The organism is Dyadobacter crusticola DSM 16708, assembly GCF_000701505.1.
Lineage (GTDB): Bacteria > Bacteroidota > Bacteroidia > Cytophagales > Spirosomataceae > Dyadobacter > Dyadobacter crusticola.
The window spans coordinates 57,672-98,954 of sequence record NZ_JNJB01000017.1 but is presented as its reverse complement, the minus strand read 5'-3'; the positions used below and the strand labels follow the sequence as shown (position 1 = coordinate 98,954).

The 41,283-nt window shown below is 45.9% G+C and carries 38 protein-coding genes, 1 tRNA gene and 1 riboswitch (1 of these 40 cut by a window edge); of the genes, 21 read left to right on the top strand and 18 right to left on the bottom strand.

Features of this window, described 5'->3' with window-relative positions; all coding sequences use genetic code 11:
- Positions 1–108 precede the first annotated feature (108 nt).
- Both Q369_RS0119230 and Q369_RS0119225 read right to left on the bottom strand, forming a co-directional pair.
- A complete protein-coding gene (locus Q369_RS0119230) occupies positions 109–2,337 on the bottom strand; it encodes a T9SS type A sorting domain-containing protein (protein WP_031529410.1) in 2,229 nt (742 codons plus the stop codon).
- A 390-nt stretch (positions 2,338–2,727) separates the two neighbouring features.
- A tRNA-Glu gene (locus Q369_RS0119225) sits at positions 2,728–2,799 on the bottom strand.
- A 253-nt stretch (positions 2,800–3,052) separates the two neighbouring features.
- Between Q369_RS0119225 and Q369_RS0119220 the strand changes: the two genes are divergently transcribed.
- Positions 3,053–5,542: a M14 family zinc carboxypeptidase gene (locus Q369_RS0119220; protein WP_031529409.1), complete on the top strand. Its 2,490-nt coding sequence runs from the start codon at positions 3,053–3,055 to the stop codon at positions 5,540–5,542.
- Positions 5,543–5,757: 215 nt separating this feature from the next.
- On the opposite strand, the gene aroQ is transcribed toward Q369_RS0119220, so the two are convergent.
- Positions 5,758–6,180, bottom strand: coding sequence for a type II 3-dehydroquinate dehydratase (gene aroQ, locus Q369_RS0119215; protein WP_031529408.1), 423 nt, complete (start codon positions 6,178–6,180; stop codon positions 5,758–5,760).
- Positions 6,181–6,211: 31 nt separating this feature from the next.
- Between aroQ and xerD the strand changes: the two genes are divergently transcribed.
- On the top strand, positions 6,212–7,108 hold the full coding sequence (xerD, locus tag Q369_RS0119210) for a site-specific tyrosine recombinase XerD (RefSeq protein WP_031529407.1): 897 nt from the start codon (positions 6,212–6,214) through the stop codon (positions 7,106–7,108).
- A gap of 3 nt (positions 7,109–7,111) precedes the next feature.
- Here the strand turns inward: xerD and Q369_RS0119205 are convergent, their stop codons facing one another.
- Positions 7,112–7,315, bottom strand: a complete 204-nt coding sequence (locus Q369_RS0119205) for a hypothetical protein (RefSeq protein WP_035333698.1) — start codon at positions 7,313–7,315, stop codon at positions 7,112–7,114.
- Position 7,316: 1 nt separating this feature from the next.
- Complete coding sequence (locus Q369_RS0119200; protein ID WP_031529405.1) at positions 7,317–7,823, bottom strand: SixA phosphatase family protein; 507 nt, start codon at positions 7,821–7,823, stop codon at positions 7,317–7,319.
- A gap of 197 nt (positions 7,824–8,020) precedes the next feature.
- On the opposite strand from Q369_RS0119200, the gene sppA reads away from it, so the two are divergent.
- Entirely contained in the window at positions 8,021–9,787 is a 1,767-nt protein-coding gene (gene sppA / locus Q369_RS0119195) for a signal peptide peptidase SppA (protein WP_031529404.1), read from the top strand.
- 63 nt (positions 9,788–9,850) lie between these two features.
- Here the strand turns inward: sppA and Q369_RS0119190 are convergent, their stop codons facing one another.
- The 4 genes from Q369_RS0119190 to metH form a co-directional block, all read right to left on the bottom strand.
- A complete protein-coding gene (locus tag Q369_RS0119190; protein ID WP_031529403.1) occupies positions 9,851–10,771 on the bottom strand; it encodes a YihY/virulence factor BrkB family protein in 921 nt (306 codons plus the stop codon).
- Between the two features lie 83 nt (positions 10,772–10,854).
- On the bottom strand, positions 10,855–12,093 hold the full coding sequence (locus Q369_RS0119185; protein WP_031529402.1) for a NupC/NupG family nucleoside CNT transporter: 1,239 nt from the start codon (positions 12,091–12,093) through the stop codon (positions 10,855–10,857).
- Between the two features lie 95 nt (positions 12,094–12,188).
- Positions 12,189–12,737: a YybH family protein gene (locus tag Q369_RS0119180; protein ID WP_031529401.1), complete on the bottom strand. Its 549-nt coding sequence runs from the start codon at positions 12,735–12,737 to the stop codon at positions 12,189–12,191.
- Between the two features lie 200 nt (positions 12,738–12,937).
- Positions 12,938–16,762 carry a methionine synthase gene (metH, locus tag Q369_RS0119175; protein WP_031529400.1) on the bottom strand — a complete coding sequence of 1,275 codons (3,825 nt, stop codon included), beginning with the start codon at positions 16,760–16,762 and terminating at the stop codon, positions 12,938–12,940.
- 189 nt (positions 16,763–16,951) lie between these two features.
- On the opposite strand from metH, the gene Q369_RS0119165 reads away from it, so the two are divergent.
- The 4 genes from Q369_RS0119165 (at position 16,952) to Q369_RS0119150 (ending at position 20,743) form a co-directional block, all read left to right on the top strand.
- Entirely contained in the window at positions 16,952–17,428 is a 477-nt protein-coding gene (locus Q369_RS0119165) for an Lrp/AsnC family transcriptional regulator (RefSeq protein WP_031529399.1), read from the top strand.
- Between the two features lie 315 nt (positions 17,429–17,743).
- Positions 17,744–18,358 (top strand): RNA polymerase sigma factor, encoded by a 615-nt coding sequence (locus Q369_RS0119160; protein ID WP_031529398.1) that lies wholly within the window; start codon positions 17,744–17,746, stop codon positions 18,356–18,358.
- On the top strand, positions 18,348–19,766 hold the full coding sequence (locus tag Q369_RS0119155; protein WP_031529397.1) for a hypothetical protein: 1,419 nt from the start codon (positions 18,348–18,350) through the stop codon (positions 19,764–19,766). Before Q369_RS0119160 ends, Q369_RS0119155 begins: the two co-directional genes overlap by 11 nt.
- A 92-nt stretch (positions 19,767–19,858) precedes the next feature.
- Positions 19,859–20,743, top strand: coding sequence for a Ppx/GppA phosphatase family protein (locus tag Q369_RS0119150; RefSeq protein WP_031529396.1), 885 nt, complete (start codon positions 19,859–19,861; stop codon positions 20,741–20,743).
- A gap of 32 nt (positions 20,744–20,775) precedes the next feature.
- Here Q369_RS0119150 and Q369_RS0119145 read toward each other — a convergent pair whose 3' ends face one another.
- From Q369_RS0119145 to Q369_RS0119105, 8 genes are all read right to left on the bottom strand, one after another.
- On the bottom strand, positions 20,776–21,147 hold the full coding sequence (locus Q369_RS0119145) for an SxtJ family membrane protein (RefSeq protein WP_031529395.1): 372 nt from the start codon (positions 21,145–21,147) through the stop codon (positions 20,776–20,778).
- A gap of 7 nt (positions 21,148–21,154) precedes the next feature.
- A complete protein-coding gene (locus Q369_RS29285; RefSeq protein ID WP_169739265.1) occupies positions 21,155–21,304 on the bottom strand; it encodes a DUF5989 family protein in 150 nt (49 codons plus the stop codon).
- A 57-nt stretch (positions 21,305–21,361) separates the two neighbouring features.
- Positions 21,362–22,486, bottom strand: coding sequence for an SGNH/GDSL hydrolase family protein (locus tag Q369_RS0119135; RefSeq protein WP_031529394.1), 1,125 nt, complete (start codon positions 22,484–22,486; stop codon positions 21,362–21,364).
- A gap of 21 nt (positions 22,487–22,507) precedes the next feature.
- Positions 22,508–24,370 carry a carbamoyltransferase family protein gene (locus tag Q369_RS0119130; RefSeq protein ID WP_031529393.1) on the bottom strand — a complete coding sequence of 621 codons (1,863 nt, stop codon included), beginning with the start codon at positions 24,368–24,370 and terminating at the stop codon, positions 22,508–22,510.
- A gap of 368 nt (positions 24,371–24,738) precedes the next feature.
- Positions 24,739–25,878 carry an acyltransferase family protein gene (locus Q369_RS0119125; RefSeq protein ID WP_051664149.1) on the bottom strand — a complete coding sequence of 380 codons (1,140 nt, stop codon included), beginning with the start codon at positions 25,876–25,878 and terminating at the stop codon, positions 24,739–24,741.
- Positions 25,879–25,926: 48 nt separating this feature from the next.
- Complete coding sequence (locus tag Q369_RS0119120; RefSeq protein ID WP_031529391.1) at positions 25,927–26,313, bottom strand: acyl-CoA thioesterase; 387 nt, start codon at positions 26,311–26,313, stop codon at positions 25,927–25,929.
- 120 nt (positions 26,314–26,433) lie between these two features.
- The gene (gene metE / locus Q369_RS0119115; RefSeq protein ID WP_031529390.1) at positions 26,434–28,746 is read right to left on the bottom strand and encodes a 5-methyltetrahydropteroyltriglutamate--homocysteine S-methyltransferase; all 2,313 of its coding nucleotides are present in this window, start codon (positions 28,744–28,746) and stop codon (positions 26,434–26,436) included.
- Between the two features lie 173 nt (positions 28,747–28,919).
- Positions 28,920–29,155, bottom strand: a riboswitch (cobalamin riboswitch).
- A gap of 153 nt (positions 29,156–29,308) precedes the next feature.
- Positions 29,309–30,043, bottom strand: coding sequence for a glucosamine-6-phosphate deaminase (locus Q369_RS0119105; protein ID WP_031529389.1), 735 nt, complete (start codon positions 30,041–30,043; stop codon positions 29,309–29,311).
- 150 nt (positions 30,044–30,193) lie between these two features.
- Here Q369_RS0119105 and fumC point away from each other — a divergent pair, with 150 nt between their 5' ends.
- From fumC to Q369_RS0119045, 12 genes are all read left to right on the top strand, one after another.
- Positions 30,194–31,594 (top strand): class II fumarate hydratase, encoded by a 1,401-nt coding sequence (gene fumC / locus Q369_RS0119100; protein WP_031529388.1) that lies wholly within the window; start codon positions 30,194–30,196, stop codon positions 31,592–31,594.
- A gap of 67 nt (positions 31,595–31,661) precedes the next feature.
- Complete coding sequence (locus Q369_RS0119095) at positions 31,662–32,198, top strand: HEAT-like fold family protein (RefSeq protein WP_031529387.1); 537 nt, start codon at positions 31,662–31,664, stop codon at positions 32,196–32,198.
- Positions 32,199–32,262: 64 nt separating this feature from the next.
- Positions 32,263–33,201 (top strand): D-2-hydroxyacid dehydrogenase, encoded by a 939-nt coding sequence (locus Q369_RS0119090; RefSeq protein ID WP_031529386.1) that lies wholly within the window; start codon positions 32,263–32,265, stop codon positions 33,199–33,201.
- A gap of 18 nt (positions 33,202–33,219) precedes the next feature.
- On the top strand, positions 33,220–34,398 hold the full coding sequence (gene galK / locus Q369_RS0119085) for a galactokinase (protein WP_031529385.1): 1,179 nt from the start codon (positions 33,220–33,222) through the stop codon (positions 34,396–34,398).
- Between the two features lie 36 nt (positions 34,399–34,434).
- Positions 34,435–35,577: an aldose epimerase family protein gene (locus Q369_RS0119080; protein WP_031529384.1), complete on the top strand. Its 1,143-nt coding sequence runs from the start codon at positions 34,435–34,437 to the stop codon at positions 35,575–35,577.
- A gap of 27 nt (positions 35,578–35,604) precedes the next feature.
- Entirely contained in the window at positions 35,605–35,922 is a 318-nt protein-coding gene (locus tag Q369_RS29780) for a DUF4160 domain-containing protein (RefSeq protein ID WP_310589017.1), read from the top strand.
- Entirely contained in the window at positions 35,879–36,241 is a 363-nt protein-coding gene (locus tag Q369_RS0119070) for a DUF2442 domain-containing protein (protein ID WP_229206893.1), read from the top strand. Before Q369_RS29780 ends, Q369_RS0119070 begins: the two co-directional genes overlap by 44 nt.
- Positions 36,242–36,263: 22 nt before the next feature.
- Positions 36,264–36,887 (top strand): hypothetical protein, encoded by a 624-nt coding sequence (locus tag Q369_RS0119065; protein WP_031529381.1) that lies wholly within the window; start codon positions 36,264–36,266, stop codon positions 36,885–36,887.
- A gap of 137 nt (positions 36,888–37,024) precedes the next feature.
- Positions 37,025–37,645 (top strand): PspC domain-containing protein, encoded by a 621-nt coding sequence (locus Q369_RS0119060; protein ID WP_031529380.1) that lies wholly within the window; start codon positions 37,025–37,027, stop codon positions 37,643–37,645.
- A gap of 45 nt (positions 37,646–37,690) precedes the next feature.
- On the top strand, positions 37,691–37,876 hold the full coding sequence (locus Q369_RS0119055; RefSeq protein ID WP_031529379.1) for a LiaI-LiaF-like domain-containing protein: 186 nt from the start codon (positions 37,691–37,693) through the stop codon (positions 37,874–37,876).
- A 3-nt stretch (positions 37,877–37,879) separates the two neighbouring features.
- Complete coding sequence (locus Q369_RS0119050) at positions 37,880–38,926, top strand: toast rack family protein (RefSeq protein ID WP_031529378.1); 1,047 nt, start codon at positions 37,880–37,882, stop codon at positions 38,924–38,926.
- 90 nt (positions 38,927–39,016) lie between these two features.
- Positions 39,017–39,709 (top strand): M15 family metallopeptidase, encoded by a 693-nt coding sequence (locus tag Q369_RS0119045; RefSeq protein WP_031529377.1) that lies wholly within the window; start codon positions 39,017–39,019, stop codon positions 39,707–39,709.
- Positions 39,710–39,711: 2 nt separating this feature from the next.
- On the opposite strand, the gene Q369_RS0119040 is transcribed toward Q369_RS0119045, so the two are convergent.
- The gene (locus Q369_RS0119040) at positions 39,712–40,422 is read right to left on the bottom strand and encodes a head GIN domain-containing protein (RefSeq protein ID WP_031529376.1); all 711 of its coding nucleotides are present in this window, start codon (positions 40,420–40,422) and stop codon (positions 39,712–39,714) included.
- A 212-nt stretch (positions 40,423–40,634) separates the two neighbouring features.
- On the opposite strand from Q369_RS0119040, the gene Q369_RS0119035 reads away from it, so the two are divergent.
- Both Q369_RS0119035 and Q369_RS0119030 read left to right on the top strand, forming a co-directional pair.
- Positions 40,635–41,234, top strand: a complete 600-nt coding sequence (locus tag Q369_RS0119035) for an RNA polymerase sigma-70 factor (RefSeq protein ID WP_031529375.1) — start codon at positions 40,635–40,637, stop codon at positions 41,232–41,234.
- Positions 41,231–41,283, top strand: partial view of a FecR domain-containing protein gene (locus tag Q369_RS0119030; protein ID WP_031529374.1) — the 5' end (the start) only. 976 nt of this gene lie beyond the right edge of the window; only the first 53 of its 1,029 coding nucleotides appear in the window; it begins with the start codon at positions 41,231–41,233; the stop codon falls past the right edge of the window. The genes Q369_RS0119035 and Q369_RS0119030 overlap by 4 nt, the downstream gene beginning before the upstream one ends.

Genomic DNA, 41,283 nt, shown 5'->3' with positions numbered 1-41,283 from the left:
CTTTGAATGGATCGATATCGCGTTTCAATTTCCACTCAGTTTAAAGCAAATGGACGAGGGTGCCTCGGCTAAAACTGAGACACCCTCTTTGCATTACTCTCAACTAAATCAATCCATTTTCATGAAACGCAGGCTTGATAACTCTCCATCGTGGGAGATTTTCATGAAATAACTTCCGTTAACCAGTTTTTTAACATTAACGCGGTGAACATTCTTTCCTTCTGTAATCTGAATGGGCGATTTGCCGATCGCTACACCCGCAGCATTGTAAATCACAACTTCCGATTTTCCAGCTGTGCGTGAAGAGAATTGAAGATCAACATAATCCTGTGCAGGGTTTGGAGCAACTACGGTTCCTCTGATAATACCCGGGTTCACAGAAACAATTTTGCTTTTCGTGAAGGTACCGTCTATATCAATTTGTTTTAGCTGATAGTAGTTAATACCAAGCAGCGGGCTCGAATCTACGAAATGGTACCAGCCGGTACGCTGATCTGAAAGTGAAACTTTGCCGAGCACTTCCGCATTCTTCATTTCAGAATCATAACGCAGTACTTCGAATTCTTTTCCATCCTGCTCCGAAACAACTTCCCAGGAAAGCTTAACACCTTCTTCAACTGTTTCGCCAACGAAATTAGCTACATAAATAGGCAGTGGCCCGATTGCAAAGGTGGCGCTAGTCACAGCTGACTTGCAGCTACCACCTTCAATCTGGATCGTGTAGGAGCCGTTTTGAAGCGGATCATACTGGATCACCGGGTGGTTATTCTGAGGCGAGACGCTGCTCTGACGAATGGCATTATTGCCCGACATGATTTTCCAGTCAATGGAATAAACTTCGTCTCCGTCAAACAGGAATGACAAACTTCTATCATCAGAACTCAGCAATGCCTGCAATGTTGGGCCTCTTTTACAAGTTGGGCGGGTATCTCCGGACAAAGTAAAATTCTTGGTGGCAACAGATGCAGCTTTGCAGTCCAGTGCCTTCATTTCGAAGGTATAGGTACCGTTTTGCAGATAATTGTACGAAATATTAGCTGTATTTGATTGAAGTACACCGGTACTGCCATTTGCAACAGAAGAAGATCCATCAAGGATACGCCACGAGAAATTGCGCAGGTTCGTGCCGGCATAATCAACAGTAAGGCCAGTCGAAGTCAGGTTTCTGATTGTAGTAACCGAAGGGCCGCCCTGACAGTCAGGGATCACAACAACCGGCTCCTGGATCGTAAATGAGCGGGAAGCAACACCCGACGTGCAGCTTGCTCCCTCTATTTCCAATGAGTAGTTACCTGGATTTAACGAACCGTAGCTGAGGTTTACTGTCTTGTTACTACCCAGATCGGACGTGGTACCGTTTCTGAGCACCGAACTGCCGGATTTGATCCGCCACCGCAAAGTACTGATACCGTCACCTGTAAACGTAAAGCGCAATGAGGTTTGCTGGATCGAAGAGATATCGGAAATCGCAGGATTGGCCGGACAGTTATTTTCAACAACCGGAGTAGCAGATTTTGGTACAATTGGCCAGTAGCAACCATTTACCATTTCAAGTGTCAACTTACCTTTCCATTTATCGCTTAGTGAACCTTTCGTACCATTGATCGTCTCAGGCAGCAGGTCCATACTGTAGTTATCAGTGCGCGTATCATTTGCACCTTGCTTGATCATCACACGAAGGCGGCCATCTACGTATTTTGTATACTGAAAGGTAGATGCGCCATTATCAACAAAAGTGCCCAGCAATTCGCCGTTTTCCATGACATAGCCATTACAGGTGATTTTGCCATTACTTGTTCCCAGCAAGTTATTCGCCGCAGTACTCGGATCGACCGGGTTCACGCATTGCTTGATAAGCGCGTCATTTTCTGAATTGTTGGGAAACTTACCAAGGTCAAGGAAGAACAACACGAAAATATTGCCGGATACGGTACCTCCCCAGTTGAAATAAACCCGGTTCTCAACGATCTTGGTATATGCCTTTTTGCCGTCGCCTGTTTGCCCCAGGTATTCACCGTCCGTCCATACAACCGGCTGACCATCCCGGGTTCCGCAGGTAACTTTGGTGGCAAGGGGAGCTGCCATCTGATCCATTGATTTGGTTTCAATGGTAAAAGGCTTGTCAACAGTTTCTGAATAGGGATTTTTGATCGTGTAGGAAGTCATACCGGCAAGTTCGATCAAATCCTGATTGGGAGTTCCCTTGCTTTTCTCCTCTGTGCTTGTCACAGTAGCAGCCTCCGAGCTTATTGGCAAACCACCTGTCCCAACATGCGGGGCCGCCGCCAGCGGACTTACAAATCCCGCAGCAAACGCCAGTTTTAATAGAAAATTCATAGAATGTAAAAATTAGTAAGCAATAATGATGTGAGTTATATGTGAAGTTTGAGAAATCAATTCAGCTGTTTGAGTCAAATATACTACAATGCCATATAAGTATTTCCCAAATATGTAGAATAAAATTGAAACGAACTTAGCCATATTTGATAGGCTGGCGTGAAGAAGGAAATAAGATAAAAAACTTGACGAAAAGTTTCGATGGATTATTAAAGGGATTACTGCAATTCCGAAAGGCAAAATCAGGGGAATGTTAAACACTGCGACCAGAGATCCAATGCAGAAAATCGAAAACTAGGGAAGAAATGCGAGCCGTAGAAAACAAAAAAACCGCCTTGAAACAAGACGGTTTTTGTAATGATTGAAAGTGCTTGACTTTGCACGGTTTTGTGACCCATAGGGGAATCGAACCCCTGTTTCAACCGTGAAAGGGTCGTGTCCTAACCGCTAGACGAATGGGCCGACTGGTCTCCTACTTCGCGCGTTTTTTGCACTTTCTTTCACTTTTTCGCTTCCCTTTTCCGAAAACGTGGTGCAAAGATGCAGGCTTGAATTCTAAATTGCAACTTCTATACGCAAATAAAATTCACTTATTTTTTTATCAATTCATTATCAGCACATTCAGTTGCAAACTTTTTTTTTATTCAACTACTATTAACATTCGAAACGGGTAACTTTCTAAATTTGGATTTATGCATTTCTTCTAATTGCTCGTATGATAAAATATATCCGCGTTCTTCTCATTGCATTTTTAGCTCTCCCCGTCTTTGCCCAAAATACAACTCCTGAACAACACCTCGGATTTCAGCTGGGATCCAAATTCGCTTTTCACAGTCAGATCGTCCAATACTTTACATTGCTTCAATCTCAGAACCAGGACCGCGTGAAACTGGTCCAGTATGGGTCCAGCAATGAAGGGCGGCCGCTGATGATCGCGTTCATCTCTTCGCCTGAAAACATAAGTAAGCTGGAATCAATCCGGCAAAATCATTTAAAAAGCATCGGTCTGCTGGAAGGTAAGCCAGATGCCAGTGTACCGCCGATCGTCTGGCTGAGCTATAATGTGCACGGAAATGAGTCGGTTTCTGCGAACACCAGCATGCAGGTGCTTTATGAGCTGCTCAACAAGAATAATGCATTAACGCAGGATTTCCTTAAGAACATGGTCATCATGGTGGATCCCTGCATTAATCCGGATGGTTATGAGCGCTACTCGCAATGGTATAACCGGGTTCAGAATGCAATCCCGGACGTGACACCTTACGCATTGGAGCACGATGAACCCTGGCCCGGAGGCAGGTTCAATCATTATCTGTTCGACCTGAACCGCGATTGGGCGTGGCAAACCCAGAAAGAAACGCAGGAAAGAATTGTGCTGTACAATCAGTGGATGCCGCATTTCCACGCCGATTTCCACGAAATGGGACCTTCGAGAAGCTACTACTTCCCTCCTGCTGCGAAACCTTTTCACAAAGACATTACCGCGTGGCAAAGACAATTCAACGACCTGATCGGTGAATACTGCCGTAAGTACTTTGATAAAAACAACTGGGCATATTTTACCAAATACAATTACGACCTCTTTTATCCAAGCTACGGAGATACCTGGCCAACGGTTAATGGCGCAGTGGGCGTTACTTACGAGCAAGGCGGAGGCGGAAGGGCCGGACTAGGCATTGAACGCAAGGAAGAAAAAGACACGCTGACATTGAAAAGCCGGATTTCCCACCATTACGCAACTACGCTGGCAACGCTTGAAGCTGTTTTGTCGCAAAAAGAAAAGATTGTTACTGAGTTCATCAAATACCACGACAATGCCGCGAAAGCGCCTGCCGGAAACTTCAAGACTTATGTGATCAAGACAAAGGGACGCGAAGAGCGGATCAGGTATTTTGGCGACTGGCTTGGCAAGCAGGGAATTTCCTATGGAATTGCCGGAAAGTCTTTGTCCGTAAAAGGTACGGAGCTGATCAGTTCTGTTGACGAATCCGTGAAGATAGAAAACAATGATCTGGTGATCAGCGCATTTCAGCCAAAATCCAATCTCCTGCGGGTATTATTTGAGCCGAAACCGGTATTGGAAGATTCAGTTACCTATGATGTAACAAGCTGGGGTCTGTCTTATATTTTTGGTTTGAAAGCTTACGGATTGAAAGAAAAGCTGATTCCGGCTTCCTATCAGCCTGAAAAAACAGAAAATACAATCCCGAACTTTCCCGTTTATGCTTATGTAGCGAAATGGTCAGAACTGGGAGATGCTGTTTTCCTCGCCGAGCTCCTCAGGTACGGTTTCATGGTAAAAACCTCCAACGTACCTTTCGAGATTGAGAACCAGGCTTTTGAGGCAGGCACATTGATTATTACAAAAAAAGGCAATGAGCGCGCTGACTTTGACAAAATCGTCACTTCACTGGCTACAAAGCACTTCGTCAGGTTAACTCCGGTAAAAACAGGTATGGTCACTTCCGGCGCAGACTTTGGCGACGATCATGTAGCTTCCATTACGGCACCCAAGGTTGTGGCAGTGAGCGGAGAAGGCGTTTCAGCAACTTCTTTTGGCGCTGTGTGGCATTACTTTGAGCAGCAGATCAAGTATCCGGTTACGATCGTCAATGCGACAAAACTCTCGTCGTTACCATGGAGTTCGATTGACGTTTTGATTTTACCTGACGGAAGATATGGGGATATCCTCGGTGAAAAGCAGCTGGACGCATTGCAGAACTGGGTTAAGAACGGCGGAAAACTAATTGTAATGGAAGGCGCGACCGATGCTTTCCTGAACAAGCCCGGGTTTAGCCTGAGTAAGAAATTTTCAGAAAAGAAAAAGGATGCCGACTTCTTCAAAAAATACGGTGACCAGGAGCGTGAAGACGCAAGTAATTCGTCGCCCGGCAGCATGTTCCAGCTCACCATGGACGAAACGCACCCGCTTTCATTCGGTTGTTCAAAGGAATACGTGACGCTTGTAAGAGATGCCTACGAGCGCGAGTACCTCAAAGATGGATGGAATGTGGGCTACCTGACAGAAACAAGCTATAAAGCAGGCTTCGTGGGCAACAGAATGAGCAGCAAGCTTAAAAATACATTAATCCTGGGAGTACAGGAAATAGGCCGCGGCCAGGTAATCTACATGATGGACGACCCCGTCTTCCGCGCTATGCTCTACAATGGAAAGATACTTTTTAGCAATGCGGTGTTTCGGTAATTTTGAATGATTGAATGATTGAGTTTTTAATGAGTGAATTTTGAATGAGTGAATGAGTGAATAATTTAATTTTGAATGACTGAATTCTTGGTGACTAAGACCGCTTCCGATCATTTACAAAATTATACTCATAAGAACAGATCATTCACTAATTCGAAATTCACTCATTCACTCATTCAATCATTCACTCATTAAAAACTCAGCCATTCACTCATTCACTCATTCAAAAAACCCCTAACCCCCAACTCATACCCTCTAAGTCCCAGCCCGCAGATCATTCCTTTGCATCTGGATGTGAGATAGCTGTGGTGGCGGAATGGTTCTCTGGCGTGAATGTTGGAGATGTGAACTTCGATTGCGGGGGTTGTCACGGATGATATCGCATCTGCCAGAGCAACGGAAGTATGTGTCAGTCCGCCTGCGTTGATGACAATGCCGTCGAATGTAAAGCCGACTTCGTGAATTTTATCAATTAATGCACCCTCGTGATTAGATTGGAGGTAATGCAGCTCTACTTCAGAAAAGGTGCTTTTCAGTGTTTCAAAGTAATCCTCAAAGGATTGGCTGCCGTAAATTGTAGGTTCACGTTTGCCCAGGAGATTAAGATTTGGACCGTTAAGGATCAATATCTTTTTCATTGATTCGTGCAGATTTAATTTTCTTCTTGCTATGTGGCAAAGCTACATTAAACATTTCAAAAACTATCTGCGGCTGGAACGCTCCCTGTCCGGCAATTCGGTCGATGCTTATGTCCGGGATGTGGAGAAATTGGAAGAGTACGTCGCCCTTGCCGGGATCAACCTTCCGCCTGCGAAAATTGAGGAATTACATCTAAGTGCTTTCCTGAAATACCTTGCCGAACTCGGTTTGGCTGCGCATTCACAGGCCAGAATGCTCTCAGGCATTAAAGCATTCTTCAAATATCTGCTGCTCGAAAATGAGATCACCGACGATCCGACCGAGCTGCTGGAATCGCCCCGACTCCCCCGAAAATTGCCCGACGTGCTTTCTTATGATGAGATAGAATCCATGCTCGCCGCAATAGATCACTCCACGCCAGAGGGCACCCGTAACCGGGCGATCCTGGAAGTACTGTACAGCTCTGGCCTGCGCGTATCAGAACTGACGGGCTTGCTGCTCACGCACTGCTACTTCGATATCGGATTTCTGCGGATTTTGGGGAAAGGCGACAAGGTGAGACTGGTACCCATTGGAAAGGAAGCAATCAAGTACACGCAGATCTACCTCGAACACGTTCGAAACGAAATTGCGCCAGATAAGGATAGTGGGGATATTGTTTTCCTGAACCGAAGAGGAGGCCAACTTTCCCGGGTGATGATTTTTTTAATGATTAAAGACATCGCCGAAAAAGCCGGTATTCAAAAGAACGTAAGTCCGCATACCTTTCGCCATTCTTTTGCCACGCATTTGATCGAAGGAGGCGCAAGCTTGCGGGCTGTGCAGGAAATGCTCGGGCACGAATCCATTACTACCACCGAGATTTACACGCATTTGGACAGGGACTATCTTAAACAGATCATCACTGAATTTCATCCCAGAGCCTAATCATTACTCCACTTCCTGCATCAGCGAATCCAGTTTGAGGGAATCTGCATCGGGAGAAGCGCCGGGCAATGCGCGATTCAATTGCTTAGGCTTGTTCCAGGGAGCTGTGGTTCGGCTGGACATATCATAAGAGATGTATGCAAACAGCGCCACGAATGCAATAAATACAATGACAAAAATCCGCCGGTTTCTATTAGACTTTTCCATTTCACTCAATCCCTGCGACCTGTTTTGGTGTTTTGTACAAAACTAAATCTCCAGTCTTTGCAGATATCTCCTCCCAGTTCAGGTCTTTGAACTCAATAAATGCGATCCCTGATTTTTTCATTGAACCGATATTTGAGCCGGAAAGGTATTCGGCAAAGTAAGTGATGTCCGGGTTGTGACCGAAAAGAATAAGGGTTGAAAAATCATTGCTAACGGTATTCACTGCGGTGAGATACGCCTTCGGACCGCCGTCGTAAACATCCGCACGCGAGTTGATCGAAGCCACATTTACACCAAGCTGATTTGCGAAAATCTCAGCAGTCTTAAACGCCCTCGAAGCTGGGCTCGAAATGAAAATATCTGGTTTTACATTTGAACTGACCAGCCACTTCGCCATTATTTCGGCTTCCGCGAGGCCCTTGTTGTTTAAGTTCCGGTCAAAATCACGGGTTCTGAAAGTCTGGTCCTCCGCGGTGGCGTGACGGACTAAAATGAGGGTCTTTTTCATCTTGAATTTTTTTCCAAAAATACTGAATCGGGGTTTGTATTACTTGCGGCGCGCGCTTAAAGTTTTACAGGAGCTTATACACCACTCAAAATAGCGTTCGACCTTCTGACAATATTTCTCCGGCACCGCGGCACAATTAATACATATTTTTGTTCCTTACGTATCTTTAAATGAAAACTTCATACCGTTAATATAAAATGCTGCAGTTCTTTAAGTATGTGCTTGCCACATTTGTGGGCATAATCCTCTTCTTCTTCTTATCATTCGCGATCCTGGCTGGTATCGGGTCCATGTTTTCTTCAGACGAAGAAGTCGTAATCAATGAAAAATCAGTCCTTAAACTCGACTTAAACCAACCCATTCAGGAAGTGGGAGTTGATAATCCATTCTCCAACTTCGGTGGGATGTTCAGCGGAAACGACGATGTAATCGGATTGAAAGATATCCTGGCGGCCCTGAAAAACGCACAAGCCGACGATAAAATCAAGGGTATATATTTGAAAACAGACAGTCCGCAAGCAGGTTGGGCCACATTGGAAGAGATCAGGCACCAGCTGACAGAGTTCAAAAAATCGAAAAAATTCATAGTTACCTATGCTGAATCGTACTCCGAAAAAGGGTACTATCTCGCATCAGTAGCCGATAAAATCTACTTGAATCCTGTTGGCGGCATTGAATGGAACGGACTTTCTGTTGAATACAGCTTTTTTAAAGGCACCTTCGACAAACTGGACGTAAAGCCGCTTGTTTTCAGGGTTGGAGAATTTAAAAGCGCCATTGAAATGTTTACCCGCTCCGACATGAGCGAAGCGAGTAAAAAACAGTCAGCCGAGCTCATTGGGGCTATCAATGGTAATTTCCTCAAAAACATTTCTGCATCCAGAGGTATCCCGGTAACACAATTGCAAAACCTTGCAGACTCACTCGGTATCGAGAATCCAAAAGCAGCATTGAGCAACAAATTCATCACCCACCTTGGCTACCAGGATGAGCTGGAAACCTACCTTAAAAAGGAGCTTAAAGTTGACGAAAAGAAAAGTATCTCTTACGTGGGCGTTGGAAAATACCTCAAAGGACCTGCTAAGGTGAAGGAAGGTGACTTCAACAAGCGCATCGGCGTGTTGGTAGCCGAAGGTGAAATTACTACCGGCGATGGCGGTGATGATAATATTGGATCCGACAAGTTTGTTAAAGAACTTAAAGAAATCCGTGAAAACGACAAGATCAAAGCCGTGGTTATCAGGATCAATTCTCCGGGCGGCAGCGCGCTTGCTTCGGATATCATGTGGCGTGAAATTCAGCTTACTGCCAAGAAAAAGCCTGTTATTGCTTCAATGTCCGACGTAGCGGCTTCGGGCGGGTATTATATGGCAATGGGCTGCGATACCATTGTTGCCCAGCCTAATACAATTACCGGCTCGATCGGGATCTTTGGACTCGTGTTCAACGTAACCGATTTCATGAACAACAAGCTGGGTATCACATTCGACGGAGTAGGCACAAGCCCGCACGCCGATTGGCCGACGGCAACTCGTGAAATGACTGAATTTGAGAAATCGATGATTCAGAAAAGTGTAAATGAAGGTTACGAAACATTCACCAGGAAAGCAGCGCAAGGCCGCAGAATGTCAGTAGAAAAGTTGAAAAGCCTTGCGCAGGGCCGCGTGTGGTCGGGCGTGGAAGCGCAGCAGAACGGACTGGTTGACGTACTAGGCGGCGTCGACGATGCAGTTAAATTAGCGGCAAAGGCTGCCAAGCTTTCAGAAGGTGACTATCGCGTGCGTTACTACCCTGAGAAGAAACGCCCGTTTGATGAGTTCTTCCAAAAAATGATGGGTGACGAAGAAGAGAAAGTCACTGCCAGGAACCTGGGAGAACTTGCTCCTTATGTGAAAATGTACAAAAAGCTGATGAACATGGGCGGAATGCAAGCCAGAATGCCCTTCGAGATGGTCATTAAATAACTTCAATGATATCTTACAAAAAAGGCCCTTCCTGCTTTGCAAGAAGGGCTTTTTTGCTGCCTGTCAGGAAACTACCTTTCCAGTATCTTCGTCTAGCTCTTGCCTGACGATCAGAACAGCATGATGATTTGGAGTAATGCCGACACCATCCTGGCGGGCGTAGACTTTGGTAAACTCAGCCCCGAAGTATAGAATGATCGATGAGTAATATATCCACGTGAGCAGGATTACAATGGAGGCCGAAGTACCATAAGCGGCTCCCAGATCTGATTTCCCCAAATAAAAACTGATGACAAACTTTCCTATCAAAAAGAGGATTGCAGTAAAACCCGCACCCACCATACATTCTTTCCACCTTAACTCACCGTCTGGCAGTACTTTGAAGATTACCGTAAAAAGCGAAGTAATAATAGTTAGTACCAATGCAAGGTTAACGATATAGAAAAGCACGACGGAAGCTTCTGAAAAGTAGCGTTCGAGACGGTTGCTTAAAACATCTACTAGCGCACTTGCACCCAACGATACCACAAGCAAAAAGCCCAAGGTAAGTATCATTGAAAATGAGATCAGCCGGTTTTTAAGGTACTGCAGCCAGCCTTTTTTCGGCTTCGATTTGATCGACCAGATGTAATTAATGGAATCCTGCATTTCAGCAAAAACCCCGGTCGCACCAATCAGCAGCGTTACAATGCCGATTCCTGCCGCCAAACCCGACTTATTGGAGAGCTCTGCATTTTTCAGAATTTCCTGCAGTTGCTGCGCCGCACTCGCACCAACCAGTCCGCTGATCTGCCCGAACAGCTCACCCTGAATAGCATCTTTGCCAAAAAAGATGCTAAATATCGATATAATCACGAGCAGCATTGGTGCGAGTGAAAATATGGTATAGTATGAGAGCGCGGCGCTTAATTTGAGCCCGCTATCATTCATAAACTCGTTGAAGCTTTCTTTGATGATGGAGAGATACAGTTTGATATTTTTCATGAAGTAGCGTTTCTGTGCTGTTAATTGGAAACAGGTCAGAAATATCTGTGCCAACATGAAATCACCAGCTCAATTTTACCAAATCATAACAGTAATCCGGCCAAGGTAGCCGACATATAAGAAGCCAATGTACCGCAGATCAGCGCCTTAAAGCCCAGTCTGGCCAGATCTGCGCGACGTGTGGGAGCCAGCTCGCCGATACCTCCTACCTGAATAGCAATGGAGCTAAAATTCGCAAACCCGCACAATGCGAAACTTGTGATCACGATTGTTTTATGATCCAGTGTATCTTTCAATTTAACAAGGTCAAGATAGGCTACAAATTCATTGATCACCATTTTAGTGCCCATCAGAGAACCGGCAGCTTCAATATCTTTCGCAGGCACTCCCATTGCCCAGGCGAAAACTGAGAAGACTTTTCCTAGCAGGAAGTTGAAGCTGAGCTGAGGAAACGACAAGAGCCCGCCAATGTAACCCAGCAAATAATCCAGCAATGCAACCAGGGCAATAAAGCCGATCAGCATCGCAATCACATTGAACCCGACTTTCAAGCCTTCACTCGCGCCACCAGCGATTGCGTCCAGCAGATTGGCATGCGTTTTCTGGATTTCCAGCTTTACAGCGCCTTTAGAATCAGATTGCAGCGTTTCAGGAAATACGATCTTGGAGATGACCAATGCACCGGGAGCGGCCATTAAGCTGGCGGCGATAAGATAAGGGGCAGGTACTCCCAACGAAATATAAACTGCCATAACTCCTCCCGCAATGCAAGCGAAACTACCTGTCATGGAGGCCATTAACTCCGAGTTAGTCATATTTTTCAGGTAAGGTTTAATCATAATCTGTGCTTCCACCTGACCTACGAATGTACTCGCTACGTTAGAAAGTGCTTCTACCCCGCTCACACCCATTAACCAGTAAACGCCTCGCGCAATAAATGAAACCACCCGCTGCATAATTCCGAGGTGATAGAGCATATTCACCAATACTGCAACAAAAATGATGGTAGGGATAATTTTAAAGAAGAAAACGAAGTCGTTGCCGGGACCGAATGCACGCTGCATCAAGTCGGGCCTTACCAATGTGCTAAAAACAAAATCAGCTCCCTTATCCGAAAATGAAAGGAGCTTCTGTACTTTTTCACCCAACCACTGAAAGACTGCCTGGCCAATATCCGTTCGGAGAATGAAGACTGCCAACCCGAACTGCAACGCAAGACCCACGCCAACGGTACGGTAATTAATTGCTTTTCTGTTGTTTGACATTGCGAACGCAATGCCGAGGATCAGCACAATACCTAGCAGTCCTGTAAATCTTTCCATAAATATTGTGTCGTCACTTTTTAGCCAAAGGTGCAAAAATAACAACAAAATATCGGTATGTGCTACGCGGTGTTAAATATCAGGAACCAGCGCTATTATTTAGAAGTTCTGGCTGATCTCTTTTCCGGCAAGATGCTGTCTGCGTGGCGGTGAACGATTTTCCATTCATTGTTTTCCTTCCGGAAAACTACTGTCACTTGTAAATCTTTGGTTTTCCCATTCGCCAGCTTGTAGTGCTCCTTTTGCAATAAATAAGCCTGTACTTCACCTTCATCGCTGGTTATCTTTTCGAATGTATAGGAGTTAGCAGCCGAGGCAGGCTTTTCAACAGAATCGAGGCTCGCAGAAATTGCTTTCCAGCCTTTCAGCTCCTGGTTACTATTGTCGCCAAATATGGTTACGTCATCACTTTGCAACCACATTGATTTAAACAGCCCGGGATTCCCATTCGCCATTTCAAGATTTGCCTGCTGCATTCTGGTAACAGCAGCTTCAAAAGTATTTTCCTCAACAGACTGCACCGGGACCATATTTCTTAGTCGGTCTGGTAGAAAAGGTTGGCTGCTTTCTCGCGCTTTGGTTCGGTATTTAAATGAACATGCAAGCAGAATCAGGAGAATGAAGACTGAGATATTTCTTTTCATGGCTAATAAACTATTTATTACTTCAATTCTAAGACAAATATCTACTGGAAAATATTGAGAAAATAGAGTATAAATACCTGTTTATCGCTCGTCACTCCATTTAGATACGCGTATAGTGTAGAAAAAGTATATTCATCCCGAATAAAAAAAGGGACGTGAATAAATCCACATCCCCTTCAAATTGCTTGGAACTAAATCAACTAATAGCCCAAAACCGGCGACAACCATTTTTCAGTCTCTTCCACAGACATTTCCTTTCTTCGTGCATAATCCTCAACCTGGTCCTTAAATATTTTTCCTACAGGGAAATATCTGCTTTCCGGGTGTGAAAAATACCAGCCACTCACACTGCTGGCGGGATACATTGCAAAACTTTCGGTCAGTTCAATGCCGATTTCTTCTGCTTTCAGCAAATCAAAGAGCATTCTTTTCTCGGTATGGTCAGGACAGGCAGGGTAGCCTGGCGCGGGACGGATACCTCTATACGCTTCCTTGATCAACTCTTCAGTAGACAGGCTTTCACTCTTATCATAGCCCCACAATTCCTTCCTTACTCTTTCGTGCATCAGCTCTGCCAGCGCTTCCACCAACCTGTCGGCAAGTGCTTTTACCATGATACTATTGTAATCGTCCTGATCCTTTTCAAACTTTTCGATCAAAGGCTCGATACCGATTCCGGCAGTTACAGCAAATCCGCCAATATAATCCTGATGTCCGCTTTCCAATGGCGCGACGAAATCAGACAAACAGTAATTCGGCAGATTTGACGCTTTCTGAGTTTGCTGGCGTAAATGGTGCAGGACCACCGCAGTGTCTGCCACGAGCTCTCCTGCATTCAGATTTTCTTCCGCATGCTTGCTAATGCGATATTCAATGTGATTGTGAGAACCGTGACGCTCACAAGGAACTTCGCGGGTTTCTTCTTCGAAACTATGCAGCACTATATCGTCCTGAATGGAGTTTGCCGGCCAGAAACCAATTACCGCTTTTGCTTTCAGCGTTTTATCACGAATGATTTCCCCCAGCAATACAGCTGCATCCTCATACAATTTCATAGCTTCCGATCCGACAACCTTGTCTTCGAATATCTTAGGATATTTTCCGTGCAGCTGCCAGGTTTGAAAGAATGGCGTCCAGTCAATGTATTTTGCGACATCAGCCAGATCATAATCATCATAAACACGAGTCCCTAAGAACTGCGGCTTGGTCGCCTTGAATTCACTCCAATTGATCTTCGCCTTGTTTTCACGCGCTTTTTCAATGCTGATATGTGCTTTTTCGCCACCTCTTTTAGCGTGATCATCGCGCAATTTTGCGTATTCCGCCTTGATATCTGCCAATACATCTGACTGGCTCTTCTCGCTTTGGATCAATTTACCTGCCACAGGAACTGAACGCGAAGCATCGAGTACGTGGATTACCGGACCGGAATAATTCGGGTCGATTTTCACCGCTGTGTGAATGCGTGAAGTCGTGGCTCCGCCAATCAGAAGCGGCGTTTTCAGCTTTCTGCGCTCCATTTCTTTTGCTACTCCTACCATTTCGTCGAGCGAAGGCGTAATCAATCCCGACAATCCGATGATATCCACATTGTGCTCTTCTGCTGCTGCCAGAATTTTGTCTGTTGGCACCATTACGCCCAGATCTATAATCTCGTAGTTGTTACAGCCGAGTACTACACCTACAATGTTTTTACCGATATCATGGACATCGCCTTTCACAGTTGCCAGCAGAATTTTTCCCGCAGAGCTGCCCCCTTCGCTTTTTTCAGCTTCAATGAAGGGCTGTAAGTAAGCCACCGCTTTTTTCATCACCCGCGCTGACTTCACGACCTGCGGCAAAAACATTTTACCCTCGCCAAAAAGATCTCCCACAATACTCATCCCGTCCATTAAAGGTCCCTCAATTACCTCCAAAGGCCGGCTGTACAGGTGGCGGCATTCTTCAATATCTTCATCAATATAGTCCGAAATACCCTTCACCAATGCGTGTGATATCCGCTCCTTAATGGGCAGCTCTCGCCAGCTCAAATCCGGGCCGCTCTGCGACTTACCTCTGTCTTTCACAGTTTCAGCGTATGTTACTAGTCGCTCAGTTGCATCAGGGCGGCGGTTAAGCAATACATCTTCCACCAGCTCCAAAACATCTTTCGGGATTTCATCGTAAATACCGATCTGACCAGCATTCACGATACCCATATCAAGTCCGGCCTTAATCGCGTGGTATAGAAATGCCGTGTGAATAGCCTCGCGAACCGGCTCGTTTCCGCGGAAACTGAACGAAACGTTTGAAACTCCGCCTGAGACCTTTGCATGCGGCAGGTTTTCTTTAATCCAGCGAACTGCATTGATAAAGTCAACCGCATAATTGTTATGCTCTTCCATCCCTGTCGCAACGGTCAGGATGTTTGGATCAAAAATGATGTCCTCCGCCGGGAAGCCCACCTCATCTACAAGGATCCTGTAAGCTCTTGAACAGATTTCGCACCGGCGCTCAAAATTGTCGGCCTGACCTTGTTCATCAAATGCCATTACAACCGTTGCCGCACCATAACGCAACACAGTTCTAGCTGACTCTTTAAACTTCTCCTCGCCTTCTTTCAGGGAAATCGAGTTAACAATAGACTTGCCCTGCACACATTTCAGCCCCGATTCAATCACCTCCCATTTCGAAGAATCGATCATCAGCGGTACTTTGGAAATATCAGGCTCTGAGGCGATCAGGTTAACAAAAGTCTTCATTGCTTCTACCCCATCGATCATCCCTTCATCGAGATTGACGTCGATTACCTGCGCACCGCTTTCTACCTGCTCGCGGGCAATAGACAAAGCTTCGTCGTATTTGCCTTCACGAATGAGCCTGGCAAATTTCTTCGATCCTGTCACATTGCAACGTTCACCGATATTGACAAAATTGGTGAGCTTGTTGATCTTCACCGGTTCAAGTCCCGATAGTTTCATGACGGTTTCAGGAGCCGGCAGCGTACGTGGTGAATGTTTTTTGGCAAGATCTGCAATTACCCTGATGTGATCGGGTGTAGTTCCGCAGCAGCCTCCGATGATATTGACGAGGTTATCCTTTAAAAATCCATCAATTACTTCGCCCATTTGCTCCGGCGATTCGTCATATTCTCCCATTTCATTCGGCAAACCTGCATTCGGGTGAGCCGATGTGTAAAAAGGAGATTCTTTCGCCAGTATCTGAACATAGGGCCGCATTAAATCAGCACCCAATGCGCAGTTCAAACCCACTGAAAGCAGTGGCAGGTGAGATACTGATGTAAGAAATGCCTCAGTAGTCTGGCCCGAAAGTGTGCGGCCGGAAGCATCCGTAATCGTCCCTGAAATCATTACGGGCAGAGATTGACCGGGTACATTTCTCCAGGAATCAAGTCGCTCTACTTTGCCGTTTTTCGCATCAACAAAAAACTGATCAATTGCGAAAAGGGCGGCTTTCGCATTCAAGGTATCGAAGATCGTTTCAACGAGCAGCAGATCACAGCCCCCGTCAGTCAATCCTTTAACCTGTTCATAATAAGCTTCAACCAGCTGGTCAAAGCTGATCGCCCGGTACCCGGGGTTGTTTACATCGGGAGAAAGTGAAGCAGTCCGGTTGGTAGGGCCCATTGAACCGGCTACAAATCTTGGCTTTTCAGGCTCCCGCTCGGTGAATTCATCGGCAACTTCCCGCGCCAGCCTTGCTGATTCGTAATTCAGCTCGTAGACCAGCTTTTCCATTCCATAATCCGCCATGGCAATGGTGGTACCGGAAAAAGTGTTGGTTTCGGCGATATCCGCACCCGCTTCGAAATAGGCTGCGTGAATTTCCTTGATGATATCTGGGCGGGTCAATGAAAGCAAATCGTTGTTTCCTTTCACATCTTGCGGCCAGTCGGCAAACCGGTCGCCACGGTAATCGTGATCCTCCAATTTGTATCGTTGGATCATCGTACCCATAGCTCCATCCAATACAAGAATGCGGTTTTTAAGAATCTCGCGAATATCCGCCTTTTCAGTTGCTATCATTTATGTAAGATTTTGATGAGTTCATGATTAATCCGCCGGAAGCAGACTTTACAAGTGACAAATTTAAGTCAATAGATTTTTTATTCAATAAAACAAAAAATATTAGACTAAACATCTACCTTTTTGACATTCGATACACTATTTATCTATATTCGAAGGTTAGTTGAAGTGAATAAAGATATTCTATCTATGTATAATCTGGACGAAACGGATGCCAAAATCCTGCATTTGCTGCAACAGGATGCGACCTTGAAAACACGTGAATTATCCGAAAAGCTCAATCTTTCTTACACGCCGGTTTACGAACGGGTAAGAAGACTGGAAAAAGAAGGCGTGATCCGGAAGTACGTCGCGCTGGTGGACCGTGAGAAAGTGGGTAAAAAATTAATGGCTTTCTGCAACATCGCGCTGAAAGAACATTCGAAAAATATGGGTGAAAAGTTCGTCAAGGCTGTGACTGCGATGCCGGAAGTAATGGAATGCTTCAATATTTCAGGCGACTACGATTTCCTGTTGAAAGTGGTAGTTGATGATATGTCGCAGTACCAGCAATTTTTAATGCAAAAGCTTGGCTCTCTGGATAATATCGGCAGCACACACAGTTTGTTTGTAATGGGTGAAATCAAAAATTCCTCCGCGTTGGAAATGTTGGCGGGCAAAAAATAAATACGGTCCCAAAAGATCCAGGACCGTATTCCAACTCACCCCTAACAAAAGGTCTTCAAATGTTATAAAAAGTTAAATTTTCATCTAGCCAACACACCAGCTGCGCATGCTAGCCGGCGCTATAAATCGGATTACGCCCGTATTTCGCCGATTGTTGCATTAGAATGCAGTTTTGCTCCAAAATCAGACACTTTGCTGACTAATGCTTTGATTTTAAGTGGCGTTAACTTTTTCGTAATTTTTTGCAACAGAAGCACAGCTGCCCACGTAACTGAGATTAAGAATTCGATCCCTGACAATCTTGATACCCTGACGTTGCTATTTGGAAGAAAAATATCCTTTAATGAGAACGACTTCAATTCCGTCGTAGCTGCGTGCATTGCTGGCAATAACCAGGCGCAGCGACACCTCTATAAACAGTTTTTCGGGTATTCTAAAAGCATTTGCCTTCGCTATACAGCCACCACTGAGGAAGCTGAGGAAGTTCTGAATGAAGGTTTTCTGAAAGTCTTCAATAATCTTGAAAAATATGACGCAAACCATCCTTTTAAAGCCTGGCTGCGGACTATCATGGTGAATACGGCGATTAGCTATTATCGCAAACATAAAAAGCATAGCGAGGATGTAATTGCACTGGAAGATGCGCCTTGTCCCAGGTTTGAAGAAGATGTAATTTCGCAAATCACTGCGGATGAAATACTTGCATTAATCCAGAAGATCAAGCCGGTTTATAAAAACGTATTTTTGTTATATGTGGTCGATGGCTACAATCACAGGGAAATTGCAGATTTGCTGCAAATCAATGAGGCTACTGTGAGGTCCCATTATGTTCGTGCAAGAGCCCGGTTGCAGCATCTAATAAAACAGTACTACCCACATCTCTTTCCAAGCGATTGGGCCATAAAGTCATTCAGAGGAAATGAAAACTAATCAATTTGAAACAACTATACGCCGGAAATTAGAGAGTATTCAACCAGACTTTCAGGAAGCGGATTGGGCGAAAATGCAGAATTACATGCATGCGCACACGCCGCCGGGTTTTTGGCAACAGTATGGTTCATGGATCGGGTACGCCGCCGCAGCTTCGGTCACGGCGGTAATGGCATTCTTGTACGTAAACCAGCTTTCACAGAACAACAGTTTGGTTGCAGACGTTAAGAATTTGAAAGAGCAGATCGAGGTGATCAAACAACAACCTGCCGCTGCTGTAAAGGCTGACACCATTTACATTGTACAAAAAGCAGATGTGGATCAAAACCAACCGACTTACCCGACAGCTGTCCAAAAAAATGGTCAGTATGCAAGCCGGAGCAATGCATTTGAAACAAAACCAAAGTTCAATGCAAAAAGTCGAAAACAAGAATTTAACGGTTTGAATGCGGATACCAGCCAATCGGATTTTAGCCTGGCTTCCGGGACCAGACCCGAAGTTCCGGCCAGCTCCACGCCAAATGATCTTAGTTATGTAGCTTCTGACTTAAATGAAAACGGCGACGTACCGCCTTCGTCCCCAACTCTGGAAAATTTTGCCCAGCTTTCGTCAAAGACTCCACTGCACATAAACAGTGGCAACGCGCTTTCCAGGAAAATGAACTATGAACTAGCAAACAGACTGTCTATGAGACAGGTACAAAGGGCCATTAACTGGAATAGTGTTCAGATTGCAAAAGCCACTTCCATTTCTGACAAAAAAGTGGAGCGAACCGCAAAGGCGGAGAATGTAGTTCCAAAGCTTGATATCAAAGCACCTTACCGTTTCGGAGGAGGGGTTCAAATGGAAGCAAATGGAACTGCGAAAACGGTGTTGGGTGAGGTATTGATTGCCAAAAAGTTCTCAATCACAGCAGGTATCAGCTGGCTGAAAGTTAAACCAATGGAGTTTATTTCCGAAAAGATATTCAGGGAAAAAGTACGTAAGGATTTCAAGCGCTCAAACCCGGGAGAAGTACCACTGGCTTTGGATGTATTTAATATCAAAGTTAACCCGACGCTCGTCCAGATCCCATTGACGGTTGCATTTCGGAACAACCTCAAAGACAACTGGGCTTACTACGCGGGTGTTGGAGCCAATGTGACGGTTTCGTCCAAGGAGAAGGTTTCATTCGATTGCATTGCGCCGAACAAAGAGTACTTCAAGAACGAATTTGATAAGAAGAACAAAGTACCGGCTGTCAGCTCGGTTAACTTTTCAGTGGGAATTGAAAAGTCCTGGCACCCGATTGTGGTACAGGCAGAGGGTTATGTTTACACTTATTTCACCCCTCTGACTCCCCTGAGCCACTCCGCCGGGCCAGGTGTCAAGTTGAAGCTTTTATACCAAATAGGCGGCAAAATGTAGATAAAACAGCCTTAACTTTCACGGGCACTCGTACAATGTGTTCGTGAAAGTTCTATTTTTGGCTTTTATTTACTCCCCTATAATACGTTTCCTTGAAATTCGCTGCAATAGATATAGGATCCAATGGTGCCCGCATGCAGATTTCTTCTGTGCTGCACGACGGCGGTGTTTCCCGCTTCAAAAAGGTTGAATATGTGCGTTTCCCGCTTCGTCTTGGCCATGACGTTTTTACCCAAGGCCGAATCACGGAGCAGAGCGAAGACCGCATGATGAAATTAATGCTCGCGTATCAGCTCCTCATGGAACTGCACGAGGTAGACGATTTCATGGCGTGCTCTACCTCCGCAATGCGAGAAGCCGAAAATGGAATGGCAGTAAGGGAAAGAATAGAAAACCGAACTGGAATTCACATTCAAATCATTGACGGACAGAGGGAAGCCGAGCTTGTTAACAACGTGGTTGTTAAATCTTTAAGTGATGGTCAGTACATTCACATTGACGTAGGTGGCGGCAGTACCGAACTGAATCTGTACAAAGACCGTGTGAAGACTTTTGCAAAATCCTTCAAACTGGGTTCTGTGCGGCTTTTGGAAGGTAAAGAATCTAAAAATTCGTGGCAGAAGATAAAAGAATGGATCAACCAGCACGTGGATTACAGCCAGCCTATTCAGGCAGTGGGGACCGGCGGTAACATTAACAAGCTTTTTGATTTGTCATCCAAGCTCACGGAAAGCTCCACGAGTCTTGATGAAATTGAGAGAATGAAAGAGTATATCGCTCAATTTTCGCTGGAAGAAAGGATAAATAAACTACAACTTAATCCCGACAGGGCCGATGTAATTGTTCCGGCAGGAGATATCTATACTTCTGCTATGAAATGGGCAGGTGCAGAAATCATCCATGTACCCGATGTGGGCCTCAAAGACGGAATGCTGCAACTACTTTACGATAGAGCCTGCAGAAAGAAGAAAGCCTGAAATCAGGCTTTCTCTATCACAACCAAACCTAATCACCATACATTTTCGAGGTCTTTGGCTTCAAACTTGTGGTTTCTTTCGTGAAAAAGTGACCCTGTTTGATTTCGTTTGAGCGCCAACGCGTCTTTTTTATTCAATCTCGCGATTAAGGCTACCGGGACGAGTACGACCAAAAAAATAATAGTCAACAAGATAGCGCCGTTGATCTTTCCTAAAACCTCCGCCAATTTGAACCAGTATTTTACAATCAACTCGCCGGCGAGAGGAATGAATATGCACACCAACCCAAGTATAGCCGCGGCGGCCAGAATAGCAGGGTGTTTGAAAAAGTAAAAAATCACGATGAGCCCGGTAGCTATTACCAGCTGCGCTTTTGCGTGCTCCGCTTTATCAGGTACAGTCATTGAAGCGTTAGAACAACGTGTAAATAAACGGAGCTGCTGCCGACCCTCCGCCGATCACTACCAGGATACCGATCAGAAGCAGAACAATAATTACAGGAGCGAGCCACCACTTCTTTCGCTCCTTCATAAATGCGAATAAGTCTGTTAGAAAATCCATATCTGAAGCATTTTAGAGTTTACTATTTAAGTTCGTCAAGATCTTAGCTTTCAGCGATTACCTGTTACTGATTGCCTTGGATAGCCGGTCAGCAATAAGCTGGTTGACTGCCGCGCTCGCGTGCCCATCGTTTTTACCAACTACCCGCTCCTTTTCGGGCACTTCCAGAATACCGTCATCAATCCCAACAATGGTTACATTCTTGGACCGGAGGTAATCCACAACTGGTTTAGTTTCGTTAGTGCTTTGAGCTACCTGAAAGAGGAATGGAATGAACACCGCGTACATCTGTGCTTGTGTAGAATCGCGGTAGGCAAGCATTCCTGAGAGGTTTTTCAGATGTGTATGAAGGACGGTAGTATCATTGTAAGCAGTATGTACAAACTTTTCAAAAGTGCTTACACTGGTGTGTGGAAGTTGCCAGTAGATGAAATTGGGCAAATAAAATCGTTTTACAATAGTCGCCATTGGACCTTTGAGATCCGCGTAAGGCTCGGTACCTGTGAGTAAAAGCCCATTGTCGCGGCCTGCTTTCTCTATATCATTAGGGAAGTATTCGAGAATGATAATATCAGGTTTAACTGGGAAATCCTGCAAACGTTTCACCTCATCACGCGTATCAGCACCTGACACTCCCAGGTTATAGACCACGTACCTGTCAGACCCGAGTTGTGATTCCAGCCTGTCGGAAAAACGCTCACTTACATCTTTAAGCCCGTGACCGGCTGCAAAGGAGTCACCTATTACAAGTATTTTCTTTTTCCCAGGCGAGTCGTTAACCTCCTTGTCGCGATAGCCGAGCGAGTTTACCGGGTTCCAATATTTTTCCCACCAGATCTGTGAAGCTCTTGAAAGCAATCCTTCGTGGCTCTGTGGAATGTACATGAAAACGCTTTCAAGGAAGATCAGAACGATCATAATCGGAACCACGAGGGTTACGATATTGGCAATCATACCATTAGCTCTGCTTTTGACTACTCCATAGTAAAATAGCCGAAGCACTTCCATCATAAGCAAACACCAGAATGCCAGCTTCATAAGCCGCACATGCCAGCTGTCCGCTTGTGGGCTGCCCGGATATTCAAACTTGATCTGAAACTTGTCCGGGTAAAAAAGGAAAATAAAGAGCAGCCCGAGAAACAAGAATCGAAATGTGCTGGTAACCAGGGTTTTATATACCATTTTTACACGATTTTGAGAGGATTAGTCCAGAACAAATTCTTCCTTCCACCCATCCTTTTCCATCCATTCCGGTTGCTGCTTCTTATCAAACAGGTAGTTACCAATGACGAGATAGTCCATTTCGGTGCGCATAAAGCACCTGTAAGCATCATTGGGAGTACATACAATAGGCTCACCGCGAACGTTGAAGCTGGTATTTACAAGTACCGGACAGCCAGTCAGATTTTTAAATGACTGGATCAGCGCATAGTACCGGGGATTGGTTGTTTTATGCACAGTCTGTATCCGCGCGGAATAGTCAATGTGCGTAATGGATGGAAGTTCTGACCTCTGATGGTAAAGCTTTTCGCGAAGGTCCATTGCTCCGTAATTTGCCGGAACCGCCTTTCGTAGTCTTTCCGCAACAGGGTGGACCAGCAACATGTAAGGGGATATTCCATCGAAATCAAAAAAATCAGCGCATTCATCGGCAAGTACCGAGGGCGCAAATGGGCGAAAAGATTCTCTGTACTTGATTTTTAGATTAAGCTTCTTCTGCATTTCAGCATTCCTTGGGTCACCCAGGATACTGCGCGCGCCCAAAGCCCGCGGCCCGAATTCCATTCTCCCCTGTACCCAACCTACGACATTACCTTCGGCAAGAATGGCAGCCACTGCATTACTCAGCTCTTCAAAAGTCTCGAATGAAGTGTAACGTGCCTTGTATTTCTTTGCCGCAAGCTCCACGTCCAGGTCGGAAAAAGTAGGGCCCAGATAGGAACCCTGTAATGCGTCACCCGTCCAGGAGATATCTCTTTCACAACCATAATAGATATGGTAAGCAGCCTGCGCAGCGCCCAGGGCGCCTCCTGCGTCTCCGGCTGCTGGCTGAATGAAGATATCCTCAAATATTCCCGAGTTTTGCAACTTTCCATTTGACACACAATTCAATGCTACTCCACCAGCGAGACACAAATATTCTGCGCCTGTAAGTCGCTTCGCTTCGGTTGCCATTCTAAGAACAATCTGCTCCGTGACGTTCTGAATTGCCAGGCCTAAGTTGCAATGCTGCGCTTCCAGTGCGTCTTCCGGGTCCCTTTTCGTGATGCCAAACAGGAATTCCCATTTTGCGACATTGACCATTTTCAAACCAGTCGCGTAGTCGAAATAATCCTGGTTCAGCCAAACGGAACCGTCGTCTTTCAAATCAACTAACTCACTTAAAATAAGTCGTTCATATCTCTGGATATCTGACGAGGCTGTATTTCCATAAGGCGCAAGCCCCATGAGTTTGTACTCACCTGAATTGACCCTAAACCCAAGAAAATAAGTAAATGCAGAATATAGCAGCCCAAGCGAATGCGGGAAACGCATTTCTTTGAGGATGGAGATATCTTTTCCTTCGCCGCTGCAAATCGAAGCAGTAGCCCACTCGCCTACTCCGTCAATGGTCAGAATAGCAGCTTTCTTAAATGGCGAGGGGTAAAATGCACTGGCCGCATGTGAAAGGTGATGTTCTGGGAAGAGCAGTTTTAGCTTTTTCTTTTTGCTGTAACCCAGTTTGACCAGCTCCTCATTGATCAGCCTTTTTAAGAACATCTTTTCTTTGAGCCAAACAGGCATTGCGGTCAGAAATGACCGCAACCCTTTTGGCGCGAAAGCGTAATAGGTTTCAAGCAATCGCTCAAACTTCAGCAACGGTTTATCATAGAAAGCCACTGCGTCCAGCTCGTCAATCGACAATCCTGCATATTCAAGACAAAACCGGACTGCGTGGGAAGGAAAAGACGGATCGTGCTTTTTTCTTGTAAAACGTTCTTCCTGTGCCGCGGCAATAATGTCACCATTTTCGATTAACGCAGCAGCAGAGTCATGATAGAAAGCGGAAATACCTAAAATCTTCATTCAATTGTTTGTAAAAAGTATTCGACTGATAGTTAGGTTTGGTATTTTTTTTGTTAGAAATTAGGACAAAGCGGAGTACTCTCTATATTCATGAAAGCACATTAGTATTCTTCTTTACCCAAAATTATCTTGTGTAAATTCCCGATCATAAACCTAACGTAAGTAACTGTACGCCAATTTGTTGCTCTATTATAAAGTTACCAACCGGCAACTTAATTCATAATGTCCTAGGCCAACGGAAGATAACCTAATCATTGAATGACCCAAGATAACAGCGTAAAATGCTGCCGTGGATTCAGATTATCCTCCGGCAAGTGCGGGCTAGCGAAAGGAATTGAAGTGCTTAAAGTAAGAGGGGAAGCAGTGGGCTATTCTGCTGTTGCATTAAGCGTCGTTGAAGAAGACTTCACCCGACTTAGCTGGAAGTACTTCTTAAACTTGATAAATGGCGCCTCCAAAATGTACCAGGAAGCTGTTGCCAGCAAAATGAGCACAACCAGACTCACCAGTTTAAGTGAGTTTTCGGAGAATGTCAGCGTGATGTGCAGAAAGCGATGCAGTACTTTGATGATAAATGGCACAACAAGCGTCGGTACCAGCATGTGATATACGTACAGTCCATAGCTCACCCGACCGATGTGCCGCATGAATGCATTGTCGAGAATACTTCCGAAAATGGAAGGAAACCCCTTTCCATAACTTGCTTTTGCAACCAGGTACAGACAGAAAAGCGACATCGAGGTCCTGAAAAAGAGCGTTTTCAGCCAGGAATCATCATTATTGAAGCAGATATAAAGAAACACACCAAGCCCGACCAGAGCCAGTACATTCAATATTTTCAAGAACTTAACAACGGACTTATCAAAATAGCTTACATAAGCCCAGATCGCCCCCAAACCAAAAGCATCCAGGCAAGTTGGCATTAATACGCCTTCGCTATAACCGAAAGAACCCAAAATCGCGCGGGAGGCGATGCCGAGCAGCACCGTAGCTATCAATGTTCCCCGCATGTAGCGCAATGGGACCATCAACACTACAAATGGCCAGAAAATATAAAATTGCTCTTCAACCGCAAGTGACCAGAATGGAGAAAGTACGTCCGACCAATCATGTATTTTCTCGATCAGAAAGTTTGAAATATAAAGCAGATAGTAAGCAGGATTGTAGTAAAGCTGACTCGGGATCTTAGGAAAGAAATCAATGTACCGAATGCTCCAAATCACCAGCAATGTGAGGTAATAGAGCGGAAAAATGCGCAGCATCCGACGCATCATGAAGTTCTTGTAAGTAGCTCCAAGTCCGTGTGCAGCAAGGTGATTCCGGCTCGCGAGCAGGATCCGCGTGATCAGGAAACCGCTTAAAACAAAGAACAAAGTTACTCCTACCGGACCGTTTGCAATTACATTGATACCCTCACCTTCGGGAAACCAGTGAAACAAGACAACCAGGGCAACTGCAAATGCCCTCAGCCCGTCAAGTTGAGAAATGTACTCCTGCTGTTTCTGCATGTGTGTCAAAATATAACACACCAAAGAACGTCATTAATTGGTAAAAATTCAGCTTAATATTTTGACCGGCTTGTGATCTTCGTCGAGAGCCACAAAAGTAAAAATGCCCGTAACTGCCTTCTCACGGCCTTCTTCGTACATTTTTTCAACAAATATATCTACCCGAACCTTCATACTGGTATTGCCTACGGTCTCCACCCGGCCCACCAATTCGATGATCGTTCCGGCCGGTATCGGGTGCGTAAAATCAATGCGGTCAGAAGATACTGTAACGCACCGAAGCCGCGAAAAACGGGTGGCTGCAATGAAGGCAACTTCATCCATCATCGACAATGCAGTTCCACCGAAAAGTGTGTCGTAATGGTTTGTATTGTTTGGGAAAACAGTTTTAAAAACACGTGTTTCCGAAGCTGTGATTTTTTCCTGAATGTTCAATTGTACTTGGTTTTAAGTTAGTAGGGGACGTTGATTTTGGTCATTTGTGGTCATTAATTGTCTTCTTAGTCTCTCATTAACAATAAATGACAAAGAATGACCACAAATGACAGCATTCAACTACCTGTATCTTTCGCGCAGCAAGTTACCCGCCAGGATCATATTTCGCAACGCAGCCCCGGTTTCGGGCCATTTTCTGGTTTTCAAGCCACAGTCAGGGTTCACCCAGAGGTTTCTGGCTGGGATTACCTTCAATGCTTTTTCGAGTAAAAGCACCATTTCGTCCACGGTCGGTACGCGCGGAGAGTGGATATCGTACACACCAGGACCGATCTCATTAGGGTAATTGAAGTTTGCAAATGCATCGAGCAGCTCCATTTGCGATCGCGAAGTTTCAATCGTGATTACATCTGCATCCATTGCTGCGATCGAATCGATAATATCATTGAACTCCGAATAGCACATGTGCGTGTGGATCTGCGTCTGATCTGCTACCCCGGCAGCACTGAGCCTGAATGCGTCAACCGCCCATTTGAGGTAAGCCGACCAATCTGCCTTTCGCAATGGAAGCCCTTCCCGGATCGCCGGCTCATCGATCTGTATCACCTTAATACCTGCTTTTTCCAGATCAACTACCTCGTCGCGAATAGCCAGGGCAATCTGAAATGCTGTATCTTTCCGCGGCTGATCGTCACGAACAAACGACCATTGCAAAATCGTAACCGGACCTGTAAGCATTCCTTTAACCAGCTTTTCAGAGTTGGCTTGTGCGAATGCAGACCATTTGACTGTCATCGCTTCGGGTCTTTCTACGTCTCCGTATATGACAGGCGGCTTCACGCAGCGGCTGCCGTAGCTTTGTACCCAGCCATTTTGCGTAAAAACGAAACCCGACAAACTTTCCCCGAAATATTCAACCATATCATTCCGCTCAAATTCCCCGTGCACCAACACGTCGATCCCAAGTTCCTCCTGCCAGCGCAGCGAACTGACGATTTCTTCCCGAATGCGAATCTCGTATTCTTCTTGCGTCAACACATTCTTTTTCAGGTTAGCGCGTAGCAAACGTACTTCGTCAGTTTGCGGAAATGAACCGATCGTGGTCGAAGGAAACATCGGCAGCTTCAACTTTTCCAATTGTATCTGCTGTCTTTCTGTAAAAGCACTTTCACGACTGAAATCGCTTTCAGTTACCTGAGAAAGACGATTTTTCACTTCCTGCTTATGGATCAGGGTGGAATTACGGCGGCTTTCAATGGCATTCTGGTTGGCTATAAATGCGGGATCAGTAACCCAGTCTATTTCAGCAAGGCGCGCAATTTCGGTCACTTCCGATAGCTTTTGTTTTGCAAACGACATCCAGTTTTTAATGTCCAGCGTCAAAACAGTTTCATCCAGTTCCAGTTCAAGGTCGCACGGGCTATGCAGCAGCGAAGAGGAAGGTGCAATGAGTAAGCGGTCTTTCCCGAGCACATTTGCTGCCTGAGCTATGAATGCCAGCGATTTGGAGTAATCATTTTTCCAGATATTCCGCCCGTCCACTATGCCCAGCGAAAGCTTGCGCGCAGACTCCACGAAACCTTTATGATCCAGCAAAGCAGACAGCGACTCAGCGCCTCTGGTCAGGTCGATGTGCAATGCATTTACTGGCAAGCCGGCGGCGGTATTTACATTATCCCCCAACCCGCCAAAGTAGGTGGTGACAAGCAACTTCAATGTCGGTACTGCATTTCTGATCTCGGCATAAGCTGATTCAAATGCCTTCTTTTGCTTTGCAGATAAGTCAAGTACCAATGCCGGCTCATCAAGCTGGATCCACTCGGCGCCTCTTGCGGCAAGCTCCTGCAGAACGGAAATGTAAACGGGCAACAGATTTTCAAGCAAATCAATCTTATCAAATCCCTCCTCTTTTTCTTTCCCAAGCAAAAGATAAGTGATGGGGCCTAACAGGACGGGTTTTGTCAGAATTTCCTTTTGCAATGCATCTTCAAATTCGATTAACACTTTATCGGAATACCTTCTGAACTGCTGATCTTTAGTAAACTCCGGCACGAGGTAATGGTAGTTTGTATCAAACCACTTGGTCATTTCCATTGCTTTTATATCGTGGTCGCCGCGCTGATAGCCGCGCGCCATTGCGTAGTAAAGTTCAAGTTCCTTGTTTGACTTTCCGTCGATCAGCTGATGGTAACGTTCGGGCACTGCGCCTACCATAAGCGATATGTCGAGTACCTGATCGTACAGGGAGAAATCGTTGGATGGTATCAAGCCGATACCAGCCGCTTTCTGCGTGCTCCAGTTTTCGTGACGGATTTTGCGTGCGACTTTTTGTAATTCGTCGCGGTCAATTTTGCCGGCCCAAAACTTCTCGCTGGCTCTTTTCAGTTCGCGCTGGCTTCCGATGCGTGGGTAACCGAGATTGTGTGATAACATAGCATTTGTGTTTAAGAGTTAATAAAAACCCTTTGAAAACACCCCCGTCCCGACCTGAACCGGTACGTAACACAAGTGAGATTCAACCTGGCAACAGCACAAGTCTGCTTCCTGGTCGATCTTGTAAAATGTTTGGTAAATCAATGCCTGACCAACCTCCAACCGTGAGAGAGTGGCCATTGAGAGTAGTGGCAAGTCTCCTGGCTTATATCATTTTTACCGTCCTTCTCGTCATAACTGCCTTTAATAGACATTTATAACAATGGAACGCCTGGGTAAAAACCTGTTCCGGTACCTGGAACTGATACTTACAGTAGCACGACTGCCCGTGATTCGCACACGGTTCCTTTTTAGTTTGCTAGTATTTGGATGAGGGTTCCAAAGCAAAACCACTACCCCGATTGACGGGCGTTCACAAAGAACTGGTCAAATTTAGAATGAAAAATGCAGCACCTGAAAATGCCCCTTGAATTAAGTGAAATGAAGGAAAATTCAATTTTCCTGCGGATATATTATCTTTTTGAAGTAAAAAACGAAGGCTTCAAAAGTGATTTTTTTGAGCTTAAAGTTCCAATCCACTCGCAGCTTCTTTATCCAATATAAACTCTGCATTGAAATGATTTTGCAAAACAGTGGCCGGGAAGTCGGCTGTTACCGGGAATGCCAATGCGCGGGCGATTACCTGCGACTTGGCCGCTCCCGAGCCGATCAGAATCGCTGTTTTTGCCTCCAAAATATGTCTGATCCCAACCGTAATGCCCCGGGTAAGAGGCGTCGGCTCGTTAAAATATTTCTGCCCCACTTCGACTGTGAGCGGATCGAGCTCGGAAATATGCGCGTAGGTATCCCACGGTGTTCCCGGCTCATTTAATGCGAGGTGACCATTCATTCCAATCCCAAGAACGATCAGGTCGAGTCCGCCGAGACTTTCCACAATCTTGTTCACCCGCACGCATTCCGCCTCTGGATCAATCGCTTTTCCATCGAAAAATACGATTTGATTCTCCCGGAAGCCGATCGGTTTCAGAAAATCTTTATCGAGTAGGTCACGGCAGCTTCCTTCGTCACCTGCACCCAGACCGATCCATTCGTCAAGACCAATGTAAATGCACTTAGAAAAGTCAACTTCTCCTTTCTGGTTGGCTGCTGCTAGTGCCCGGAACATGCCGAGCGGCGTACTTCCGGAAGGCAAACAGATGACGGAATCAGGCTTTCTGGTCAGCAATGCGATCACACGATCTGCCGCCGCCTGGCTCATTGCATGATAGTCCGGGTAGATACTGATTTTAGGTACCATTGCAGCTTAAATTGGTTTTTGAAGGCCGCCAATCTAAACATTCTTTTCAAAGAGCTTAACATTTATCCTTCAAAAAACAACAAAAACTAAAAGCCCGAACCTAACTTTACCTCTCAATCCAATTCATTTTTATACTACTAAAAAAATAAAATGGAATACCGTATAGAAAAAGATACCATGGGCGAAGTGCAGGTACCCGCCCATGTATACTGGGGTGCTCAAACGCAACGATCAATCCAAAACTTCCCGATTGCGCAGGATATCAACAAAATGCCAAAGGAGATTATCAAGGCATTTGCATACCTGAAAAAAGCCGCCGCGATTACCAATTACGAAGCTGGCGTGCTTCCAAAGGAAAAAAGTGACTTGATCGGGCAGGTTTGTGACGAGATCCTGACTGAGCAGCTCGACGATCAGTTCCCGCTCGTAGTGTGGCAAACCGGCTCCGGAACGCAGTCTAACATGAACTGTAACGAGGTAATTGCTTACCGCGGACACGTGTTACAGGGCGGCGAGCTGGCTGATAAGACCAAGTTCCTGCACCCGAATGACGATGTGAACAAGTCTCAGTCTTCCAATGATACTTACCCGACTGCAATGCACATTGCAGCTTACAAAATACTGGTAGATGTAACTATCCCGGGTATTACCAAGCTGCGGGATACATTGAAGGCAAAAGCGGAAGCTTTCAGGAATGTGGTAAAAATCGGCCGTACGCACTTTATGGATGCGACCCCGCTTACACTTGGCCAGGAGTTTTCGGGATACGCTTCCCAGCTTGACCATGGATTGCGTGCGATCTATAACTCACTTGCTCACCTTTCTGAGCTTGCACTCGGCGGAACAGCAGTAGGTACAGGGATCAATACTCCCGAAGGATACTCGGAAAATGTGGCCCGCCACATTGCTGCGCTCACAGGTCTTCCATTTATTACCGCCGAAAACAAGTTCGAAGCCTTGGCTGCACACGACGCGATTGTGGAAGCACACGGCGCATTGAAAACAGTAGCGGTTAGTCTGATGAAAATCGGGAACGATATCCGTATGCTTTCGTCAGGCCCGCGCTCGGGGATTGGAGAGATCCATATTCCGGACAATGAGCCGGGAAGCTCCATTATGCCGGGTAAAGTGAACCCGACACAATGCGAGGCGATCACAATGGTAGCTGCGCAGGTAATGGGAAATGATGTGGCAATCGGTATCGGCGGATCAAACGGACATTTTGAACTGAATGTTTTTAAACCTTTGATGGCGTACAACTTCCTGCATTCAGCGAGATTGATCGGCGATGCGTGTGTTTCTTTCAATGACAACTGCGCCGTAGGGATCGAGCCGCTGCACGAGAACATTAAAAAACACGTCAATAACTCTTTGATGCTGGTTACTGCATTGAATACCAAAATCGGTTACTACAAAGCAGCCGAGATCGCACAGACTGCGCACAAAAATGGCTCTACACTCAAAGAAACAGCTGTTGCGCTGGGATACCTTACCCCTGAAGAATTCGATGCGTGGGTAAAACCTGAGGATATGGTGGGAGACAACAAATAGAAATCACCATTTTTCTGCTTTTTTGAATGCTCTGCCATATAGCAGAGCATTCTTTCTTTCAGATAAGATGGAAATTAAAGCTGAATTGCTGGCTGGCGAGCGGTTATCCAAACAAAAAGCAGTCGCTATTGCTGAGTACGCTGCTGCTTCGCCGGAAACTTTTCGCGAGCTGGTTGCATGCTTTTTGTCGGAAGATCCGCGGCTTGTGCAACGGGCGGCGCATAGTTTGAGCATTGCGGCACGGAAAAACCCTGAGCTGGTACAGCCTTTTACAGGAACGCTCGTGCAGCAGCTCGGGCGGACAGATGTGCATAACGCAGTACTGCGGAACAGTGCGCGCATTCTGGAATGTGTGCCGGTACCGGAAGAATTTCATGCGGAGCTCATCGAAACGGCATTCAGGATTATTCAGGACAGGCAGTCGGCGATTGCAGTGCGGGTGTTTTCGCTCACGATCGTGTATAATCTTTCCCGCATTTATCCTGAGCTGGGAACGGAGCTGAAATTTGTGATTGAAGAGCGGCTTCCGTTTGAAAGCGCTGCATTCAAGTCCAGGGCCGCTAAGATTTTGGCCAGTATAGACCGGAGAAAAGAGGGGGTCTAAGTTTGGCCTCTCAACCAGAATTCAGAGAAATCATTTTACCTTGCTTTTCAAACCACCGAATAAAATGACTATTTACTGCCACGCCACACTGGATGCTTCACTGAGAAGCAAGCTGACGGAAACTTTGCCTGAGCACACGATACAGTACCGAACAGAGCATACAAGCCAGGAAGAGGCATTGGGTTACTTTCTTGCAGCCGACTACATTCTGGGCAACCCGCCGGGAGATTGGTTTAAGCAAAAACCGGAAAAGCTCAAATTCTGGCAGCTCGATTCGGCAGGCTTTGATCAATACAGTACAACTCCGCTACCGGAAGGCGTGAAAGTGGCGAATATGGGCGACTGGTTTGCGCGGCCCTGCGCAGAAACCATTGTGGGCGGGGTACTTGCATTGTACCGTGGCCTGGACACGCTCACGCTGCTCAAACAAAAATCAGAATGGGTGGGATCGAAATTACGTGCGGAGCTCAAACTGCTTTATAACCAGAACACGATCATACTTGGCGCCGGCACGATTGGCCAGGCTGTGAACGCGATACTGAAAGGACTCGGCTGCACTACCCACATGATGGCGCGTACCTCCCCCGATGCTGACCTGCACAGTCGCGAAGAGTTGCTGGAAGCGCTCCCGAATGCCGATCTGGTAATAAATACATTGCCTGGTACTGCAACTCATTTCGCAGACGCGGAGTTTTTTTCCAAAATGAAAAAGACGAGCGTGTATGCGAGCGTAGGAAGGGGCAGTACTACGGATGAAAAAGCATTAATGGAAGTGCTGAATTCAGGGCAGCTGGATGGTGCGGTGCTGGATGTAACGGAATTCGAACCGCTTCCTGAAGACAGTCCGCTCTGGAAAATGCCGAATGTGATTTTAACCCAACACACCGGCGGCGGACACAGGAATGAACATATGGGCAAAGTAGATTTATTCCTCAACAACATTTTCGCAATAGAAAACGGAGGAAGCCCGGCCAATGAAGTTGACCTTTTCAGAGGTTATTGATTATTTAAAAAGCTAAAAATGACAGACTCAGAATCAAATATATTAGAGGCAGTTAGGGAGAAATATTTCCACAAATTCGGCAGCGAAAATGATGTAAGGGTTTTCAGGTCGCCCGGCCGGATCAACCTGATCGGTGAGCATACCGACTATAACGACGGGTTTGTATTGCCTGCGAGCGTCGATAAAGCTGTGTACTTCGTGATCAGTCCGCGTGCTGACCAGCAGGTTGTGCTATATGCTGCCGACCTGGACGAGACATATACATTTTCGCTCGATGATCTTTCAAAACCAGCAGCTTCCTGGCCGCACTATCAGATTGGAATTATCGAGCAGATTTATAAGAAGGGCTTGAAAGTAGGTGGTTTTAATGCGGCTTTTGGCGGCGATGTGCCTGTGGGCGCAGGGCTATCCTCTTCGGCTGCATTGGAATGCTGCCTGCTCTTTGGATTGAACGAAATGTTCGGACTCGGGCTGGATCGATTTAGTATCGTAAAATTGTCGCAAAAGGCGGAAAACGAGTATGTGGGCGTACAATGCGGCATTATGGACCAGTTTGCGTCTGCATTCGGAAAGCAGGAGCAGGTGATCCGCCTGGACTGCCGCTCACTGGAATACGAATACTTCCCATTCCCGATGGACGATTACCTGCTGGTGCTCTGTGATACGAGTGTCAAGCATTCACTCGCCAGTTCGGAATACAATACGCGGCGGCTGGAATGCGAAAAAGGGGTTTCTATCCTGCAAAAATATGATCCTGCGATCCGGAGCCTGCGCGATGTAGCTCCTTCGCTTGTAGAAGCACACCGCGATGAACTAGGTGACGTGGTTTACCGGCGTTGCAAGTTTATTACAGAAGAAATTCAGCGCGTACAAGATGCTTGTGACCTGCTTGTGTTGGGTAACCTGGCCGATTTTGGCCAAAAAATGTACGCAACCCACGACGGCCTGCAACATGAATATGAAGTAAGCTGTCCGGAACTGGACTTTCTTGTTCTGCAAACGAGGGACAATGAAAATGTGCTCGGGGCCCGGATGATGGGCGGCGGATTCGGCGGTTGTACCATAAATTTGGTAAAGAAAAATGCAGTAGAAGCCTTTGAAGAACAAATGAAGCAGGCTTACAAGAAAGAATACAATATCGATTTGCCCTGCTACCGTGTAAAAATTACCAATGGTACCGAGGAAATCATCAGCTGACCGCAACCTTACTGACGCAAACTTTAACCTTTCATTATGAAAAAGCTACCCATTTTACTCACGGCACTGATCGGCTTCGGCATTTTCAGCTGCTCTCAAACAAAGAAGGAAGAAAAAATGATAAGCACAATTTCTAAAGAAACTTTTGGCGAACTGCCAGACGGACAAAAAGCAGATCTGTACACGCTCACAAACGGAAACGGAATGACCGTCAACATCACCAATTACGGCGGTATCATCACCAAACTCACCGCGCCTGATAAAAAAGGCGAATGGACAGACGTAGTACTGGGATTTGACTCTCTGCAGCCTTACCTGGCCGAACACCCGTTTTTCGGCGCGCTGGTCGGGCGTTACGGTAACAGGATTGCAAAAGGCAAGTTTACGCTTGAAGGCAAGGAGTATTCACTCGCAATCAACAATGGACCAAACTCACTGCACGGAGGCAAGAAAGGTTTTGATAAAGTACTCTGGAAAGCTACAGAGATCAAGGAAGACTCTATTGTGGGTTTACAGCTCGAATACGTGAGCAAGGATATGGAAGAAGGTTATCCCGGTAACCTGAACGTCAAAGTCACTTATACGCTGGATAACGACAATGGACTGACCATTAAGTACCGAGCTACTACCGACAAGACAACCGTACTAAACCTGACAAATCACTCTTACTTTAACCTGACCGGCCTGAAACGGGACATCCTCGATCACGAGGTTTTCCTCGCTTCCGACAGCATTGTACCGATTGACGCTACACTCATTCCTACCGGCAAGCTGAGAGCAGTGGAAGGCACACCTTTCGACTTCCGTAAACCAACAAAAATCGGCGCGGGGATCAACAAGACGGAAGACGAGCAGATCAAGAATGGCGGTGGTTATGACCACTGCTGGGTAATCAAGAGAACAGAGCCCGGACTAATGCTTTTTGCGACCGTCAAAGATCCTGAAAGCGGCCGGTTCATGGAAGTTTTCACAACCGAGCCAGCTGTTCAATTCTACTCGGGCAACTTTCTGGACGGAACATTGAAGGGCAAGAATGCGACATTTTCGAAACGATTTGGCTTTTGCCTTGAGACCGAACATTATCCTGATTCGCCAAACCAGCCTCAGTTCCCTTCAACGGTACTGAAACCCGGCGATACTTACGAGACTACGACGAAGTATAAGTTTTCGGCGAAGTAGCCAGCAGACTGAACATTCCTTCATTACATGACCAAGGGCGAAGACTGGTTGCGCAAGCGGCCGATCTTCGCCCATGTTTGTTTCTGTAACTTTTTAGCTAATTTCGATATGCCAACCGTACTTTACATCAATGGTTTTCGGTTCTTCTTCTATATGAACGAGCACGAGCCCATTCATATTCATGTTGAAAAAGGAGCATGTAATGCACGGATAGTTTTGGCACCAGCGATCATGATTTCATATAATCACGGGTTCAAGAAGAAAGAAATAAGGAGCATCTTAGATATAATCGTCTGTAACTATGGAAACACCATTCAAGCCTGGCATGATACCTTCGATAAGTGAAGAGCTTCAAGCTTTTTTGAACGGAACGAACGACGAAGAGGTCGTTGAAATTGCAGATGAACTCGATCATTTTATTCAGGAAAAAGAGTTGCAAATCCGGCACTTCGGATTTGCGAGGGATCTTGATCTGGCGCTGTTCATACTAAGTAATAAAAAAGTAATAACCAGACCATTATCATCTTTTCCATATCTAAAAAAAGCGATAGACTGGGATCTGGATCAATATACCATATCTGAAGCCGGCATTCACTGGCCGAACCTGGACGTTGACATCAGCCTTAGAGGGTTGCTGCTGGAAGAAAAGATTTTAATCAATTGATGACTTACAAGTACTAATACCAATGCTAACCAGAACAGTAAAAATCAGCAATGTTACCAATTTGTCCGATGCTCGTTATTGCGCCGGAATGGGAGTCGAAATGCTTGGTTTTTCTATTGATGAAGATGCTCCTAACTACATCTCACCGAAAAAGTTTGAAGATATTTGTTCCTGGCTTGCTGGTGTCACATTGGTAGCAGAAACGGCAGACAATAATGCAGAGTCAATTTTTGCCAAACTGAATAACTACCCCGTCCACGCAGTGCAGGTGGAACATTCGGGTTTGCTGGGCTACATGAAAAGTGAGCTCGGCCTCCCGCTTATCCTGCGCATCAGCGTGGATTTATACGAACCTGATGAAATCCAGTCACTGCTGGACAGGTACGAAGGTGCCGCCTCGCACTTCTTGCTCGAAAGCGATGCAAATGCCGCTTTGACAGAAGATTGGCTGCAAATCCTACCCGCATTGGCCAGCGAGCATCCAATCTTGGTTGGCTTTGGCTTTGACGATGAATTTGCCCTGAATGCACTGAATAACCTGCCAGGCAATGTCGGGATTGCATTGCGCGGAAGCGATGAAATTCGTCCCGGCTACAAGGATTTCGGCAGCATGATGGACATTCTGGAAGCGCTGGAAGAACAATAGCACGACTTTTCCCTCCTATTTTTTCGTTTTCACTGAAAATATCCGCTTAACACGTCGTTTTACCGATAATACTTTCCCGGTTTACAGTATCTTGTATTACCTACTACCTTTGAATACAAATAAACGCTAAACTAACTATGGAAAAGAAATTGCACCGCATCCCTGAGCAAGCCGTTTTTGGTGGAGTAGCTTCCGGACTTGCCCAATATTTTCAAATAGATGTTGTAATTATCAGGGTATTATTCGTCGTAATGCTGCTGTTGCCCATTCCTCCGAGCTTTGGTTGGACAGGTCTGATCTATATTATTCTCTGGGCAGTACTACCTACCGGTCCTGCTATCAACTACACTACTTCCACTGATCCTAACAGCGCTGCCCAGCCGCTTTTTGACAAAAAGACGTCAGACCAGACGGTGATGATCCTCGGCGGAGTGCTGGTCGCATTTGGCGCGGTCATGCTGCTCGACGATTTCCCGATCTGGTATGAATTGAAGCGCTATTTCTGGCCAATCGCATTCATCGCAATCGGTGCATTCCTGATCCTGCGCCAGCGTGACAAAGAGAATGAAAGCAAGTCGAATACAGTATATCCGACTACTCCGCCGCCAACTGATCCGGTACCACCTGTGACACCGGAGCCGGAACCGCAGCCTTACACACCTTTTAACACGCCAAGAACAAGCTCAGGCCGGCAGTTTCCGGAAGATCCAGAATCACCACAAGCGGATGGAGATGATCCGATCATCAAAGTGAATTGATCCTTTTATTAGATACCTAGAAATTACATTTAAATAAATATAGCCATGAATTTCAAAAACATCTTTTGGGGCGTTATCCTGATTGTTTCAGGCTCGCTGTTTCTCGTAGAAGAATTGACCGCATTCGATTTCGGCCGCTTTTTCTGGCCGATAATCCTGATTACGACCGGCGGTTTGCTGTTGCTACGCAATTACCTTCATTCAGATACCTCAAACAGATCAAATATCTAGAACATGAAAAATTCAAGAGGCATAGTATGGGGTGGTATTCTGATTATTCTTGGAATAATCTGGCTGCTCCGCAACCTGAACGTCCTGCACGTGAACTGGGATGAAGTACTTCCCTACTGGCCGGTGCTGCTGATCCTGGCAGGCGCTATCTTGCTCGCGATCGGAAAAGAACGCCACTCGGGCGCAGGCGGGCTCGTCGCATTACTGATCACATTGGGTGTCTTGGGGGGTATTATGAACAAAACCAACAATGCATTTGACCGGCACAGGGACAATTGGAACTTCGGCTGGAATGATGATGACCACGACGATGAGGATCTGGGCTATCACGACGATCACCATAATGGCGACAACGAAGGCAATCATGACAAGGATGAAGATTATCACAAAGACCGGCCCGAGCGTAACAATGGTCGACCGATCAATGGATCTTACAAGTACGAAATGGAAGATTTCATTCAAAAAGCCAATTTTAACCTGGAAGGCGGAGCGGGTTCGTTTAAGCTGGAAGGCAACACTGCTAAGCTTTTTGAAGCAAATACAAAAAGTACCATTGTGGGTTTCCTGTCAAATACGTCGGTGAATAAACTGGAAAATTCAGCAACGGTGAACCTGAAAATGGAAGACGGAAATGTGAAGATCAAGAATGGCGAAATCTCCAATCAGGCCAAAATCCAGCTCAACGAAAAGCCTGTATGGAACATTGATCTGGGGATCGGCGCAGGCAAAGGAAACTTTAATTTCAGTAACTACAAAGTCGAGAAGCTGAAAGTAAGCACAGGTGTGGCTGATATGGATATAAAAATGGGGGACAAACTGCCTGTTTCGAATATTGACATAGAAGCCGGCGTTGCATCGGTCACCATAGATGTACCTAGATCGGTTGGCTGTGAACTTCGGATCGACGGTGCGCTCAATGCAAAAAACATCGAAGGTCTGGAAAAAGTAAGCAGTGGTTTATATCGCTCTTCCGGCTATTCCACTTCTGCCAAAAAGATCATTATTGATTTTGAAGGCGGGCTCACCAGTATCAACATTAACAGATACTAAGCCAAGACACCGCAGTATATTCCCCATTTAAGAGCGGGGTTGCCTCAAATGAATATCTTTGCATTTTCTTGCAGAGGTATTCATTTTTTTATGTTTGGTAAAATACAAAGTACATTCATCCTGTCGCTCGCTCTTTCATTTGGCCTGTTTGCACAATCTGAGCTGCCCGAAGCAGAGCGACGAATGATCAGCCAGGGACTCATAAATATTCAGAAAACAAATCCCGACATACTGGTCGAGCTCAAATATTCCACCACTGACAACTTCTTAAAAAAAGACATTTACGGCGAGCTGACACGTGCTTATCTCCAACCGGAAATGGCGCGGCGGCTCAGCAATGCAAGTAAGTCGCTGACAAAATTAAAACCTGGCTATAAGCTGCTTGTTTATGACGCGGCGCGGCCAAATACTGCACAATATGCATTGTGGGACGCGCTCGATGATCTAAAAATCCCGCCCGGCAAGAAAACCATGTACGTGGCTGATCCGAAGATCGGATCAAACCACAACTTCGGCTGCGCAATAGACCTCACAATAGCTGACGAAAATAACCGCCCATTAGATATGGGTACCAAATTTGACTTTTTCGGTCCCCTTGCCTACCCGCGTTCCGAGCAGCAGATGCTAAAAGCAGGAAAGCTGACGGTTCAGCAAATTGAGAACCGCCAGCTTCTGAGAAAAGTAATGATAGAGGCAGGATTTCGCGTAAATACAACTGAATGGTGGCATTTTGACGGAATGTCAAAGAGCCAGGCCCGCGCCAAATACGGAATGATCAAATAATGTTATTCGGGCCTCAGCGTGCTGCCGCCCGACAAATCTTTCCGGATTTCAGGATTACCCTTGTAACGTACCTGACTTGCGCCGCTTGCTTCTACAATCAGCTTTTTGGTAACGTAAACTTCCGCCTTGCTTGCTCCCGATAAGTCCAGATCAGATTCTTCAACAGGCAGACCGAACGAGAGAAGCTGCGAAGCTCCCGACAATTCACCATCAAGAAATTTGGCTTCACCGAAAAGATTCAACCTGGATGCACCGGAAAGATTAAAATCCATTTCTCTTGCAGAGCCATCAAATTCGCATTGGGACGCGCCTGAAAGTTCGATTTTCAGGGAAGGCAGATTTTCGAAGTTTTCAATGCCCGCACGTACCGCGCCCGAAAAGTTGACCTCTTCAATGTCCGGCATTACAATGTCGATGTCCATTCTTTTTCTGTTTCGGCTGTAATCCCGGTAACGGGCGACAAGCTTCCCGTCCTGGACAAAAATATTCAGATCGTCAAGATCGTTCATTTCGCCGGTAGCAGATACCGCAAATGATGTTCCTGAGACTACATTTACCCGAAAAGCATCGCTCATTTCCAGCTCGTCGAAGTTTCTGAAATCGTAAGTGCGCGTGCTGGTTCCGCGGGGTGGGATATCATCGTCGGATTCAACATAAACACAGGATTGTAGGCTGCATGCGACCAGTAAAGCGGAGATAATGATTTTTTTCATAGCTAATAAATGATGACTTGATGGAGCATTGACAAGTACCCCCCTTGGTCCCCCCTATCCCAAATTTATTTTTTTCCTAAATGGGGGTAACGGGGGTTCCGGCTGTCTTAAAGAAAAGAAATTCAGACTTGGCAGCGACCGCTCTTACATATCCAGAACCGCTAATCGGAAGAGATTATCTATTTTTGACCGAAAATCAAAAACAGATATCGGTGCACTCTTCCGATCCAGATATAGTTGCTGCCATCAGGCGGGGCGATGAACAGGCTTTTGAAAAGACCTTTCGCCAGTATTATCCGCGCCTTTGTAATTATGCAGGCTCATTGCTCAAAGACGAGGAAGAAGCCGAAGAGGTTGTACAAACCGTATTCGTGAATATCTGGGAAAAACGGGAGGATCTCGAAATTACCCTTTCACTGAAATCATACCTTTACCGCGCGGTTCATAATCATTGTCTCAACAGGTTTAAGCACGCCTCCGTGCGGGAAGTGCACCGCGAGCATACCCTGTATTTTTCGAGTGAATCGTACGAATCGGTGACAGAGGTAATTCACGCAAATGAGTTGGAGGAGCGGATTGAACATGCAGTGCGTAAACTTCCCGAACAATGTCAGAAAGCATTCAGAATGAGCCGCTTTGAGGAGCTTAAATACCAGGAGATCGCCGATCAGCTCGGGATATCGATCAAAACCGTTGAAAACCAGATAGGAAAGGCATTGAAATTGCTGCGCCTGGAACTTGCCGATTACCTTCCTTCAATATGGTGGGCACTTTATTTTATTGTTGAACAGCTAACCGGAAAGTTACCATGAGCGAATTTCATGACAACATATCGGAAGAGCTGCTGGCGCGGTACCTCGG

What these genes read in the sequence shown, in the direction of transcription:
- aroQ (WP_031529408.1), bottom strand. Translation starts at nt 6,180, where the DNA reads ATGAAAAAGATATTGATCCTTAACGGTCCAAATCTTAATCTCCTGGGC.
- galK (WP_031529385.1), top strand. Translation starts at nt 33,220, where the DNA reads ATGACAGACTCAGAATCAAATATATTAGAGGCAGTTAGGGAGAAATAT.
- Q369_RS0119205 (WP_035333698.1), bottom strand. Translation starts at nt 7,315, where the DNA reads ATGGAAAAGTCTAATAGAAACCGGCGGATTTTTGTCATTGTATTTATT.
- Q369_RS0119090 (WP_031529386.1), top strand. Translation starts at nt 32,263, where the DNA reads ATGACTATTTACTGCCACGCCACACTGGATGCTTCACTGAGAAGCAAG.
- Q369_RS0119135 (WP_031529394.1), bottom strand. Translation starts at nt 22,486, where the DNA reads ATGGTATATAAAACCCTGGTTACCAGCACATTTCGATTCTTGTTTCTC.
- Q369_RS29285 (WP_169739265.1), bottom strand. Translation starts at nt 21,304, where the DNA reads ATGGATTTTCTAACAGACTTATTCGCATTTATGAAGGAGCGAAAGAAG.
- Q369_RS0119080 (WP_031529384.1), top strand. Translation starts at nt 34,435, where the DNA reads ATGAAAAAGCTACCCATTTTACTCACGGCACTGATCGGCTTCGGCATT.
- Q369_RS0119220 (WP_031529409.1), top strand. Translation starts at nt 3,053, where the DNA reads ATGATAAAATATATCCGCGTTCTTCTCATTGCATTTTTAGCTCTCCCC.
- Q369_RS0119180 (WP_031529401.1), bottom strand. Translation starts at nt 12,737, where the DNA reads ATGAAAAGAAATATCTCAGTCTTCATTCTCCTGATTCTGCTTGCATGT.
- Q369_RS0119065 (WP_031529381.1), top strand. Translation starts at nt 36,264, where the DNA reads ATGCTAACCAGAACAGTAAAAATCAGCAATGTTACCAATTTGTCCGAT.
- Q369_RS0119165 (WP_031529399.1), top strand. Translation starts at nt 16,952, where the DNA reads ATGTATAATCTGGACGAAACGGATGCCAAAATCCTGCATTTGCTGCAA.
- Q369_RS0119045 (WP_031529377.1), top strand. Translation starts at nt 39,017, where the DNA reads ATGTTTGGTAAAATACAAAGTACATTCATCCTGTCGCTCGCTCTTTCA.
- Q369_RS0119040 (WP_031529376.1), bottom strand. Translation starts at nt 40,422, where the DNA reads ATGAAAAAAATCATTATCTCCGCTTTACTGGTCGCATGCAGCCTACAA.
- fumC (WP_031529388.1), top strand. Translation starts at nt 30,194, where the DNA reads ATGGAATACCGTATAGAAAAAGATACCATGGGCGAAGTGCAGGTACCC.
- metE (WP_031529390.1), bottom strand. Translation starts at nt 28,746, where the DNA reads ATGTTATCACACAATCTCGGTTACCCACGCATCGGAAGCCAGCGCGAA.
- metH (WP_031529400.1), bottom strand. Translation starts at nt 16,762, where the DNA reads ATGATAGCAACTGAAAAGGCGGATATTCGCGAGATTCTTAAAAACCGC.
- Q369_RS0119185 (WP_031529402.1), bottom strand. Translation starts at nt 12,093, where the DNA reads ATGGAAAGATTTACAGGACTGCTAGGTATTGTGCTGATCCTCGGCATT.
- Q369_RS29780 (WP_310589017.1), top strand. Translation starts at nt 35,605, where the DNA reads ATGACCAAGGGCGAAGACTGGTTGCGCAAGCGGCCGATCTTCGCCCAT.
- Q369_RS0119130 (WP_031529393.1), bottom strand. Translation starts at nt 24,370, where the DNA reads ATGAAGATTTTAGGTATTTCCGCTTTCTATCATGACTCTGCTGCTGCG.
- Q369_RS0119060 (WP_031529380.1), top strand. Translation starts at nt 37,025, where the DNA reads ATGGAAAAGAAATTGCACCGCATCCCTGAGCAAGCCGTTTTTGGTGGA.
- xerD (WP_031529407.1), top strand. Translation starts at nt 6,212, where the DNA reads ATGTGGCAAAGCTACATTAAACATTTCAAAAACTATCTGCGGCTGGAA.
- Q369_RS0119200 (WP_031529405.1), bottom strand. Translation starts at nt 7,823, where the DNA reads ATGAAAAAGACCCTCATTTTAGTCCGTCACGCCACCGCGGAGGACCAG.
- Q369_RS0119230 (WP_031529410.1), bottom strand. Translation starts at nt 2,337, where the DNA reads ATGAATTTTCTATTAAAACTGGCGTTTGCTGCGGGATTTGTAAGTCCG.
- Q369_RS0119070 (WP_229206893.1), top strand. Translation starts at nt 35,879, where the DNA reads ATGGAAACACCATTCAAGCCTGGCATGATACCTTCGATAAGTGAAGAG.
- Q369_RS0119190 (WP_031529403.1), bottom strand. Translation starts at nt 10,771, where the DNA reads ATGAAAAATATCAAACTGTATCTCTCCATCATCAAAGAAAGCTTCAAC.
- Q369_RS0119125 (WP_051664149.1), bottom strand. Translation starts at nt 25,878, where the DNA reads ATGCAGAAACAGCAGGAGTACATTTCTCAACTTGACGGGCTGAGGGCA.
- sppA (WP_031529404.1), top strand. Translation starts at nt 8,021, where the DNA reads ATGCTGCAGTTCTTTAAGTATGTGCTTGCCACATTTGTGGGCATAATC.
- Q369_RS0119105 (WP_031529389.1), bottom strand. Translation starts at nt 30,043, where the DNA reads ATGGTACCTAAAATCAGTATCTACCCGGACTATCATGCAATGAGCCAG.
- Q369_RS0119155 (WP_031529397.1), top strand. Translation starts at nt 18,348, where the DNA reads ATGAAAACTAATCAATTTGAAACAACTATACGCCGGAAATTAGAGAGT.
- Q369_RS0119055 (WP_031529379.1), top strand. Translation starts at nt 37,691, where the DNA reads ATGAATTTCAAAAACATCTTTTGGGGCGTTATCCTGATTGTTTCAGGC.
- Q369_RS0119095 (WP_031529387.1), top strand. Translation starts at nt 31,662, where the DNA reads ATGGAAATTAAAGCTGAATTGCTGGCTGGCGAGCGGTTATCCAAACAA.
- Q369_RS0119050 (WP_031529378.1), top strand. Translation starts at nt 37,880, where the DNA reads ATGAAAAATTCAAGAGGCATAGTATGGGGTGGTATTCTGATTATTCTT.
- Q369_RS0119145 (WP_031529395.1), bottom strand. Translation starts at nt 21,147, where the DNA reads ATGACTGTACCTGATAAAGCGGAGCACGCAAAAGCGCAGCTGGTAATA.